The following is a 57,671-nucleotide window of genomic DNA, read 5'->3' on the forward strand; positions in this document are numbered from 1 at the left end:
GCGATAAGGTCGCCGATCATCAGATGGCTGCCGCCTCCCAGGAGCAGCGGCGTCACATAAGCGCCGAAGGACGGCACGAAGACGAGGATGGCGCCGGTGATGATGCCCGGTTTCGCCAAGGGGACAATGATGCGCGCCAGAACCTGGAAACGTGTGGCGTAGAGGTCGAATCCTGCCTCGGCGAGCCGGAAATCGAATTTCTCCAGCGAGGCATAGATCGGCAATATCATGAACGGCACGAAACTGTAGACCAGGCCGAGCAGGATGGCGAAATTGGTGTAGAGCATCGTGATCGGGTGACCGATGATGCCGAGATCGAGCAGGATCGAATTGATCAGGCCCTCGTCGCGAATGATGAACATGACCGCGATCGTGCGAACGAGAAGGTTGGACCAGAAGGGAATGGTGACCAGCAGAACCCAACGGTTGCGGGTCGCCTTCGGTCTTGTCGCCATGAAGTAGGCGGTCGGGAACCCGACGAGCAGGCACAGTACCGTGGTGATCGCGCCGAAGATCGCGGTGCGGAGATAGATTTCGAGATAATCTCCGGAGAAGGAAAGCGTATCGTCGAAAATATCGCGCTGAAACAGCAGCGAGATATAGGATTCAAGCGAGAATTTCGGCACGACGCCGCCATAATCCGCCGGAACCATGAAGGAATAGGCGATCACCACCGCCAGCGGCAGCAGGCCGAGGATCGCCATGATCAGGATGGCAGGCGAAGCCAGCGCCAGATTGCGACGGGCATGCTGTCTGTCTGCGGCCGGTACAGCTGACATCTCGGTCAATCCTTCAGAACCTGGGCGACGCCTGCGGGAATGGCGACGCCAATTTCAGCGCCCTCGCCTAACCCATCGCTTGCGCCGGGTCGGTTCTGACGACGGATCGTCAGCGCCGTCTGGTCGCTGAGACGGGCGTGGATATGGGTGTCAGTGCCGAAATAGACGATGTGCTCTATCGTGGCGGCCAGCGTTCCAGGTGTGCCGGCTGCCGCGATCTCGAGGTGCTCCGGACGCACGACGATGGTGACTGCCCCGGAGGCTGCAAGCGATTTCGATGTCAGCGCATCGACGGTCAGCCCGCAGTCGAGACCAACGGTCCCGGTTCCCCCATTGCTTGCGATCAGATTGCCTTCGAGAAAATTCGTCTCGCCGATGAAGCCGGCAACAAAGCGATCGGCGGGATGTTCGTAAATCTCGTGCGCCGACCCCACCTGCAGGACCTTGCCCTTGTCCATGACGGCGATACGGTCCGACATGGTCAGGGCTTCTTCCTGATCATGCGTGACGAAAATGAAGGTGATGCTCGTCTCCTCCTGCATGCGCTTCAATTCGATCTGCATGGATTTGCGCAGCTTGAGGTCGAGCGCCGACAGGGGCTCGTCGAGCAGCAGAACTTTCGGCTTCGGCGCGAGCGCTCGCGCCAGTGCAACGCGCTGCTGCTGGCCTCCCGAAAGCTGCGTGACAAGACGCTTGCCCGCACCGTCGAGGCGCACGAGAGCGAGCATTTCGTCGACAATCCCGGCAATCTCCGCCTTGCTTTTGCCCAGCATTTTCAGGCCGAAGCCGATATTTTCGGCGACCGTCATATGCGGGAAAAGAGCGTAGTTCTGGAAAACAGTGTTGATGGGCCTGAGATTTGCCGGCAGAGCGGCTATGTCCTTGCCGTCGAGGAGAAGCCTGCCCGTGCTCGGCGCCTCAAAGCCAGCCATCATGCGCAGAAGCGTCGTCTTGCCACAGCCCGATGGTCCAAGCAGGGTGAAGAACTCGTTCGGGCGGATTTCCAGGGAAACATCGTCGACGGCACGGAACGCACCGAAATCCTTCACAAGATTCTGCATCTTGACCGCGCCACCCGCAGCGACATCCGAGTTTGGCAAGCTCATTCGTTGTTCCATTGACCTCTGTCTCCGACCGAGCCGCAGGGCTCAAAGCCAGCTCTGATCCTTCGATCCAATCGACGCGCCTAAGCGCACGCCAACCCTCGCGGGATGGGTATTCCCGTCTCAAATCTTGCCGGATAGCTGAAACACCTGACGGCGACGAAGCATCGCTTCGAACGCCTGGCATCAGGCGCAATCCCAGTCTTTAAGCTCCTCGATGCTGGCGGCACAGTTGCCGCACAAACAATGTCGTTCCCGTTTTTCTTTTGTTGTTCGCTTATGTTTAATACTGTATGTCATAAAAAGTTTGTGTCAATAAAATCTTTTACGCCATAAAATATTTTGGCAGGAAGGAAACGGGATGGCGGGCGATCAGGCCGTCGGGCTTCGCTCAAGGCAGAAGCAGGAGCGCCGGAACAGTATTCTGGCATGCGCCAAGCGGCTGTTCGAGGAGCAAGGTATCGAGACAACCACGATGGCGGGAATCGCCGCCGAGCTCAGCGTCTCGACGCCGACGATCTTCAATTATTTCGGCAGCCGCGACGACCTTCTGCTGGCGATCATCCTGGAAGGTCATGAACGCGGCGTCGAGGCCAATCGTTCCCGGCCCAAGCGCAGTCATCCGCGGCTCTATGACGATATGGCCGAGCTGTTGGCCGAGTTTTCAGCATTTTCGCTGCAAATCTTCAGCAGGTCAGTCTGGCGCTATGCGGATTCGGCTGCGATCCGCAATCCGGAATCCGAGTTCGTCAAACGCTACAGCCAAATCGACCGCGTTCTCAAAGACACGATCAAGGCCGTTCTCGCCGATCGTCCCTGCAAGACGCGCCGTGGAGGTGATTATGATGCTGAGATGCTGGCGAACGTCATCTATAACCATTGGATTGCGCATTATACCGCCCTCATCAAGGACGATACCTTGAGCCTTGAGGAACACTACAGCCGCCTTTTGCCGCAAATCCGCGAGTTGCTGGACCTGATTTTCGACGAATGAGACGGCCTTCGATCGTCACACGCCCAGTCGGTCGCGCATGCCGTACCACCATGCGCCGAGAACCGTCAACGGAACGCGGAAGCTGCGGCCGCCCGGGAACGGCAAGTTCGGCAGCGACGACCAGACGTCGAAGCGCCCTGCCTGTCCGGCCACAGCCTCGCCGAGGATTTTTCCGAGCAGATGCGTCGTGGTGACGCCATGGCCGCTGTCGCCGTGGGAAAAATAGACGCTGTCCGACAGCTTGCCGACATGCGGAATGCGGGTCAGAGTCAGGGCAAAGTTCCCGCTCCAGGCATAGTCGACGCGCACGCCCGCGAGTTGCGGAAAAGTCCGCAGCAGATTGGGCAGAATGACGCCGGTCAGGTTTTTGGGATCGCTGCCGCCATATCCGATACCCCCGCCATAAAGCAGGCGATTGTCGGCGGTGCGGCGATAGTAATCGAGCACGTAATTGGCATCTTCGACGCAATAATCGGCGGGCAGCAAAGCCTCGATCATCTGGGGGTCGAGAGGCTCGGTGGCCATGACCTGGCTGGACACCGGCATCATCCGGCCGCCGATCTCCGGCAGGAGCTTGCCGAGATAGGCATTGCCGCAGACGAGCACGAATTTCGCCCTGACCTGTCCTTGATCGGTCGAGACGACAGGATTTGCCCCAAGCGTGACATTCGTCACCCGGGAGCGTTCGAAAAAGCGAACACCGAGCCTTTCTGCCGCCTGCGCCTCGCCAATCACTAGATTGAGCGGATGGATATGGCCGCCGAGCCGGTCGATCATGCCGCCGATATAGCGGTGGCTCTGCACATATTTCCCGACTTCGGATGCGGACACCATTTCGAGCCCGTCATGGCCATGCGCCGTCCACTCGGCCCGCACCTTTTCCATTTCCCGCATCTGCTTGGCGGTAAAGGCGGCAAAGAAGCCGCCGTGGCGGAGATCGCAGCGGATGTCATATTGGGCGACACGTTGCCGAATGAGATTGCCGCCTTCCAGCGACATCAGGCCGAGCGCATCGGCCTTCGCCTTGCCGTAGCGCTTGGCAATGGTTTCGAGATCGCGACTGTAGCCGTTGACGATCTGGCCACCATTGCGGCCGGAAGCGCCGAAGCCGATCCGCTCGCCTTCCAGCACCGCCACCTTGAAACCGCGTTCGGCGAGCTCCAGCGCCGCCGAAACGCCGGTGAATCCGGCGCCGATGATGCAGATATCGGTGTGGATCTCGCCCTGAAGCGCGGGGCGTGGGGCCTGTTCCAGTGCAGTCGACGCATACCAGGACCTGATATGGCCGGGATTGTCGAATTTTGCGAGAACGTTCATGTCACACCGTCCTGATATAGGCGTCGTATTCGACGTCCGTGACCCTGTGGGAGAATTCCGAAAGTTCCTGCTCCTTGCAGGCTTTGTAGAGTGCGCGGTAGGGCGCGCCGAACGTGCCGAGGGCAAAGCCCGACTTGGAAAACCGCGACAGCGCCACATCCCAGTTTGTCGGCAGCGCATCATGTCCAACGCCGTGATCGTCGCCGTCGATGGCGCTGCCGGGATCGATCCGTTCCTTCATGCCGGCGAGCGCCGCATTGAGGATCATCGCCAGCACCAGATACGGATTGGTGTCTGCCCCGGCCACTCTGTGCTCTATCCGGGTCGCGGCCTTGCCGGCTTTGATGACGCGGACGGCGGCCGACCGATTGTCGATGCCCCAGGAAGCGTAGGTCGGCGCATGCTCGCTTGGCCTGAGCCGGCGATAGGAATTGGCATGCGGCGCGAAAACGGCCATGCTGTCGGGCATATAGGAGATCAGCCCGCCGACCGAATGCATCAGCTTTTCCGACAATCCGTCTTCGGCGGCAAAGATATTGTCGCCGCGCTCATCGAGGATCGAAAAATGCACATGCATGCCGCTGCCGGCCTGCAAACCATAAGGTTTCGCCATGAAGGTCGCATCGAGATCGTGCTTGCGGGCTACTGATTTGACGATGCGTTTGAGCAGCACGGCATAATCCGCCGCCTTCAACGCATCGGCGACATGGTGGAGATTGATTTCGTATTGTCCGGGGCCGTTTTCGCGAAGCGCGGTATCGGCAGGTACGCCCTGTGCGCGGCAGGCGCGGGCAATATCGGCAAACACGTCTTCATTGTCCTCCAGTTCGGAGATCGACAGCACCTGCGTCTGGCCCGTATGCCACCTGCCCTCGCGCGACTTCGGCGGTCGCACGGGATCGAGCGCCGAGCGCAGCGGATCGATCAGATAGAATTCGAGCTCGGTGGCAGCGACCGGCGTGAGCCGCAGATCCGCATATTTGGCCAGCACAGCGGCCAGGGTGGACCGGGGATTGCCATGGAAATCGCTGCCGTCGACATTGCGCATGTCGAGCATGACCTGTGCGGTCGGGCGGTTGAGCCAGTTTACGCGCGACAGCGTTCCTACAACCGGCATGCAGATGCCGTCCGGATCGCCCGTACCCTCCGCAAGCCCGGCGGCATTGACGTCGCGCCCCCAGATGTCGAGCGCAAACACCGATCGCGGCATGGCCATGCCCTTGGCGAGCACTTCCAGCGCCCGCTCGCGCGGAATCCATTTGCCCCGCGGCACGCCGTTGACGTCGACCACGAAGGCCTCAAGCACCTCGATATCGGGATTGGCTTCGAAGAAGGCTTCCGCCGGAGACGCTGACCGGACGAGCGGCACGCCCGCATCGGTCAAATTCGCCTGAACGACATCCAAACTCTTGCTCAACATGATCATCACACCCGCCTGCGCGGCACCTCGGGAAGAGGGCTCGATGCGCTGAATCTGGGCCGGTAACTGTTGCAGTCGCACCAAGGCACTGCAGTTCCGGCCCTTAATGATGATCATTCATAGGCTATATTTGATCAACAGTCTAGTTAATTTGATCAAATTAATTCGGACACAATTGCACGGGTCAAAACCAGCTACACCGATTTTGCCACGAAACGCTTGCGACCCAGGTAGCCTGCCCCGTCCTGGATGTCGGACTCGATCGCTTCGCGCAGGGCTGTCGCATTGCGGTCTCTGATCGCCTGCATGGCTTCGCCGTGCCGGTCAAAACGATAGGTTTCGTCGAGATTTTCGGTTGCTTCGCGCATGAAGGGGCCGAGCCGAAGCCACACGGACTCGATCAGCGGCAGCAATACGGATGCTGAGCCCGCCTCATAGAAACAGCGATGGAAAGCGAAGTTCCGTTCTATCCCGGCTTCGATATCGCCGCGATCATAAGCGTCGTCGATTTCGGTATCGATCTTCTGCATCCGGGAAAGCCGGACGAAGTCGACGAAGGGCATGGCGCGTTCTGCCGCCAGGGTCTCGAGAGCGACGCGCGCCGCGATGATTTCGTCGAATTTTTCAGGCGTGATGTCAGGGACCCTGACCCGGCGATTGTCGAGATGTTCGAGCGCGCCATCGGCGACCAGCAGATGCAGCGCCTCCCGCACCGGCATTGCGCTCACGCCCAAGGCTTCGGAAAGCCCGTTGATCGTCACCGGTTTTCCCGGCGGTACGCGTCCGGTCATGATCGCATGGCGGATGCTGCGATAGGTCCACTGCTTGACGCTCTCCTGAGCCACGCGCGGGAGAATTTCAACATTGAGGGCCTCTGCGGAAATCTGTCGCGGTCGTGCCATCCTGCCTGCCCCTCGAGCTTCGTAGAGCTTTGGACTTATTGAAAAAGCGGGAACGAAGTCAATCTTGCGCAACGAATAAGATTGGCGTGAGCGAACCCGGTCAACCACACCGGCGGTACCGCTTGCAGGTCACGATGAGAGCGCATTCGCGCCTGGCGTCGCGCCATTAAAAATTCCATTGACCGATGGATATTTGGATGATTGGATACATTTATCCAATCATAGGGTTTTACGCATGATCCCGTCCCTTACCGAAGAAGCGGCAAGCTCGACCGCCGAGCAGGAAGCCTATCGCTATCTCCATCAGGCATTACGGCTTGGGCGGTATCGCGCCGGCGACCGGCTGATCGCAGAGGACATCGCCGCCGAGATCGGCATGAGCCGCATGCCGGTGCGCGAGGCATTTCGCCGCCTGGCTGCCGACGGCCTTGTCGTGCTCAGGCCCAATCGCGGCTGCGTCGTCGCGGGCCTCACCCTGGAGGAGATCTACGAGACCTTCGAAATCCGCTCCGTCCTCGAAGGCCTTGCGGTCCGGCTCGCCATGCAAAGGCTGACACCGGGCTCAGCGGCCGGCCCAAGCTGATCCGCCAGATCGCCACACTGCATGTGGTGATCGAGCCCTATATGCGGATCTGGTTCGACTATGTCGACAAGCCCGTCAGCGCACTCGACGAGCATGAGCGCCTGATCACGGCACTTCGCACCGGTGACGCTGCGCACGCCGAATCCGTGATGCAGGCCCATATTCTCGAAACCGCGCCGATGTTGGCCGATTTCGCGAGTCCCGGCCGCCGTTGACGGCCGGTAGCAGACCGGAAGCCGGAGACAATCGGCACCGGATGGGGAAACAATCAAACACTGAAATCTGAGAGGAAATCTGATGAGTATCCGTCGTATTGCCGCCCTCGCCGCGGTTGTCTGCACCATCGCATTCGGCGCCGTTGCCGCCGACGCGCCAAAATCCATTACCATCGCTACCGAAGGCGCCTATGCCCCGTGGAATTTCACCACGGCTGACGGCAAGCTCGATGGTTTGGAGATCGACCTTGCGCATGATCTCTGCGCCCGGATGAAGATTGAGTGCAAGATCATCGCCCAGAACTGGGACGGTCTGATCCCGTCGCTGACGGTCGGCAAGTTCGACGTCATCATGGCGAGCATGTTCATTACCGACAAGCGCCTCAAGACGATCGATTTTACCCAGGCTTACGCTGTCGATCCGTCTGGCTTTGCCGCGGCCAAGGATAGCGAGCTTGGCAAGCTCGGTATCACCGGCGAGAAATTCAAGCTCGACGACGGCACCGCCGCGCAAGCGGCGATCGACAAGCTCAGACCGCTGCTCAAGGGCAAGATTGTCGGCGTGCAGGCGGCAACGACGAACCTCGACTTCCTCAAGAAGTATTTTGGCGATGTCGTGGAAATCCGGGAATACAAGACGACGGAAGAGCACGATCTCGATCTCGCAGCAGGCCGTATCGACGCGCTTTTTGCCCAGCAGACAGCCTTGGCTGCCACACTCGCAAAGCCGGAATTCGCCGACTATACGCTCGCCGGACCAGGCTTTGTCGGCGGCGTCTTCGGACGTGGCACGGGAGCGGGCCTGCGCAAGGAAGATACGGCGCTGAAGGCGATGCTGAACAAGGCGATCGACGAGGCCATTGCCGACGGTACGATCAAGAAGATATCGATGAAGTGGGTCCACACCGATGTGACACCGGTCAAATGACACGGCTTCGCCTGATGACCATCTCTGATTGGCTTCTTTTCATGGGCATGCATAGATGACTGACGGACTTGGACTTCTTGGCTTCGGCGAAGGAGGTTGGGGAACGGCGCTGCTGATCGCTGCCGGCGTCACCGCGCTGCTCTCCCTGGTCGGGTTTACGGCGGGGATCCTGCTCGGCGGCGCGGCGGCCGCCGGGCGCCTCTCCTCCGTTGCCGCCCTGCGATGGCTGGCCAGCGTCTATGGCACCGTCTTCCGCGGCGTGCCCGATCTCTTGACCATCTATCTTCTCTATTATGGCGGCAGCATCGTGCTGACCCGCCTGGACCATGCTTTGGGCGGAGCGGGGTTCGTCGGACTGCCGACCTTCGGCGCCGGCGTCGTGGCGATCGGCGTGATCTCCGGGGCATATCAATCGGAGGTTTACCGCGGCGCTTATCTTGCGATCGATCCAGGGCAGACAGATGCCGGCCGGGCGCTTGGGCTGTCGCGCTTGCAGAGATTGCGTCTCGTCATGCTGCCGCAACTGCTCCGCCACGCCTTGCCCGGTCTCGGCAATGTATGGCAACTGGTCCTGAAGGACTCGGCGCTGATTTCGGTGATCGGCCTCGTCGAACTGATGCGCCAGGCGCAGATCGCCTCGGGCTCGACGCGAGAGCCTTTCCTCTTCTATACCGCGGCAGCGTTCCTCTATTTCGCCATTGCGCTCGTCACCGGCCAGGTTTTCCGGCTGGCCGAATTCAGGGCCTGGCGCGGAGCCCGCGGCGCATGATCGATTTTGCCTTCTATGCGGAAATCCTGCCGAAACTGCTATCGGGCCTGCCACTGACGCTGGAACTGGCCGCCACCTCGATCGCAATCGGTTTCATGCTTGCCCTGACACTCGCACTGGTGCAGCAAGGCAGTTCCGCGCTCGTCCGCCTGCCAATACGCGGCTTTGTCGCCCTTTTCCGCGGCACCCCGCTGCTGGTGCAGATATTTCTGATTTACTACGGCCTGGGCCAGTTTCGTCACGGCTTGCAAGCTGTCGGGCTGTGGGGATTGTTCCGGGAGCCCCACTGGTGCGCCATTCTGGCGCTGTCGCTCAACACCGCCGCCTATGGCAGCGAAATCCTGCGCGGCGCCATCCAGTCCGTGCCTGCCGGCCTCGTCGAGGCTGCACGCTCGTTGGGCATGTCACGCGCTCTCGCCTATCGGCTCGTCGTTTTGCCGCTCGCCTTGCGTCAATGCATCCCGAGCTACAGCAACGAAATCGTTCTGATGGTGAAGGGAACGTCGCTGGCCTCGATCATCACGCTGATGGAAGTCACCAGCGTCGCTCAAGGGCTGATTTCCCAAACCTACCGTCCGGTCGAGGTCTTCATCTGTGCCGGCGGCATCTATCTCGCCCTCAACTTCTCGCTCATCCGGGCTCTGTCCATACTTGAACACAGGTTGTCGCCGCATATGCGGCGCAGCGCGCCAGCGACCATGGTCGCGACGAGCCACGCCTGACAGAAAGGATCATCCGTGCGCAATTTCGAGAAACCCTCACGCTCGGTCGTCGTCGCATGCGAAGCGATGGCAGCGACCTCGCATCCATCGGCAACGCTGACAGCCATCCGGATACTCGCGGCCGGCGGCAATGCGATGGACGCGGCGATCGCAGCTTGCGCGGTGCAATGTGTCGTCGAGCCGGGCTCGACTGGCATCGGCGGCGACTGCTTTGCGCTGCTATCGCCAGGCGAATCGAGCGACGTCATTGCTTTCAATGGATCAGGCCGCACGCCGGCCGCACTGACGCGCGACTGGTTCATCGAACGCGGCATGACGGAGGTCGAGCGCCACTCTCCCGGCGCGGTCACGATCCCGGGCGCGATCGACGCCTGGACGCGATTGCACGCCGATCACGGCAGGCTGCCGTTCGACCAGGTGCTTGCCCCGGCAATTTGCTTTGCCGAAGAGGGATATGCCATCTCTCCGCGCGTGCACCGTGATTGGTTGCTGGAAGAAAGCCTGCTTTCCCGCGACGCGACGGCAGCACGGATTTTCCTGCCGAAAGGCCGTGCACCCCGGATCGGCGAGGTGCATCGCCAGCCCGAACTGGCCGCGACATTGCGCCTGATCGCCAGGAAGGGACGCGATGCCTTCTATACCGGGCCGGTCGCCGAGGACATGGTAGACTATCTGCGTGGGCTTGGCGGACTGCATACGATGGAGGATTTCGCTGCCGCCGGCGGTGACTATGTCACGCCGATCAAGTCCGAATTCCGCGGCCACGACATTTACGAATGCCCACCGAACGGGCAGGGCGTGATCGCACTGATGATCCTCAACATCCTCTCCCGTTTCGAGGCAAAGGGTGATCCGCAATCGACTGACCGGCTGCACATCGAGATCGAGGCGACACGGCTTGCTTATGCGGCGCGCGATGCCTTGCTTGCGGATCCTGACAAGGCTGACATTCCCGTCTCYGCGCTGCTGTCTGACGCCACCGCAGATCTCCTTGCCGGCAAGATTGATCTCAAGCGGGCGCGTTGGGACCTACCGTCGTTCGAAATGCCCCGCCATCGGGATACGGTCTATATTTCCGTGGTCGACAGGGATCGGAATGCCGTAAGCTTCATCAATTCGATCTTCGACAGTTTTGGCACGGGTCTGGTGTCACCCCGCTCCGGCATCGTGCTCCACAATCGCGGCCAGAGCTTCTCGCTTGCTTCCGATCACCCCAATGTCGTGGCGCCTCGCAAACGGCCATTGCACACGATCATTCCGGGGATGGTGGTCCGGGATGGCCGGGTCGAGATGCCGTTTGGCGTCATGGGCGGATACTATCAGGCGATGGGCCACGCCCATCTCATATCAAAAGTGTTCGATTTTGGCATGGATATCCAGGACGCCATCGACCTGCCGAGAGTGGTGCCGGTGTCAGGCAGTACGAAGGTGGAGGCCGAGCACACCCTATCCCCCGAGACGGCAGTTGAACTCTGCAACCGCGGCTTCGAAATCATTCCGGCAGAGGACCCGATCGGCGGGGCACAGGCAATCCGTATCGACTGGGCGAACGGCACGCTGACGGGAGGTTCCGAGCCGCGCAAGGATGGTTGTGCGCTGGGACTTTGAAGGAAGGCAGGGGGGCCGCGGCGAACATTCCAGGCTCAAGACCGGGCGTCCTGACGACCTTCCTCCACGCGATCCGAATACTCAATCGCAGGGGCAGACCTTTGGCGAAACTGGCCGCAACTGCCGCCCAGGTCGTTTTCCACCGGCACCAAGCAGGTCATTCGCCCCACCTTTCACGAGCAGGTCATCTTTTCCTGCGCCCCTCATTGTCGAAGCGATGCAGGTGCTCGCCCTGCGGAGCCAGACGGACCGCGTCGCCATTTGGGATCTCGATGTTGCCTGCGGTACGAACTGTAATCTCGCCTATTTCAGCATCCACATAGGCAATGGATTCATTTCCCAGCCGCTCAATCAGCCTGACTTTGCCTTCCCAGGGCCCTTGCCGATCGAAGATGACATGCTCCGGCCGGATGCCGACAGTGGCGGCATCGAATTCTTCTGCGGCGGTGCCCCGGATCAGGTTCATCTTCGGCGAACCGATGAAGGTGGCGACAAACTCGGTCTCGGGCCGCTCATAGAGTTCGAGCGGACCGCCCACCTGTTCTATGCGTCCCGCATTCATGACGACGATCTGGTCGGCAAGCGTCATCGCCTCCACCTGGTCATGGGTCACATAGATCATCGTGGCTCCGAGCCTCTGGTGAAGTTCCGCCAATTCCACCCGCATCTGGGTTCGCAGTGCCGCGTCCAGGTTCGAAAGCGGCTCGTCGAACAGGAAGACTTTGGGGTTGCGGACGATCGAGCGTCCGATGGCGACGCGCTGGCGTTGACCTCCGGAAAGGGCGGCCGGCTTACGGTCGAGAAGGGTTTCGAGTTTCAGGACCGAGGCCGCGTAGGCGACGCGCTTGTCCCGCTCCTCCTTCGGCATTTTGGCAAGGCGCATGCCGAAATCGATGTTCTGGCGCACGCTCATATGCGGGAAGAGCGCATAGGACTGGAAGACCATCGAGATGCCGCGCTTGGACGGCTCTTCGTGCGTGACATCCGCGCCGCCGATGGCGATTGTGCCGCGGGATGGGGTTTCCAATCCCGCGATCATGCGCAGCAAGGTCGATTTCCCACATCCCGACGGCCCGACGAGGACCGTGAAGGAGCCGTGCGGGACGAGGAGATCGAGGTTGGGGATGATCTCCACGGCGCCGAACGTCTTGTTGAGCGAACTGATTGCCACATCTGTCATTTTGTTTCCTCCAGTTGGATTTCATGCTCCAAGCGTCAGCCTTTGACGGCTCCGCCCGTCAGGCCGGCGACGATGTATTTCTGGGCTGCGAAGAAGAAGGCGATCGATGGGATGATCGTCAGCGCTATGAAAGCCAGCGTGCGGTTCCATTCGACCATGTAGTCACCGCGGAACTGCATCATCCCGAGCGGCCAGGTGAACAGCTCCCTGGAGTTCAACACCACCAGCGGCAGCAGAAAATTGTTCCAGCTCGACACGAAGGCGAAGACTCCGACGGTCGCGAGAATGGGCGTCGACAGTGGCAGGGTGAACTGCCAGAAGAAGCGGATATAGCCGCATCCTTCGACATAGGCCGCCTCGAACAGTTCCTTGGGCAATTGCTCGAAAAAGGTCTTGAACAGCATGATCGACAGAGAAAGACCGAAGGCCGTCTGCGGCAGGATCACGGCCCACAGGCTGTCGAGCAGATTGAGGTCCCTGACCTTGATGAACAGCGGCAGGATCGCGGTTGCAAACGGAAACACCAGCCCAAGCAGGAGATAGGACTGGAGATAGCGCGCGCCGAAGAACTTGATCTGCGCGAAGACATAGGCCGCGGCCGCGCCGACGATCAAGGTCAACGCGACGGTCGACATCGATATGATCAGCGAATTGCCCATGTATCGCCAGAAAGCCGGATCGAGCGCGATGGCGGAATAGAATTCCGGGTGCCATTCCTGCGGCAGCCCGAACGGATTGATGCGCAGTTCACCGTTGGTCTTGAAGCCACCGAGAACGGTTGCCACCATCGGCGTCAGCACGAAGACGGAGGTGATGGTCAGCGCCAGCCACCGGCCGGCACGCGGCAGAAGTTCCGACATTTTCATCGACGAGCCTCCCGATTGAGCTGGGTCTGGTAGACGGCCGCGACGGTGACGGCCGCGATGAAGAGCAGGACGCCGACGGCGCTGCCGTAGCCCATGCGGAAGCGCAGCAGGCCGAAGGTGTAGAGATAGGATACGATCGTGTGGGTCGAGTTCGACGGTCCCCCGTTCGTCAGGGGAATGACGACGTCGAAGAGCTGCAGCGAGCCGACGACCGCAAAGAAGCCGCTGACGACCAGGGCGGACCTGATTTGCGGGATGAGCACGTGGCGGGCAATCGCTGCGCGCCCCGCGCCCTCGATCTTGGCCGCTTCGATGAGTTCCTCGGGCACGCCTTGCAGGGCGGCGATATAAACCATCATATGAAAGCCGAAATACTTCCAGACGACGACGATCGTGATCGCGAGGAAGGCCCAGTTCCTGTCGGCCAGCACGAAAACCGGTTCGAGCCCGAGCGATCGGAACAATCCTGCCGCAAGCCCGACATTGCCGTCGAAGACGAAACTCCAGATCAGGCCGGAGGCGATCTCGGCGAGAATGAAGGGCACGAAGAAGACCATCCGAAAAATAGTGTTCGTCGGTGTCTTTCGATAGATCAGCAGCGCCAGGCCGAGAGCGAACGGTATCTGCACCACGAACGATACCAGCAGGATGATCAGCGTGTTGAGCAGTGAACGGTAGAAGACCGAGTGGTTGAGAACCTGGACATAGTTCTGCAGACCGACAAAGTCGGTCGGCGAGCCGTAGCCATTCCACTTGAAGAAGCTGTAGTAACCTGCATCGATCAAAGGCAGGATCACGAAGACCGTGAACAGCAGTAGAGCGGGCGGCAGCATCAAGGCGATCGCAGGCAGCCTGCTATCGCGAATCCAACTCGGCGCGCCAGCCGTCGCGGGTCGAGTGGCCAAACCATCAACTTGCATTGCATCCTCCTCCCAATCCGGATACGGGCGGCGGCGTCAATGCCGCCGCCCCAGATCATCACCGATTGACCCAAGCGTCCTGGATGGCCGCCGCGGCATCTTCGGGCGTGGTATTGCCCTGCGCGAGATCGGCGGACATGTCGTTGAAGGTTGCGCCGACATTCGCGCCGAGCGCCTGGTCGAGGAAGACCTGGTGGAATGTCGACCGGCCGAGAGCAGCAGAGATCTGGGCGAAGAACGGGTTCTTCAAACCCTTCTCGGCCCCGATCGCGACCGGAATGAAGAAGCCCTTCTCGGCGGACTGCGACTGGATTTCCTTGGTGGTGAAGAATTTCAGGAAGTCGATCGCTTCCGGCTTGGCGGACGCCGTGACTGCCCAGCCGTTGATGCCGCCGAAGGTATCGGTCGGAGCGCCCACGCCGTCCTTGACGGCGGGAAAGCGGATCAGGGCCAGGTCGGCGTCAGGAATCCCCTTCCCGCTTACGGAATTCTTGCGCGCGGAATCATAGTCCCAATCGCCCATGAGATGGAAGACGGCCTTGCCGTCGCCAAACATGCCGGAGGCTTGGCTGTAGGTGGCGTCCATGAACCCAGCCTGGAAGGGCTGGAGGTCGATGAGGCGTTTGAATTCACGGCCCGCCTTTATGAACGCTTCGGAACCGAATCCGTCGCCCGCCCCTGCCATCGCACCGGCGAAGCCCTTCTGTCCCGCTTCCCGGACGGCGAGGTAGCCGTAATAGAAATGCAGCGGCCACTTGTCCTTGCCCCCCACGGCAATCGGCGTGATGCCGGCGGCCTTCGCCTTCTTGACCGCCTCGAGAAAATCGTCCCAGGTCTTGATCGCGGCCGGATCGATACCGGCCTTGGCGGCAAGCGTCTTGTTGACCCAGAAGCCGACGTCACTGGCGCTCACGGGAACCCCGACCACCTTGCCATCGACCGTGAAGGCATTGACGCCGGCCGCCGACAGCGACTTCGCCCAGGCCCCGTTCACTTCGGCACTGATATCCCTAAGGAAGCCGGCCGCGGCCTGGTCCTTGAGAACACCGCCGCCCCAGCTGTAGAAAATGTCGGGCTTATCGCCGGATTGGAGAAGGGTCGGCAGCTTCTGTTTGAAGGCTTCCGTCTCCGCATATTCGAACTTGATGTCGATGCCGGGATGGGTGGCCTCATATGTCTTGGCAACCTCTTCGTTGAACGCCCTTTCATCGGGGCTCGTCTCAGAGCGGAATATTTTGACGGTCGTGCCGGCAAGCGCCACCGACGCAATCATAGAGGTTCCCGCCGCGAGTATCGCGGCCAGCATGGTAAGCTTTCTCATTCTCTCCTCCTTCAGGTGTGAGCCGTGATCGTTTCCATCAGGCCCGGTTGGTAAGCGTGGCAAAGGACTTGGGCGGCAGCACCGCCGACCAGACCGCGTTGGAAATGCCGACGCGGACTTCGCATTCTTCGTTCAGGGGATTTTGCAGCACGGCGACATCGGTGCCGTCATGGTTGCGGAACATGATCGCGTTTGCCGCCCAGCGCCCGGACGTCTCAAGCACCGCAGCACCTTCCCGCACAAAGCCTGCAAGATGGCGCATGAGCTGATATTCGGGGTTCTCGATCAACTCGCCCGTCTGGTCATCGACTGAGAACATCGAGTTCTGCTTCCAGCCCCAGGTGCTGATGCCGCCCTTTTTGAGCACCACATTCCAATAGACATAGGCCTGCACGCCGTTGCTCAGGAAGTGCTGCGCGAGATCGAAGACATAATGCGCATAGGCCCAGCTATTGGCGCCGTCGCCGCATTCATTTTCGGTCATGATCAGGGGCAGATCCGGCGCGGCTTGCCGAAACCGCTGAATGCCGTTCTTGCCCGCCCATTGAAAGCCGGCGCCGCCGATCCTTCGCCGCGCGACGGGATCGAGCAGGGTTGGCGCAACCCAATCGTTGAAACTCGGACGTTCAATGGTTCCGAGCCAGATTTCCGCATCCACGCGCCTGACGTCGAAGACGGGGCCAAGATCGTCGCGGATGAAGTCACGCAGCCGATCGCCGGTCCAGCAGCAGGAGGGGAATTTCTGATCGGAGTCAGGTTCGTTCTGGACATGTACGGCACTGATCTCAATGCCGAGCTCTCTGTAAGCTTCGACGAATTTGACGAGATAGAGCGCGTGCGCCTTGCGATATTCATCCTTCCAGATGAGCCTGCCGAAGTTATGGGCCTTGTGGTCCTTGAGCCAGGTCGGCGGACTCCAGGGCGACGCGAAGAGGGTGAAATCGCGGCCATGCGCCGCTCTGGCGGCGCGATGATAAGGCAGGAGATAACGGTGATCGCGTGCGATGGAGAAATGCTCCATCGGGAAATCATCTTCGGTTTCGTTATGGCTGTACCAGCTTTCGGCAAAGTCGCTCGCGCCGATCGGAAGACGGTTGTAATGCAGATCGAGACCCTGCGGCGAGAAGACCTTGTCGATCAGGATAGCGCGGGAGCCCTCTTCCGCCGCCTGAAGGGCGATCCATGATAGCTCGCTGAAGCAGGCGCCGAAGCCGCGGAAATTCGGCGTTATCGTGCCAGATGCTTCTACGTCCGCATTGCCGCCGACAGGGCGACATTCATCCTCCACCCAGGCGGCCTGGCTGGTTGAAACAATGATCCGCAATTGATCCTCCGGTACTCTCGGGCTTTTTGGCTCGGGTGATCCCGTGTTCCGTTCCCGCCCTTTGTCGGTCAGCTTGATAACACCGGATCACGCATATTGCAATACTTAATTAAGATAATTAAGTAAGTAGGAGATGTACAGCGTCTCGGGATTATGAGAGATCGTAGGAAGATCAATGAGATGTCCATCGCGATGCACGGAAAAGGCGACCCCGCGGAAATCAGGAAAACGAACCGAAGGCTCATTCTCGATATCCTGCGGCGGGAAGGCTCGCGCAGCCGGGTGGAGCTCGCGCAGACAACGGGATTATCCGGAGCAGCGGTGACCACGCTCATCACCGACTTGATGGAAGACGGCCTTATTTTCGAGGGCCCGCAACAGAAGAGTTCGGGAGGCCGCCGGCCCATCTCGCTGCAGATCGATTATGCCAGTCGATACTCGATCGGCGTCAAGATCATGTCTGGGARTATCGAGGCGGTGTTGACCGACCTGGCGACCTCCCCTCTCAAATCCATCCAGCTCGATATTCCCGAACCGTCGCCGGAAATCGTGGCGGCAAAATGCCATGATATCGTCGCGCGCCTGATGCCGGATGAAGACGAACGGCGCAGGAAACTCGTCGGCATGGGTCTGGGGCTGCCGGGGCTCATCGACCGGGATCGGGGCGTCTGCATGAGGTCGCACCGTTTCGGTTGGGACACGGTTCCGATCGCCGCCCTGGTCGAGGCCAGTGCCAACATTCCCGTGTGGATCGACAACGACGTCAACGCCTATGCCATTGCGCAGCAACTCTTCGGTCATGGGCGTGCGCATGGTTCGATCGCGGTGTTCATCATGGGAACCGGGGTCGGGGCAGCAGTTGTTATAAACGGACAGGTGCTGAGCGGGTCGCATTATGCGGCCGGCGAGATCGGATTCTGCCGTGACCCGGGCGATCCGGCATCCGCGGCGACGTGGGATGCGCGGTTTTCCGAACCCTCGCTCATGGAGCGATGGCGGCTGATCGGAGACGGAACCGACCTCCAGCACGCTGCCGAAAGCGGCAACCCCGAGGCGATCGCGTTTCTTGAACAGACCGGCCGTGAACTGGGCGAGCGGCTCGCCAACCTCGTCATGTTCGTCGATCCGAAGCTAGTCATCGTGAGCGGCGAGGCTATTCGTTTCGGGTCGCATTTGACGGATGCGGTCCGGCAGGGTTTCGAACGCCAGTATCCCCTGACCAGACCTGAACTCGTCATCGACTGGCATCCCGACTATTGGGCGCGGGGCGCTGCAGCGCTTGCGATCCAAAGCTTCTTTTCAGCGAAATAAGGTGGGGCGACGAAACATCAGATCGCAAGCACGCACTCAGCCCCGCTTGACCGCATGCCATACTTGACGCCTTACTGAATGGAATTCTCGGCCTATCGGCCACCTTGGGAGTCCATCTCGTGACGTTGAGACATCAGATCATCGCGCTTGCGATCATTCCGCTGGTGATTGCGATCCTGGCGATCACGGCCTTCATCACCTGGCAATCGGCAAAGCTCGCCCGAGATAATATCGCGACATTCGAGCAGAATATGCTGAAGGCCAAGGAAGCCGAGATTCTCAACCTGACCCATCTCGCACTGTCGGCAATCCAGTCAACCTATGGCGAAGCGGCTCTCGACGACCAGGCCGCCAAGGACAAGGTGGCGGCGATCCTGACCTCGCTCGATTACGGCAAGGACGGCTATTTCTTCGTCTATGATTATGACGGCAACAATATCGTTCATCCGCGCCAGAGTTTTCGGCACGGGCGCAACTGGCTGAACCTGACCGACCCCGATGGCGACAAGGTGATCGCCCAACTGATCGCCACGGCCAAGGCCGGCGGTGGCCTGCACCAATACAAATGGCAGAAGCCGTCCACCGGACAGATCGCCGACAAGCTGTCCTTTGTCGTCAGCCTCGACAAATGGCGATGGGTCGTAGGGACCGGTGTCTATCTCGACGATGTCTATGCGCAAAGTGCCGCCGCGAACATCGCCATGCGCGCCAGTATCAAGAAGACTTTTGTGATCGTCGCGCTGATCGCCGTGCCTGCGGTGCTGGTCGTGTTCACCACCTGCATGTTTCTCACCTTCCATGAACGCCGCATGGCCGATGGCCGGCTAAAAGAATTGACCCAACGGGTGATCGACACACAGGAAGAGGAGYGTTCGCGGCTGGCGCGGGAACTGCATGACGGCATCTCCCAAAACCTGCTTGGCGTGCGCTACACGATGGACCTTGCCAGCCGCAAGGTGAAGACCAATGTCGAGGAGGCCGCCGTCACGATCGACCGCGGTGTCGAAGCGTTGAACGGCGCGATCAAAGAGATCAGGCGGCTCTCCCATGATCTGCGTCCACGTGCCCTCGACGATCTCGGACTGACTGCAGCGCTTGAAGCGCTCTGCCATCATTTTGGCGAGCGCACGGCAATCGAGACGGAAATCGGCGCGGCGGGCTTCGTCGATATGCTGAAGCCGGAGGCGAGCACAGCCCTTTACCGCGTCGCGCAGGAGGCATTCAACAATGTCGAACGGCATTCCGGCGCCACCAGGCTTGACGTCAGGCTCTGGACTGATGGGGGACGCGCGCGCATGACAGTGTCGGACAATGGCACCGGCTTCGGCAAGGAGGGGGCCGCGGATAGATCTGGCCTCGGCCTGCGCAACATGCAGGAACGGATGGCGCATTTCCGTGGCCTGCTTCTGATCGACAGCAGCGCGGCGGGCACGACGCTGACGGCGATGATGCCGAAATCGGCCAATCGCCTTCCACTCACACGCGCGGAAGCCGCATGACCGACCGCTTCAAGATCAAGATCCTGCTGATCGACAATCATCCGCTCGTGCTCGATGGCCTGAAGGCCGTGCTCGAAACCTTCGACCATATCGAAGTCTCCGGCACTGCGGCGTCGGCACAGCTCGGCCTCGATATTGGAAAACAGGTCCGGCCGCAGGTCGTGCTCATGGATATCAACATGCCGAAGCTCAGCGGCATCGATGCGATCGAGCTTTTCCGCAAAGAGCTGCCCGAGGCACGGATCGTGATGCTGTCGATGCATGACAGCCGCGAATATATCTCCTCCTCCGTCATGCGCGGCGCTGCGGGCTATATCCTCAAGGACGTCTCGACCGATGAGATCGTCAAGGCGATCGAGATCGTAGCCGGTGGGGGGAGATATTTCTCGTCCGGTGTTCACGATGCGCTGATGGAGCGGGGTTCTCCCGACGAGGGCGACGGCCTGACGCCGCGCGAACGCGATACGCTCGGCCTGATCGTCGCCGGCCGCAGCAACAAGGAGATCGCCGAGAGCCTCGGGATCACCCCCGCCACGGCGGAGACACATCGCAAGAACCTCAAGAAGAAGCTCGGGATCGCCACGACGGCCGGCATCATCCGCTACGCGCTGGATCATGGAATCGGCGCGAAAGCAGGGTAAAACCCGTCTACCCAGTTCTGGGTAGGCCCGGCTATTTCATGCCTTGAGCCCCCTTGCCGGACGAAAAGCTCCGCCATAGGACTTCGCTACGGCTGGCCGAGCGCGAGCCGTTGGGAGGACTTCAAATGCGTCACGCCTTCTTCCGTTCATTCGGAAAACCGGTCGCTGCAGGACGAGCCAGGCTCACTCCGTCCAGCGACTGACAAATCACCTTCCAAGCCGACAACTGCAACTTGGTGCCGACATCCGGCGCCCGAGAGGTATCCGACGTGGAAAAACCACAGAACAAGGCAGCGCTCTGGCTGCTCGTCATTCCTTATATCGGCCTGCTCTGGCCGGCCTTCTACAATATGCGCGAGCCGGCTCTGTTCGGTTTCCCGTTCTTCTACTGGTATCAGCTGCTCTGGGTGCCGATCACCGCCGCGCTGACCTGGATCGCCTATCGGAGCACGCGCCATGACGACTGAGATCAATCCCACCGCACTCGCTGTCTTCATCTTCTTCTTCGCGCTCGTCACCATCATGGGCTTCGTCGCCAGCCGCTGGCGCAAGCCTGAAACGCTTGCCCACATCGATGAATGGGGTCTGGGCGGACGCAGCTTCGGCACCTGGATCACCTGGTTCCTGGTCGGCGGCGATTTCTATACCGCCTATACGGTCATCGCGGTACCGGCTCTCGTCTATACGGTCGGCGCCTATGGCTTCTTCGCCCTGCCCTATACGATCGTCGTCTATCCCTTCGTCTTCATGGTCATGCCGGTTCTGTGGAAACGCGCCAAGGATTTTGGCTATGTGACGGCGGGCGACGTCGTGCACGGGCAATATGGCTCGCGCGGTCTCGAACTTGCCGTCGCAGCCACGGGCGTGATCGCCACCATGCCCTATATCGCATTGCAGCTGGTCGGCATGACGGCGGTGCTGAAGGCGCTCGGCCTGCATGGTGAACTGCCGCTCGCCGTGGCCTTCATCGTGCTGGCGCTCTACACCTATTCGGCCGGCCTGCGCGCGCCTGCCCTGATAGCCTTCGTCAAGGACATCATGATCTATATCGTGGTACTCGCCGCCGTGGCACTGATACCCTCAAAGCTCGGCGGTTATGCCAATGTCTTTGCCTCTGCCGATGCCGCGTTCCAGGCCGCAGGCAAGGGCAATCTCTTGCTCGGTGGCGGCCAATATGTCGCCTATGCGACGCTTGCTCTTGGTTCGGCGCTCGCAGCCTTCATGTATCCGCATACGCTGACCGGGATCTTCGCCTCCAACAGCGGCAAGACGATCCGCAAGAACGCCGTGCTTCTGCCGGCCTACACGCTGCTGCTTGGCCTTCTCGCCCTGCTCGGCTACATGGGCCATGCCGCAAACTTGAAGCTCGACAGCGCAACCGACGTGGTTCCGACCCTGTTCAAGACGCTGTTCTCCGGCTGGTTCTCCGGCTTTGCTTTCGCCGCGATTGCCATCGGCGCGCTGGTGCCGGCGGCGGTGATGAGCATTGGCGCGGCCAATCTCTTCACCCGCAATTTCTGGAAAGCCTATGTCGATCCCCGAGTCAGCAACGCCGGCGAAGCCAAGGTGGCGAAAATCACCTCACTGGTGGTGAAGGTCGGTGCGCTGCTGGTGATCATCTTCCTGCCCACCCAGTTTGCACTCGATCTGCAATTGCTCGGCGGCATCTGGATCCTGCAGACGCTTCCGGCTCTGGTTTTCGGGCTCTACACCAACTGGTTCAAGGCGCCGGCACTGCTGGCCGGCTGGTTCGTCGGCTTCTTTGGCGGCACATTCCTCGTCTGGGACGCCGGTTGGAAGCCGCTGCACATGATCAGCCTCGGCGGAGAACCTTTCACGGTCTATACCGGTCTGCTTGCACTCGCCGCGAACATCGTGGTCGCGGTGGCGATCAACGCCATGGTTCCGGCGAAAGCTCCGGCAAACGCCTAAACCTGTCGGGTGCGGAGGGCTTCAACCCTTCGCACTCGAAGCCGTCGGCGAAGATGTGGCGCGGCCACGGAAAGCGGCGGATAGCAACCCGTTCTTATCGCTCAACGCCTTTTAAATCGGCGTCCAAACCAAGGCTCGCCAGCAGGCGACGGACATAGGCTTCCAATCCGCCGACCATATCGAAGCGGTCGGGATCGCGCAGCCAGAGCATCTGCAGGCCGTCCATCACCGCGATCAGCTCAGCTGCCATCGCCTTGCCATCGATCCTGCCATCCACCGTGCCATCGGCGGCGGCCCACTCGAAAGTCGTTGCGATGTCGTTCTGCAGTTGTGTGGCACGATCGCGGAACCAGGCTTTGGCGGGGTGATCCTTCGTCAGACTCTCGGCGTTCAGGATAGCGAACGCGCGGACGACTTCGATCATCTCGGCATTGCGGCGGAAGACTTCGATCATGCCCGTAAGCAGGCTGCGAAGATCAGCGCGGTAATGGCCGATGATATCGGCACTGTCGAGATCGCGCTTGTCCAGTATGGCAAGCAGAAGATCGACCTTGGTGGGGAAATGATGCAGCAAGCCAGGCAGCGACAGGCCGACGTCCCGGGCCACGTCGCCTATGGCGGCATTCTGGTAGCCGTCTTCGGCAAAGCGCCGCATCGCAGCTGTCAGGATTTCGGCGCGACGCATTTCTCCCTTCGGGGATCGGCGCCTTTTTTCCTCCTGCACGGACTTCAATTCGCAAAGCTCCCCATCGTTTTCTTCTGCTTCTTCTATCCGGATGGCGACGGTTTGACATCCCTGCAGCAGATTTCTTCAGCGCCCCCCTTCATACATCATGGTCCGGCTATTGACATCTTAAAAATACCGAGTAATCGGTAAGTTTAGTGACGACAGTGGCGGCTGGAGGCCTGCGACTCGGCATGTCCAAATTCGATTGAACGGGAGGTTTGCATGATCGATTCCATTCTCGACCAGATGACGCTCGAAGAGCAGGTCTCCCTGCTGTCCGGCGCCGATTTCTGGACGACCGTTCCCGTCGAGCGGCTCGGCGTGCCAAAGATCAAGGTGACGGATGGGCCGAATGGCGCGCGCGGTGCCGGCTCTCTGGTTGCCGGCGTAAAGGCGACCTGCTTTCCCGTTGCGATCGCCCTTGGCGCCACCTGGAATCCTGATCTCGTCAAGCAAATGGGTGTGGCCCTCGCCGGCCAGGCGAAGAGCAAGGGGGCTGCCGTGCTGCTTGCACCGACGGTGAACATTCATCGATCCGGCCTCAACGGGCGGAATTTCGAATGCTATTCCGAGGATCCCATGCTCACGGCCGAACTGGCCGTCGCCTATATCCAGGGTGTGCAGAGCCAGGGGATCGCGGCGACGATCAAGCATTTCGCCGGCAACGAATCCGAAATCGAGCGGCAGACCATGTCCTCCGACATCGATGAGCGGACCCTGCGTGAAATCTACCTGCCGCCGTTCGAGCAGGCGGTCAAGCGCGCCGGCGTGATGGCCGTCATGTCATCCTATAACCGCCTGAACGGTACCTATACGAGTGAGCATCCCTGGCTGCTCACCCAGGTGCTGCGCGAGGAATGGGGTTTCGACGGCATCGTCATGTCGGACTGGTTCGGCTCGCATTCGACCGCCGAGACGGTCAATGCCGGCCTCGATCTCGAAATGCCGGGACCGGCGCGCGACCGTGGCGAGAAGCTGGTCGCGGCTGTGCAGGAAGGCGAGGTCGACGCGGAAACGGTGCGGGCGGCGGCGCGGCGGATATTGCGGCTGCTCGAGCGCGTCGGCGCGTTCGAGACCAAGCCCGATCTTGCCGAACAGGCGGTCGACCTGCCCGAGGACAGGGCGCTGATCCGGCGCCTCGGGGCCGAAGGCGCCGTGCTGCTCAAGAATGACGGTATCCTGCCGCTCGCCAAGACGTCGCTCGACCGGCTTGCCGTGCTCGGACCGAATGCGGCCACGGCACGCGTCATGGGTGGCGGCAGCGCGCAGATTGCGGCGCACTACTCGGTCAGCCCGCTCGACGGCATTCGCGCGGCGCTGTCCAATGCCAACAGCATCAGCCACGCGGTCGGCTGCCGTCATAACCGCTTGATCGACGTCTTCAAGGGCAAGATCACCACCGAGTATTTTAGAGGGCGCGGCTGCCAGGGCGCTCCTGTTCATGTCGAGACTGTCGACAAGGGGGAATTCTTCTGGTTCGTGCTGCCGTCAGGCGAACTCGACCCGGCCGATTTCTCGGCCCGGATGACGATGCAATTCGTGCCCGAAGAGAGTGGCGACCATGTCTTCGGCATGACCAATGCCGGCCTGGCGCGCCTCTTCGTCGATGGCAGGCTTACGGTCAACGGCTATGATGGCTGGACGCATGGCGAGAACTATTTCGGCACCGCCAATGACGAACAGCGCGGTTCAGTCCTGCTCGATGCTGGCCGGGCCTATACGGTCACCGTCGAATATGAACCGTCGCCGGTGACCGAGGAGGGAATCAATCTCACGGCCATTCGTTTCGGCGTCGAAAAGCCGCTCGGCGAGGCCGATCTCCAGGCAGCGGTCGAGATTGCCCGCAACGCCGATGTGGCGCTGCTCTTCGTCGGTCGCGACGGCGAGTGGGATACTGAAGGGTTGGACCTGCCCGACATGCGGCTTCCGGGCCGGCAGGAGGAACTGATCGAGCGTGTCGCTGCCGCCAATCCCAACACGATCGTCGTGCTGCAGACCGGCGGCCCCGTAGAAATGCCCTGGCTCGGCAAGGTTCGCGCCGTGATGCAGATGTGGTATCCCGGGCAGGAACTGGGCAATGCCGTCGCCGACGTCCTGTTTGGCGATGTCGAGCCCGGCGGGCGCCTGCCGCAGACATTCCCGAAGACGCTATCCGACAATTCCAGCATGACCGGCGATCCTGCCGTCTATCCCGGCAAGGACGGACACGTACGCTATGCCGAAGGCGTCTTCGTCGGCTACCGGCATCACGATATACGGGGCGTCGAGCCACTCTTCCCATTCGGCTTCGGCCTTGGATATACCCGCTTCAGCTGGAGCGAGCCACGTTTGTCAGCCGCTGAAATGGGTCCCGACGGCGTGACGATCAGCATTGACTTGACCAATATCGGCGAACGGGCCGGTTCGGAACTGGTCCAGCTCTATGTGCGCTCGCCCAAGACCAAGGTGGAGCGGCCGGACAAGGAACTGCGCGCCTTCACCAAACTTTTGCTGCAACCCAATGAAACGGGCACGGCTGTGATGACCATCCTGCCGCGTGACCTCGCCTATTTCGACGTCGAGGCCGGCGCCTTCCGGGCCGAGCCGGGCGACTATCAGCTGATCGTGGCCTCAAATGCAGCGGATGTCAGGTTCGTCATCGACCTGCCCTCACCCTTCAACTACGTCCTGCCGCCTTCGTGCTAGCGGCAGGCTGAAGGACCCCGGTCGAGTTCAAGTGCGATGGCGTCGCTCACGTGTCGCCATGGCCTGAACGATCCATCGCATTCGGAGGATTGTTATAGCCTACGAAATCGCAGCCAACAGGACGCCGGGGATGCGCCCGGCGCCGGGTCTCCGCCCGATTTTCACCGTCTCATTTTGCTGTTGATAATACTTTACGTATGTAAAACATGAACTATCCGGCATATTGAAGAAATCACCAAAGTATTTTACAAATGACAAATGCAGAAGAGCGCGAAAGAGATGTCGCATCAGGCGATCGTCGAGGCCGCCTGGTCGATGGCCAGAAACGAGGGCATTGCCGGTCTGACGATGACGAAGATCGCCAAGGCCGCCAGTCTCACCCGGCAGGCCGTCTACTGGCATTTCCAAAGTCGTACCAATCTGCTGTTCGAGGTGGCACAGTTCAACGACCGGCAGCTTGAGGGCGCCGATGTCCTGTTCAACGGTCTTCCTGACGTCTCTGGCGTGGAAAGCCTGGTAGCGATGCTGAAGGTCTGGCTCAATTCCCTGCCGACAGCCGGCCCGCTGCTCCTGGCGCTCTATTCCGCCTCGCTGACCGACGACGATGCCCGCGACGCGCTGCAGGCGCGGATGAAGGATTTGCGCGACACGATCGAGAAGGTTTTTCTCAAGCGCATCGAGGCGGAGGGCCATGTCAAGGACGGCACAGACATTGTCGAGGCCGCCTGCTTCATCTACATGCTCGCCTCCCCGCCCTCCTGGCAGCAGATCACCCAATGCCTGGGCTGGAACCACGACTTTTTCGTCGGCTATGTGATCGACAAGGTGCTGGAGCTTTATGTGAAGCCGGAGTTTCGGGTGACAGTGAACCGATAGCCGATGCATGGCGCGGTATTCCCAGCCAATGTCGAGCAGGCCCGCATGCCCAACACTTAACCGGCAAGATCGTCGGACATCGAGATCCGCATCGTCTCTTGCAGCAAAACTGTTCTTTGTTTTGCGCATGTCTCCCGAAGCCGGAGACCCTTTCGGGAGACAGCAGTCGATGAGGCGTGTCCTCTTGGCCTCAGATGTCGAGCGTCGACTCGCGTTCCCAGGCCGTGAAATGGGCCGCGTAAGCGTTCCACTCATTGTGCTTCAGCTTGAGGTAGGCCGCGGAGAAACCAAGGCCCATCGCCGCCCGGAGGTCCTCATCCTTCTCGTATTCACGCAGAGCGTCGAGAAGGTTGAGCGGAAGTTTCGGTGCGCCGGTGACTGTGTGACCGTCTTTGTACATATCGATATCGTAGTGGCGGCCCGGATCGGCCTTGCTGCGCAGCCCCGACAAGCCGGCGGCAATAATGATCGCCTGCAGCAGATAGGGGTTCACCGCCCCGTCGGGCAGGCGCAATTCGAAACGGCCAGGTCCGGGCACGCGTACCATGTGCGTGCGGTTGTTGCCGGTCCAGGTGACGGAATTCGGCGCCCATGTTGCACCGGAGATCGTTCGCGGTRCATTGATGCGCTTATAGGAATTGACGGTCGGATTGGTGATCGCGGCAAGCGCCGAGGCATGTTTCATGATGCCGCCGAGGAAGTTGCGACCTTTCTGCGACAGGCCGAAATCGGCTGCCTTGTCGGCGAAGGCATTGTTGGCGCCATCCGTGCTCCACACCGAAATGTGGCAATGGCAGCCATTGCCGGTCAGGCCTTTGAACGGCTTCGGCATGAACGTGGCGCGCAATCCATGCTTTTCGGCGATCGACTTGACCATGAACTTGAAGAAGGAATGCTTGTCGGCGGTCGCCAGCGCGTCATCGAACTCCCAGTTCATTTCAAACTGGCCGTTGGCGTCCTCATGATCGTTCTGATAGGGGTTCCAGCCGAGTTCGAGCATATAGTCGCAGATTTCGGCAATCACATCGTATCGCCGCATCACGGCCTGCTGATCATAGCAGGGCTTTTCCGCGGCATCGAATTCATCCGATATCGCGGTGCCGTCCGAGTTGATCAGGAAAAACTCCGCTTCGACGCCGGTCTTGACGCGATATCCCTCGTCTGCCGCTTCCTTGATCAAATTCTTCAAGAGAACGCGCGGCGCCTGGTCGACGGGCTTGTCTTCCATCGTGCAATCCGCAGCCACCCAGGCGACTTCCTTTTTCCAGGGAAGCTGGATGACCGAGGATGCATCGGGAATGGCAAAGAGGTCCGGATGCGCCGGCGTCAGGTCCAGCCATGTGGCAAAGCCGGCAAAGCCCGCACCGTCCTTCTGCATGCCGGCGATCGCAGCTGTCGGCACCAGCTTGGCGCGCTGGCCTCCGAAGAGATCGGTATAGCTGATCATGAAATATTTGACGCCGCGTTCCTTGGCCCAGGCCTCGAGATTGTCAGTCATTCGTAGTTCCCCATTCTTTGCCAGTGGGGCTTTTGCCCCTTCATTCAAAAGGGCCGCACCAGTGCTCGGTGCGGACCGAATTCGCATGGGTCGACGATCGCCGGCATACGCCTCATCAAGTGCGTGTCAGGCAAACGCCGCCCGGTTGGTTCTCACGTCAGAAGCTCCCCCTGCCCGGATACCAATTCGTGCCGGCCAGCGGCACCTGGGCCATGGCGGCAGCCTCCATCGTCAGCGCGCAGAGATCTTCCGGTTCCAGATTGTGGAGATGGTTCTTGCCGCAGGCGCGCGCGATCGTTTGCGCTTCCAGCGTCATGACCTTGAGATAGTTGGCCAGCCGACGGCCGGCAGCAATCGGATCGAGCCGCTGCATCAGTTCAGGATCCTGGGTGGTGATGCCGGCCGGATCCTTGCCCTCGTGCCAATCGTCATAGGCGCCGGCCGTGGTGCCGAGCTTCTGGTATTCCTCTTCCCAGCGCGGATCGTTATCGCCGATGGCGACCAGGGCCGCCGTGCCGATCGCCACTGCATCGGCGCCGAGTGCCAGCGCTTTGGCGACATCGGCGCCCGAGCGGATGCCGCCCGAAATGATCAGTTGCACCTTGCGGTGCATGCCGAGTTCCTGCAGCGCCTGGACGGCCGGGCGGATACAGGCCAGCGTCGGCATGCCGACATTTTCGATAAAGACATCCTGCGTGGCCGCCGTGCCGCCCTGCATGCCGTCGAGCACCACGACATCAGCGCCGGCCTTCACCGCAAGCGCCGTGTCGTAATAGGGCCGCGCACCGCCGACCTTCACATAGATCGGCTTTTCCCAGTCGGTGATCTCGCGCAGTTCCATGATCTTGATTTCGAGATCGTCCGGGCCGGTCCAGTCGGGATGGCGGCAGGCCGAGCGCTGGTCGATGCCCTTGGGCAAGTTGCGCATATTGGCAACGCGATCGGAGATCTTCTGGCCGAGCAGCATGCCGCCGCCACCGGGCTTGGCGCCCTGGCCGACGACGACCTCGATAGCGTCGGCACGGCGCAGGTCCTTGGGATTCATGCCATAGCGTGACGGCAGGTACTGATAGACCAGTGTCTGCGAATGGCCGCGCTCTTCATCGGTCATGCCGCCATCGCCTGTTGTGGTCGAGGTGCCGGCAATGGTGGCGCCGCGGCCGAGCGCTTCCTTGGCATTGCCCGAAAGCGCACCGAACGACATGCCGGCAATCGTGATCGGCGTCTTGAGCGTGATCGGCTTCTTGGCGAAGCGGGCGCCGAGCGTCACCGTCGTATCGCATTTCTCGCGATAGCCCTCGAGCGGATAGCGCGAGATCGATGCCCCGAGAAACAGGAGGTCGTCGAAATGCGGCACCTTGCGCTTGGTGCCGGCGCCACGGATGTCGTAGATGCCGGTCGCGGCCGCACGGCGAATCTCTGCCAGCGTATAGTCGTCGAAGGTCGCGGACTTGCGCGGCGGAGTATAGGGATTGTGATAGGACATGGAGTTTCCCCGCCTCAATATGCGTCGGCGTTATCGATGTTGAAGTTGTAGAGCTTGCGGGACGAGCCGTAGCGCTTGAACTCCTCCGGCCTGGTGTGCGTGACGCCGGCCTTTTCGAGAAGATCTGCAAGCTTTTCGAGATGCTCCGGGCGCATCTCCTTCTCGATGCAGTCCGCGCCCAGGCTTTTGACTGAACCGCGCACGAAGAGCTTGGCCTCATAGAGCGAGTCGCCCAGCGCATCGCCGGCGTCGCCCAGAACCACGAGATGGCCGGACTGGCCCATGAAGGCCGACATATGGCCGATATTGCCATGGACGACGATGTCGATGCCCTTCATCGAAATGCCGCAGCGCGAAGCTGCATTGCCCCTGATGACCAAGAGGCCGCCGCGACCGGTGGCGCCGGCATATTGGCTGGCGTCGCCTTCGATGATCACCGTGCCGGACATCATGTTCTCCGCAACACCGGGGCCAGCCGACCCCTTGACCGTGATCGTGCCGCCATCGTTCATGCCGGCGCAATAATAGCCGACGGAACCCTTGACGGTGACGCTGAGCGGGCTGTCGATGCCGACGGCGACCGCATGGCTGCCGCGCGGGTTGATGACTTCGAAACTGGTGTCATTGGTGCCCGCCGGCAATCCGTGGAGCGCGCTGTTGAGTTCGCGCAAAGGCGTTTTGGAAAGGTCGAATGTCGGCATTGAATCCTCGTTGATGTCACGACGCCGGACGGAAAGCCGGCGTCACTTTCCCGGTGCCCGTCAGGCAGCCTTGGCGTGATCCCAGAAATAGACGGTGGCGGGTTCCGGCTCCCAGACGCGGGCATTGTCGATGCCGGGCAGATTGACGAGCGCGCGGTATTCGGAGCCGAAGGCGACATACTGATCCGTCTCGGCCATGACGGCTGGCTTGCAGGCGATCGGATCGCGGACGACGCCGAAACCCGACTTGGTGCCGACGACGAAGGTGAAGAAGCCGTCGAGATCGTCGAGCGCGCCGGTCAGCGCCTCGCCGAGATTCTTGCCCTTGGCCATTTCGGCGGTCAGGTAGGCGGCGGCAACTTCCGTATCGTTCTGCGTCTCGAAGGTCATGCCTTCACGCACCAGTTCGCGACGCAAATTGTTGTGGTTGGAAAGCGAGCCGTTGTGTACCAGGCATTGATCACTGCCGGTCGAGAACGGATGGGCGCCAAGCGTCGTGACCGCCGATTCCGTCGCCATGCGGGTATGGCCGATGCCATGCGTGCCGGCCATGGCCCGCACGGCGAAGCGCGTGACGACATCCTTGGGCAGGCCGACTTCCTTGTAGATCTCGACGCTTTCGCCCGATCCCATGATCCGGATGTTCGGACGGACGGCCGCCAGGATGGCACGAATCCCATCCAGCTTTTCGAAGGGAATATCCAGCACCGCGTGGGTGCTTTTTTCCGTGACCGAGGCTTCGACGCCATTTTCCTTCAGCGCTTCAGCAAGGCCGGAAAAATCGGCGGTCGGATCGGCTGACTGGACGGTCACTTTCGCTCTGCCGCTGGCCGCGCCTCCATAGATCGCGATACCGGCGGAATCCGGCCCGCGGTCAGTCATGGTGACAAGCATGTCCGAAAGCAGCTGACCAAGCTGCGGTTCAAGGCTTCGATCTTTCAGGAACAATCCGACAATACCGCACATGAGCTAACCCTCCGTCTTCGTGTCTTAAAAATGGCTATCAGGTCTCCAGTGGTTTTTCAACCTCAAGAATATTTTTTTCTTGTAAGGCAAGTTATTTCGACTTTCCGCGTTGCGGATAGCTAATGATCGACAGATATCGCGCGGGCAGCTTCACAAGAACCTCTGGCCCGTGCGGGGCATCCGCATCGAAGAACAGACTGTCGCCGGGCTGCATGGAATAAAGCTGATCGCCATGACGATAGACCACCTCGCCTTCGAGCATGTAGAGGAACTCCATTCCCTCATGCTGAAACGTCGGAAAGACATCGGAATCTGCCGTCAATGTTATGAGATAGGGCTCGACGGTGACGCCTGTCGAATTGTTGTCGATGTGGCCGAGCAGATTGTATTGATGGCCAGCGCGCGTACCGCGGCGCTCAAGCTCAACACCCTGGCCGGACTTGACGAATACGGCATTGTGCGGCTCCTCATAGCGGCGGAAGAAGGCCGATAACGGCACCCCCAATGCTTTCGATAGCGACTGCAGCGTTGTCAGCGACGGCGAGATCATGCCGTTCTCGATCTTCGAAAGCATTCCGAGCGAAATTCCGGTGGCGGCAGCGAGGTCTGTGACCGTGATCCCGAGCTTCTTACGATAGGCCCGGACCTCATGACCGATCGCCATTTCAAGATTGTTTTCCTTCGGCTCGCGAACCGCGTGCGGGTCCTGCGACAAAGCCGGGCTTTTACCATGTGGGTGCGTATCGTCCGGTATTTTGACCGCCTTGGTTTTCATTCGATATCCTTTTTGCAGGGCAAGGTCTGCCGATGAGACCCTATCCTCCCAGTGAAATTTTCTCAACTGTAACGAAAATCCTGCCGGGAGAGACCGGGCGCCTGACGGAGCCTTGACACATCAGCCGATTGTCCTCGATCCATCTAAGGAATGGTCACCTGCAGCCGGTAACGATATCCGGTTGGCCCAGGCGAGCCGGCTGGTCGAACTGAGCCCCTTGTCGATTTCGCAACGGCCCGAGAACAGATCACCACAAAGAGGCGCGAGGGAAGATCTGTCACCGCGGCGGCCGATCGTCCCCCTGCTTTACCGATGAATCGGCTGCATTGTCCCATTGGGGAAATGCCGTCCGTCTGCTCAGGCAACTCCCACCTTTGTCCCTAGATGGGAATTGCCGGTCGGGTTCCAGCCACCGCTATGCGGGCAGTTGGAAGGCCCAATTGCCGATCAGTACGACGGCAACGCCAGCCACCAGCGCCAGATAGGGTAAGAAGCCGGCCTTCTTGACACCCATATCCTGGCCAACCAGTCCGAGGTCATCCATGGCCCCGTCCGGGAACTTGCCGCCGTCGCGGACATAGTGCCTGTAGGCGAATACAGGCAGAATGAGAGCCGCGAAGGCAAAACCGATCCAGAGAGCGTTCGCATAGCCCCAGACCTTGGCTCCGGCGCCGAGGAAAAGCGCATTGACGAAGGCAAGGATGGTATTCAGGCCGATGAGCCAGGAGGGCGCCTTCCACGGACGCTCGACGTGACCCGAATCCACGCGATGAATCCAGCCGGAATTGAGGTTGAGGAAGTTGAAGATGATGTAACCGACATTCGACACGGCCAGCACGAAGAAGTAGCCGCTGGCGTCCGATGCGATGGCAAGAAGGAAGAGATTGAAGGCGAAGTCCGTCCACATCGCCCTGGTAGGCGCACCGTTCTCGTTCACATGGTCGAGATATTTCGGCAGCCAACCGTCCTTCGAGCCCTGGTAGAGCGTGCGCGACGACCCTGCCATGGCGGTCATGATCGCCAGGAACAGCGCCAGGATCATCAGGATGACGAGCAGTTGGGTGACGACCCGGCCGGCACCGATGAGACCGCCAAGCGCCTCGCCGACGCCCGTGCCATCGACGATGCCGGGCGCCAGCATGCCGGCATGACCAAGCACGCCCTGGAAAGCGAAGGGCACGAGGAAGAAGAACAGGCAGCAGGCGAGCCCGGAATAGAAGATCGCCTTGAAAGTATCCGTCTTCGGATTTTTCAGTTCCCGCGTATAGCAGACGGCCGTTTCGAAGCCGTAGGTCGACCACGCCGCGATATAGAGGCCGCCGAGGAAGAGCGTCCAACCGCCATTGGTCCAGGAACCGTCGGTGGCGGCATAGGCTCCGGTCGGCGGCACCAGGCCGGTCACGTTTGCCGCAATGATCTGGCCGCTGATGATGGGGTAGACGCCGATGATGAGCAGCGGCACCATGACGATGATGGCGAGCCACTTCTGCACGCTCGCCGTCTCGGAAATGCCGCGATGCTGAATGGCGAAGATGATCAGCATCAGAATGCCGCCGATGAAGAAGGTCGCATTGATGTTGGCGGTCGCGAGGTAGGGAATACCGAAGCTGACAAGCGACCAGTTGCGTATCGCGGGCGTAAGCGCCGCAACGCCATCGGCACTCAGCAGTGCCTTGACGGCGTCGGCAGGCGACGTGCCGGCATGAGCCGCAATATATTCGGTAACACGGGGACTATTGTCAGCGATGGACGTGGCATGGGCGGTGATCCAGCTCAGCACCGCTTGCGAATCCGCTGCCGGAATGGGGAAGAAGGCATTGAGGATGTAGCCAGCCGCGATAGCGCAACCGAGCGACAATACCGGCGACCAGGCGAACCAATTGCACCAGACCGAAAGCGGCGCGACGAATTTCGAGTAGCGCAGCCATGCCGTCGCGCCATAGACCGAGGCGCCGCCTGATTTGTTGCCGAACATCCCGGCGATTTCCGCATAGGTAAAGGACTGCAGAAACCCCATGATCATCGAGATGATCCAGACGACGAAGGCGAGCTTGCCCGTCGTCCCTGCTATGCCGCCGATCGAGAAAAGAACAAGCGGCGGCACGCCCGCGGCCACCCAGAACGCGCCCTTCCAATCAAGTGCGCGTATAAGCTTACCTTCTGTACCAGCGGGAACGCCGGCATCCACAATATCCGTCATTGGTGAAGTTCCCCATTTTGTTCCGGACGTTTTCTCGTCTTATTCCCTGAACGTGCTCCCCGAATATTCCGGGCTTGCCGGCACTTTTCACCTGCCGCGTCTACGCGCGATTCCAACCGGTACGCCCTTTATGCATAGTCAAGATATTTTCTTTTTAGTCAACATCCCTTTACTTTTCCGCACCGTTTTGTCAGCATGATTTTGGTGTTCTGTCGTGTGTCGTTCCCGAGAGGCTCATTGTGAGAGATCCCAACCCGCCACTGTCAGGAATTCGGCCCGTACCAGCGAGCATCATGCGCTATCCGGGTGTCTTGGCATTGCCGCGCGACACCGAACGCTATCGCTGCAAAGGTGGTGGGTCGCTCCTTCTGCGCGTCGAGCCCGGCGATCATGTTTCAGTCACCGACAGCGAGGGCGGCCAGGTCTGCGAGCTGACCTTCGTGGATGAGAAGGGCCGCTTTCAATCTGCCGGACTGGGCACTGCCTTCACCGGCGAGGCAGCAGGCCTGAAAGCCATTCTTTCATCTCCCGATGAAACTGCGGCGCGCCTGCGTGCTGCACTGGAAAGGCGCGGCGCCGATCCGGCGTCCGCGGCAGCGTTGCGCATCTTCGGCGCGTCGTCACCGGCAGGCAGCACGGCGGAATTCACCATCGCCGTCAAGGGCCTTCTGATCGCCTGCGCGCCGGCAACCGCGATGTCGCCCGAAACGCAGGACACCGCGACGCCCATCGAGGTGAGGATAAGGCGAACCACCATTCGGCTTGACTATGCGTCTGCACTGCCTGAACCGCTAGCGGATCCGATAGAAGACATCCGTATCAGGGCAGCGACGGCTTCGGCCTATTTCGTGCGCGCCGGCGAATTCATCCAGGTCATCGACGTCTCTGGCCGGCAATGCACCGATTTCCAGGCCTTTGCCGCCCGCAAGGTCGACAAGGGGCTTGATCTCGCGCTCGATTCCACCGTCACCCGCACCCTGATTGGCCGCAGCTATCCGATACCTGGCCTGCCGTCGAAAGCCTTCGACCGCGATTTCGAGCCTCTGGTCGAGATCGTCCAGGATACGGTCGGCCGCCACGACGCCTTCGCAACAGCGTGCAATTCCCGTTACTATGACGACATGGGTTATCCGGGCCATGTCAACTGCACGGATAATTTCAATGCCGCCCTGGATCCTTACGGCATTGCGCCGCGCAAGGGTTGGGAGGCGCTCAATTATTTCTACAATACGCGGATCGACCACAACAATCAGCTCTATCTCGACGAGCCCTGGTCGCGGCCGGGCGACTATGTGCTCATGCGGGCGCTGACCGATCTCGTCTGCGTGTCGTCCTCCTGCCCCGACGACATCGACGCTGCCAACGGTTGGAATCCGACCGATATCCATGTGCGCACCTTCTCCGGTGCCGAAAAGTTCACACGAGCGGTGGCTTACCGAATGACCCCAGATGCCGATGCCGAACTGACCCGCGAAACCGCCTTCCATCCACGTTTGTCGGCGATGACCCGCGACTATGTCGAATATCGCGGCTACTGGCTGCCGAACAGCTTTGCCGGCCACGGTCCGACCGCGGAATACTGGGCCTGCCGCGAGGCGGCGGCGCTGATCGATCTCTCTCCGCTGCGCAAATTCGAAGTCACGGGGCCGGATGCAGAGGCGTTGCTGCAACATTGCCTGACGCGCGACGTGCGAAAACTGTCGGTGGGACAGGTCGTCTACTCGGCGATGTGCTACGAGCATGGCGGCATGATCGACGACGGAACGCTGTTCAGGCTCGGCGACAACAATTTCCGCTGGATCGGTGGCGACGATTTCAGCGGCATCTGGCTGCGCCAGCAGGCGGAGAAGATGGGCTACCATGCCTGGGTCCGTTCATCGACCGACCAATTGCACAATATCGCCGTGCAGGGGCCGAAGAGCCGCGACATCCTCAATGAGATCATCTGGACCCCGGCCAAGCAGACTGCGCTGGCCGACCTCGAATGGTTCCGTTTTGCCGTCGGCCGTATCGGCGATTTCAACGGCGCGCCGGTGGTGGTTTCCCGTACCGGCTATACGGGTGAACTGGGCTACGAGATCTTCTGTCATCCCAAGGATGCGGTTGCCGTGTTCGACGCCGTCTGGAAAGCCGGCGAACCGCACGGGCTGAAGCCGATGGGACTGGCGGCACTCGACATGCTGCGTATCGAGGCAGGGCTGATCTTCGCCAATTACGAGTTCAGCGACCAGACCGATCCGTTCGAAGCCGGCATTGGCTTTACCGTGCCTCTCAAATCTAAGTCCGATGATTTCATCGGCCGCGAAGCGCTGATCAAGCGCAAGGAAAATCCGCGCCAGGTGCTGGTCGGGCTCGATATCGCGGCCAACGATCCTGTCGGCCATGGCGACTGCATCCATATCGGCCGCGCCCAGGTCGGCGTGGTCACCAGCGGCACGCGTTCGCCGATCCTGAAGAAGACGATCGCACTGGCGCGTGTCGATGTCCTCTATGCGACGCCCGGAACCGAAGTCGAGATCGGCAAACTCGACGGCCAGCAGAAGCGCCTGCCGGCAACGGTGGTATCGCTCTCGCACTACGACCCGCAGAAGACCCGGCCTCGGAGCTGACCTGATCAGCCCACCTTGCGCTGGGCAGCCGTTATGGCCCGCGCCACGGCCTCCGAATCGTTCGCCAGCGCCCGCATCTCACTCGCAAGCACCGCAAATCCCTGGCCGGCGGCGCCGGCGCGGGCGGCTTCGATGCCGGCATTGACGGCCAGAAGCTTCAGATAGCGTAGTGAGTGCAGGATTTCCGAGGTCTTGGAGGCGGTAATGCGCATTTCTGCCGTCTGTGCATCGAGGCGCTGATAGAAGGATTCGATATTGATGATGCTGCCTTCGAGATAGAGCAGGTTGCCATCGTCACCCCAGACGCCGCCGCCGGTTTCCGTCACCCAGATATAATGGCCCTTCTGGTGGCGGATACGATATTCCATCGTCCAGTCCGATTTGTTCTCGAGAGCCTTGCCGACCAGTTCGTCCATGCGCGGGACATCTTCCTCGCACATGATCGAGGTGAAGGTACGGACACGATTGCCGAGAATCTCGTCGGCCGGATAACCGAAGACGCGGGCGACGCCGTCGGTCATCTCCAGCATGGTGTAATTTTCATCAGCACGGCACCGATAGAGGAAACCGTTCATGCGGCCAAGAACACTGTCTTGAAAATCCATGGCTTCGGCTCGCATCGATCACGACCTCATCCGGATGAGTGTTGCTGAATATGAATAATAAAACCTTACTCTCCGCACGCATTTGTGCGGGAAAGGGTGCATTCCAGGCGTTTGGCACGCAGGATGGCGGAGGCTTGGCTCCTCTTTCCTCAACGGGAAAGAGGAGCAGGCGGCCTACGCGGGCTCCGTCGAACGCTTATCGTTATGGTACTCAATTCCGCAGATAGGCTTCCATGGAATCGTCGAGTTCATCAAGCCATGGCGTATGGTGCTTGGGCGACATGGTGCCGGTCATCAGCGAGCGGTAGGCATTGTCGCGGAAGCCCATTATGTTCTCGCCCTTGTGATGCTCCCATTCCATGAAGGTCTTGTTGGTCGCCTGGATGTCGAACGAAGGATAGTCGGTGGCATCGATCAGTTCCTGGACATAGTCGCCCTGGAACCAGATCATCTGCTCGGCATCCTCCAATGTCTCCTCGCGGGCGCGCCATTTGTCGAAATCCGCTTTCAGTTCGGCTTCCGGCGGCAGCTTGACACGGCCGAGAATGATGTCGCGGACATACCAGGCTTGGGCATCGAACATGTTGAATGTGTAGAACTGGTCCTGCATGCCGATGAAGAACAGCTTTGGATTCTTCATCGAAACCACACCCTTGTGGAGCCCGTCCGACCACATCCGGTTGCCGGTCGTCAGGCGCAAATAATCCGGCAAAAACGGGAAATGGTGCAGATAGCCGGTGCAGAGAATGAGCACGTCGACATCCTTGGTCGAGCCGTCCTTGAAGTGGGCGGTCTTGCCGGCAAGCTTGGTGAGCAGCGGCCGCTCCTCGAAGCGCTCGGGCCATTTGAAACCCATGGGCTTGGAGCGATAGCTTGTTGTCACGGACTTGCAGCCGTATTTCCAGCATTGCGAGCCGATATCCTCGGCGGAATAGCTGCGACCGACGATCAGCACGTCCCGGTCCTTGAATTCCAGCGCATCGCGGAAATCATGCGAATGCATGACCCGGCCGCCGAAACTCTCCACGCCGTCGAAATAGGGCACGCTTGGGGTCGAGAAATGGCCGGATGCGACGATGACATCGTCGAATTCCTCGTCATACATGCGGTCCTTGATGCGGTCATGCGCCGTGACGGTGAACTTACCGCTGGCGTCATCATAGGTGACCATGCGCACCGGCGTGTTGAAGCGCACCCATTTCTTGACATCCGCCTTCTCGACGCGGCCCTTGATATAGTCCCAGAGCACGGCGCGCGGCGGATAGGAGGCGATCGGTTTGCCGAAATGTTCCTCGAACGTATAGTCGGCAAATTCCAGGCATTCCTTGGGGCCGTTCGACCAGAGATAACGGTACATGCTGCCATGGACAGGCTCGCCGAATTCATCGAGGCCGGTGCGCCAAGTGTAGTTCCACAGGCCACCCCAATCCGCCTGTTTCTCGAAGCAGACGACTTCCGGGATTTCGGCGCCCTTCTGGGCCGCGGATTGAAACGCCCGCAACTGCGCCGTTCCGGAAGGGCCGGCGCCGATAACTGCAACTCTGGTCATAAAATGCTCCACATTGGTCTTGTCTGAGTTTGCTTCCGGCGCGCCTGTCAGTCGGGCCAGATGCCCGGGCTGGTCGGCGCCCCGTCGTCGTATTTCGACAGCCATTCGACGGTCATGTCGCGGAAACGCGTCAGGCCCTTGTAATCGACGAGCTCCGGCGGCAGCGTCTTCAGCACGCGCGGCAGGCGGCGGCCCCATTTCGGCACCGTGGCAATCTCGTTCATGTTGATAAGATAGCAACGGATAACGAACAGGATGGCGTTGGAACGTGGAAGGCGCCAGAGCGTCTGCAGTTCGACGCGCAGATGCACCTTTTCACCGACATTGTCAGGCGTCACCGTCGTGCGGTCCGTACCCCATTTGGGATAGTTTTCCGGGCTCGTGTCGAGCCGCGGATTGATGGTCATGGTCCAGTTGAAGCGCCGGACCGGCTTGCCCTGCTGCAGGTTCAGCAGGAACTTCAGCGCCCGGTCGAAGACGCCGATCTGGTGGGCGAGCGGCACAGGCCCATGCCATTCCATGAAGTTCATGCCGATGTCGAAATCGAGCGACCAGTCGGCTTGGGTGGTGACCATGCCTGCGTCCATCCAGAGATTGCCGTCGCGCTGGTCGACAATGCAGAAATCGCCCTGCGCCTGCCGGGTGATGTATTCCATCGGCTCATAGGGAAGGGTCGAGCGATCGCCAAAGGTAAAGGTGTCGTCGATGCCCAATGGCCGGTTGATCCAGCGCCACTGATCGCCATTCCTTATCAGCGTGAAGTGCTCGGGATAGCCCGCCGCCTGCTGCTCCATCAGGAGTTCCAGCGTATCCCACTGCGCCGTCATCATATGCGGCAGAGCCTGGCAGCGCAGCGGGTCTTCCTTCAGCACCAGCGCCCGGTCGTGCATTTCGGCGACATAGTGCTCGTCGACGTCGATCAGGCTCTCGTAGACGGTGTTCCTGGCGCCGAGAACATGCGGCTCCATGTTGACCGAATACATGTATTCGTCACGATCGAAGGGAAATGGAAACCGCCTGATATTGTCGGGACTGTTGCGATAGGTGAAGTCGTCGCGAAACGTCTCTTGTTTGAACACGATTGCCATTCGCAAGGTCCCCTATTTCATTTTTCCGGCTAAAGATCGAGCGCCAGCGACTGCCCTTTGAAGCGCGAGACGCAAACCATGATCTTGCGCCCGCTCGCCTTTTCCTCGTCTGACAGATAGATGTCGTTGTGCTGCAACGTGCCGCCGCAGTGAACGACGCCTGTCTCACACTGGCCGCAGGCACCGCCACGGCACATATAGGGCGCGTCAACACCAGCTTCTTCGACGGCCTCCAGAATGCTCTGGTGGTCGCCCACCGTGACCGTCTTGCCACTGCGCACCAGCTCGACCTGAAACGTCTCGCCGGGTGGAGGCGCCAGGAAGCGCTCGAAATGCACATTTTCCTTCGGCCAACCCGCCTCACGGGCTGTGCGAAGACAGTAGTCGATCATGCCAGCGGGGCCGCAGACGTAGAAATGCGTGCCGAGCGGCTGGTTGTCGAGAATCTGGACGAGGGGGATGCGGTCGCCCGCGTCATCGAAATAGAGCTTGATGCGCTCCGGGCCGTATTCGGCGAGCAGCACCTGCCAATAGGCGCCATGCTCGCGCGAGCGCATGGCATAGTGAAGTTCGAACTCCGTATGGCTGCGGCGGAACTGCGACATCATCGCCAGGAACGGCGTGATGCCGATACCGCCGGCGATCAGGATATGCTTGCGCCCGCGCGCGTCGGCCGGAAAGAGATTGACCGGCTGGCTGATCGTCATACGGTCGCCTTCACGCACCTTTTCATGCATGAAGACGGACCCGCCGCGCGAATTCTCGACCTTGAGGACGCTGATCTCAAAGCAGGAGGGCTTGTGCGGCGGCGACATCAGCGAATAGGGATTGCGGCGGAGATGGCTGCCGTCCTGCATGGTGACCACGACATGGGCGCCGGCGGAGAAGATCGGCAAGACCCCGCCATCCGTCCGCTCGAAACGGAAGCGCTTGATCTTGTCGGTGACGTCGGTGACCTCTACGACGCGAACCGGGATATCCGCATTGATGCTCACGTAAACAATTCCTCCGGTTCCGGTGCGGTGCCCGGTTCTTCGGCATCGATGTTGACGCCCTGGAATGCCGCCAGCCGGCGGGAATAGTGATCGCGGACCAGGAGCGACAAGCCACAATGGCTGCAGGTGAACGGGCTGACCGTAACATTGTCGGTCGTGCCCTTGCAATGAACGCACTGCACCCGGCGCGCCAGTGAACCACGGTGCTCGGTCGGGATGGAGCGGAAGTCCATGCCGAAATCGATCGCCATGGCCTGCGCCTGACCGATGAACCCTTCCGTGCCGGAAATATAAAGGCGCGTGCTCATCGAGGCATTGTTGAGCGAGCCGCGCAGGCGGAACAGCAATGTCTCGATGCTGGGTGCCTGCCAGCACTGGTCGGCACTGAGCGCAGTCAATGCGGAGAAATGCTCCCTGGCCCGCGAAGCACCTGGCGTATAGAGGATTTCGCTGCGCGCCAGCGCCTCTTTTGCTGGGTTCTGTTCGAGGAGGGCGAGTGCGCCCTCCCCCTCGAGCGCGAAAATGTGCCGCTTGGCATAGGGATCGATGATCAATCCCTCGTAGACCGGCCGGCTCTTGATTCCTTGAACGAGCATGATGCGCGCTCCTCAGCCGATCGCCGTCCGCTTCTTCTTTTCCGGATCGTCGAAGGTGATCGTGTGCGCGATCGCCTTGGCCGAAACATTCTTGCCGCGCACGTCGAGCGGCGTGCCCTGCTTGGCGACATCGACGTCGAGGCGGGCGATGGCCATCGAACGGTTGGTGAGCTTGGAATAGCTGGGACAGGTGATCACCCCGACCTTCCTGTCGCCCTGATAGACCTCGTCGCCGAGATCGGTCGGGCCGTCGGCCTCGATCAGCAGGCCGAAAATCTTGAAGCGTTCCTTGCCCTTGAGACGGTAATGCTCCTCGGCGCCTCGGAAGCCCGTCTTGCCGGGGCTAACGGTGAAATCGAGGCCGAGTTCCCACAGCGAGTCACCCGGAGGCTGGTCGGCAAAGGGATACATCTGCGAATTGTCGTAGGGATAGAAGAGCAGGTAGCTTTCAACGCGCAGCATGTCGAGCACCGAGAAGCAGCACGGGATGATGCCCATGTCCTTGCCTTCGTCGAGGATGCGATCCCAGACCATGCCGGCATCCTGGCCGCGCACGAAGATCTCGTAGCCGCGCTCGCCGGTATAGCCGGTGCGCGACAGCATGATCGGCGCACCGAACAGGGTCGTCTGCATGTGATGGAAATATTTGAGGTCGCGCACGCCGGGGACATGCTTTGCCAGGAAATCGACCGCCAGCGGCCCCTGCAGCGACAGGTCGTGCAGGTCATCGTCGAACAGCACGGCGCAATTGCGGCCGGCAGCCTGCTTGACGAGCTCCTCGTGGCCCGAGCCGGAGCCATGCACGAGCATCCAGGAATTCGGGCCGTTGCGATAGACAATGCAGTCATCGGTGAACATGCCGCGATCACTCAGCATGCAGGCATAGACCGACTTGCCGGGATAAAGTTTGGAAACGTCGCGCGTGGTGATGTAGTCCAGCACCGCAAGCGCATGCGGACCGACCAGATGCACCTTTTTCAAGCCCGAAACATCCATCAGGCCCGCCTTGGTGCGGACCGCGATATGCTCCTCGTAGATGTCCTTGTCATAGGACCATGCGGTTCCCATGCCGCTCCAGTCCTCGAGTTTCGATCCCAGAGCACGGTGCCGGTCCGCCAAGGCGGAGAAACGCCATGATAATGCCATCTCGTTCCCTCTTTCTTATATGGAATAATTATTTCCTGACTATATTCGCCTTTAGCGAGATGGCAAGCCCGGTCCGGCGGGAATTCCCATCAAAATTTGGGCGGCATTTGCCCGCGGCGCGATGGGTGATAATGACGGTGTCGACCATCGACATGGCGATCGTGATGGGACCGACACCGCCCATCATCTGGCTTCCAAGAAATCAATCACCAAGAATAAATTTCTCCCGTCAAGGCGATTTTTCCGCCGGGGAAGAGACCTCGCGATCGATTTCTCCGGTTCTTGCCGACCCCGGTCTTATGCCGAAGTGATCCTTGTAAGCCCGGGAGAAATGCGAGGCGCTGGAAAAGCCGGCTGCAAAGGCGATTTCGGAAATCGACAACGGGCTCTGCTCGAGCAGCTTCCTCGCATGGTCGAGCCGGATCATGCGGTAGGTGGAGACAAATCCCCGAGGCAACTGCGTATTGAACAGCCGATCAAGGTGCCGTTCGCTGACACCCGCCAGCCGCGCCATTGTTCGGCGGTCGAGCGGATTTTCGATCGTCGCCTCCATCTTTTCGAGTACTGCGAGCAGGGCCGGATGATGCGTCCCGAAACGTTCGGCGGAGGAGCCACGCTGCGGTGCGGACGGTTCGGCAACCGCGGTGTGCAGGTACCAGTCACTGACGCGCCGGGCAAAGACCGACCCCATCCGTTCTGCGATCAAGGCATGCATCATATCGAGCGGTGCGATGCCGCCGCCGCACGTGATCCGGTCGCCGTCGAGCACATAGCGCGCCTGCCGTGGCGTGAGACGCGGGAAAGCTTCCTTGAGGATCGGCGCATGTTCCCAGTGAATGGTAAAGTCGCGATTGTCGAGCAGGCCCGCCGCAGCCAGCACGAACGAGCCGCTCGATATGCCGCCGATGCGTACACCCAATCGCGAAAGCCGGCGCAACGAACCGTAACATGCCTCCGCCACAGCCCAATCGGCCGGCCCGCCGCCGGCGCAGACGAAGACGGTATGGAGATTCGAATCCTGGCTGCCCATGTCCTCGCAGGCGATTTCGACGCCACTCGAACTCCTGACTGCGCCACCACCGAGCGACAGGGGCAGCGTTCTGTACAGGTTTCGCCCGGCGAGAAGGTTCGCGGCGCGAAGAGGTTCCGTCGCCGACGCATAAGACATCAGCGCGAAATTGGGCAGCAGCAGGAAGCCGAACTCCTGGGTGCTCTTCGTGTCGGCGAGTTGCATGACCCAATTCTATATCAATCCGTCTCTTTTGTGCAATGAGATCCATATTGTCCCGGCATAGCCTGCATGACATCGATATCAGGAACCAGCTGGCATGCGCTATTCGGCCCTTTCAATCCTGCTGAACGGTATCCGCGGCAATAAGGCCTGGAAGCCGGCATGGCGTGATCCGCAACCCAAATCCCGATACGATGTGATCATCGTCGGTGGCGGCGGCCACGGTCTCGCGACTGCTTATTACCTTGCCAAGGAGTACGGCATCGCCAATGTCGCCGTATTGGAAAAAAACTATGTCGGCTCCGGCAATGTCGGACGCAACACGACGATCATCCGCTCCAATTATCTCCTGCCGGGCAATAACCCGTTCTACGAACTTTCGATGAAGCTCTGGGAAGGACTGGAGCAGGATTTCAATTTCAACGCCATGGTGTCGCAGCGCGGCGTGCTCAATCTCTACCATTCCGATGCCCAGCGCGACGCCTTTACCCGGCGCGGAAACGCCATGCGCCTGCACGGCGTCGATGCCGAACTGCTGGACCGCGCCGCCGTCAGAACGATGTTGCCTTTTCTCGACTACGACAATGCCCGGTTTCCGATCCAGGGCGGCCTGTTGCAGAGGCGCGGCGGCACGGTTCGTCACGACGCCGTGGCCTGGGGCTATGCCCGCGGCGCCGACAGCCGGGGCGTCGACATCATCCAGGGCTGCGAGGTCACGGGCATCCGCCAGGAAAATGGTAGGGTTGTTGGTGTCGAGACGAGCCGCGGCTTTATCGGCTGCGGCAAGCTGGCGCTCGCCGCGGCCGGCAATTCGTCACAGGTCGCAGCCATGGCCGGGATGCGGCTGCCGCTCGAAAGCCATGTGCTGCAGGCTTTCGTTACCGAGGGCCTGAAGCCGTTCATCGACTGCGTCGTCACCTTTGGCGCCGGGCATTTCTACGTCTCCCAGTCCGACAAGGGTGGCCTGGTCTTCGGCGGCGATATCGACGGCTATAATTCCTATGCCCAGCGCGGGAACCTCGCCACCGTCGAACATGTTGCGGAGGCCGGCAAGGCGATGATCCCCGGCATTTCGCGCGTCAGTGTGCTGCGCTCCTGGGGCGGCATCATGGACATGAGCATGGACGGCTCGCCGATCATCGACAAAGCACCCATCCAAAATCTCTACATCAATTCCGGCTGGTGTTACGGCGGCTTCAAGGCGACGCCCGCCTCCGGCTTCTGCTTCGCCTATCTCCTGGCGCGCGACACACCGCATGAAACGGCGAAAGCCTTCCGCCTCGATCGTTTCGAACGCGGCTACATTCTCGACGAAAAGGGCCAGGGTGCCCAGCCCAACCTTCACTGACACCGCCGGCCGAGGATATAAGGAAATGGCAAGTCTCGTTCCCTGCCCGCATTGCGGCGCCAGACCGAAAGAAGAATTCACCATCAAGGGCGCCGTGCTCTCCCGGCCAGAACCGGATGCCGGAGGCGAGGCCTGGATGAATTATGTCTACCTGCGCGACAACCCGCGCGGCGCCTATGAGGAATATTGGCATCACGCATCCGGCTGCCGCCGCTGGCTGGTGGTGAGCCGCGATACGGCCACCCACGACATCGCCGGCAGCCGCGATGTCGTGCCCAATGTCGGACGGGGGAGCGGTCGATGAGTTCCTATCGTCTTGCAAAGGGCGGATTGATCGACCGCGCGTCGGCGCTGTCGTTCACATTCGATGGCACACCGCTCAAGGGATTTGCCGGCGACAGCCTGGCCTCCGCATTGCTGGCAAATGGACGGCTGCTGGTCGGCCGCAGTTTCAAATATCATCGTCCGCGCGGTATCCTGACCGCAGGAGCCGCCGAACCCAATGCGCTGATGACCATCGGCAGCGGCGGGCGCACCGAGGCGAACACCCGCGCGACCATGCAGGAACTCTACGGGGGCCTCGAGGCGAAGAGCCAGAACCGCTGGCCGTCACTCGATTTCGATATCGGCGCGCTGAATAGCCTGCTTGGCCCGTTCCTCATCGCCGGCTTCTACTACAAGACTTTCATGTGGCCGGCGGCCCTCTGGGAAAGGCTCTACGAACCATTCATCCGCAAGGCGGCTGGCCTTGGCAAGGCCACGTACGAGGCCGATCCCGACACTTACGAAAAGTGCTGGGCACATTGCGACCTGCTGGTGATTGGCGCTGGCCCCGCGGGCCTTGCCGCAGCGCTGAGCGCCGGCCGGGCCGGTGCACGCGTGATCCTTGTGGACGAACATTCGACCGCGGGCGGCTCGCTTCTATCGGAAACGGCGACCATCGGCGGCGAGACTGCGCAGGCCTTCGCCAGGCGCATTGTCGACGAACTCGAATCCCTGCCCAATGTTCGCGTCATGACCCGCACGACGGTGTTCGGCTGGTATGATGGCAATGTCTTTGGTGCGCTCGAGCGGGTGCAGAAACATGTTCGCGAGCCGGAACCCAACCGTCCGGTCGAGCGACTTTGGCGTATCGCAGCCAAACGCGGCCTGCTTGCGGCGGGAGGCGAAGAACGCCCCCTGGTCTTCGGCGGCAATGACATTCCGGGCGTGATGATGGCGAGCGCCATGCGCAGCTATCTCAATCGATACGGCGTCGCCCCCGGGCGCAGCACCGCAGTGTTTACCACCAATGACAGCGGCTATGCGCTGGCGCATGATCTCGAAGCCGCAGGCGTCGGCGTCGCCGCCATCGTCGATAGCCGCGCAGACCCGAAATACGCTTATTCCGGCAAGGCGCGGGTGATCAGAGGCGCGGTCGTTTCGGACGCCCGCGGCGGCAAGGCGCTGAGTGCGATACGCATCACGAAAGGCAACGCCAAGGAAGATATTTCTGCAGATGCGCTGGCTATGGCGGGAGGCTTCAGCCCGATCATCCATCTTGCCTGCCATCGCGGCGGCAAGCCGCACTGGTCAGACGAGCAGGCGGCATTCCTGGCGCCGTCGGATCTCGCAGGATTGGATCTCGCCGGTTCGGTGACCGGAGCGGTCAGTCTCGCCGACTGCTTTGCCGCCGGTGCTGGCAAGGGGGCAGCCTTTGCCGCGGAACTGGGCTTCAAAGGCGAGCCCTTTGCGGCCGGCGCGATCGAAGGCGAAATTGCCGCACCCGCCACAAAGCCGCTCTGGACCATTCCCGGCGTCAAGGGCAAGGCCTTCGTCGACTATCAGAACGACGTGCACCATAGAGATCTCGACCTCGCGGTTCGCGAGGGCTACGGTCATGTCGAGCTTGCCAAGCGCTACACCACCAACGGCATGGCGACCGACCAGGGCAAGCTGTCGAATGTCAATGCCATCGGCCTGTTGGCCGAGGCGCGTGGCGTGTCGCCCGCTGATGTCGGCACGACGACCTTCCGGCCGTTCTACACCCCGATCTCCTTCGGTGCGCTGACGGGTTCTGCCAGCGGCCATCATTTCCAACCGGTGCGCAAATCTCCGCTGCACGACTGGGCGAAGAAGAACGGCGCCGTCTTCGTCGAGACCGGCCTCTGGTACCGCTCGTCCTGGTTCCCCAGGGAGGGAGAAACCAACTGGCGGGAGAGCGTCGACCGGGAAGTGCTCAATGTCCGGCGCAATGCCGGCATCTGTGACGTCTCGATGCTCGGCAAAATCGAGATCTGCGGCAAGGACGCCGCCGAATTCCTCAACCGCGTCTATTCCAATGCCTTCCTGAAATTGCCGGTCGGCAAGGCTCGCTACGGCCTGATGCTGCGCGAAGACGGCTTCATCTATGACGACGGCACCACCAGCCGATTGGAGGAAGATCGCTTTTTCATGACCACCACCACGGCCTATGCCGCCAGCGTCATGACGCATCTGGAATTCTGTGCGCAGGCACTCTGGCCGCTTCTCGATGTCCGTCTCGCATCGGTCACCGACCAATGGGCGCAGATGTCGGTGGTCGGGCCGAAGGCGCGGATCATCCTCCAGGCGATTGTCGACGACGATATCTCCGACGCGAATTTTCCGTTCCTGGCGGCACGCGATGTCTCGCTGTTCGGTGGCCAGATCCGCGGCCGGTTGTTCCGCATTTCCTTTTCCGGTGAACTGGCCTACGAACTGGCCGTACCCGCTGGCTATGGCGAAAGCGTCGGCGATGCCCTGATGCAGGCCGGCGAGGAGCACGGCATCCAGCCCTATGGCGTCGAAGCGCTGAGCGTGCTGCGCGTCGAAAAGGGCCATGTCACGCATAACGAAATCAACGGCACGGTCATTCCCGCCGATCTCGGCTTCGCAAAGATGGTCTCGGCCACCAAATCGGATTTCATCGGCAAGGCGATGTTGAACCGCGAGGGGCTGATCGCGGAAGACCGGCCGAGCCTGGTCGGCGTCGTGCCGCTCGACCCCAAAAATTCGTTCCGCACCGGCTCGCATATCCTGGCCAGGGATGCCGCGCCGACGCTGGAGAACGACCAGGGCTATGTGACGTCCAGCGCCTATTCACCGCATGTCGGCTCGACCATCGGCCTTGCCCTCGTCAAGCGAGGACCGTCCCGTCACGGCGAGGAAGTGATGGTCTGGAACGGCATTCGCAATGAGTTCACCCCGGCTCGCCTTTGCGATCCGGTCTTCTTCGATCCAGGAAATGAGAGGCTCCATGGCTGATTTCCGCATCGCCCACCGTCCTGCGGTCACTTCCGCATTCGCATCGCGAAAGGGCGCCATTTCGCTCCAGGCCCTGCCGGAGGGCCGGGTCATCCACATTCTGGGCAAGCCCGACGGCGAGGATCTGGGCGCCATGCTCGGGGAGCTCGCCGGCTCGGCTGATCATGGCGTGCGCACTGCTGGCCCGGGCCAGTGGTTCATCGTCGATGACCAGCCTATCGCCGTCGACGAGATGCAGGCGCTGTTCGCCAAGCTTGCGCCGCACGCATTCGGGGTCGACCAGAGCCATGGCCGGGTGCGCATCGGCATCAGCGGCCGGGCCGTCGCCGACGTGCTTGCCAAGGGCACGGCCGTCCATATCGAAACCCTGGCGGTCGGCCAGTCGGCGACGACGCTGATCGGCCATATCTCCGTACACATGACCCGCACCGGACCCGAGACCTTCGAACTCATGGTGCTGCGCGGCTTTGCGGAAAGCCTCTGGGATGACCTTGTCCGCATGAGTGCCGAATATGCCTGACCGGCTGCCGCAGAGGACGATCCCCGTGTCGATTTGCTTGCAAATCAACGACCTCAGATCATCTTTGGCTTGACACCCGAACAGCCACACCTCATATTCCTTTCGGGAAAATAATTTGCCTATTATGCAAGAATAACCACTCGGCTCTGGGAGGAGGACGCATGGTTACGCAAAGCGAAGGCGCTGTGCAGGAGGACCTAGCGCAACGCATCGACAGGATGCATTCGCGCGATCGTCTGGGATTGATCGTTTTCATCGTCGTGCTCTGGTGCACGATGCTTTTCGCACTTTTCACCATCTGGCCCTATGTTTCGGTTCCGGCCATCCGCGCGATCCTGGCAGTCTTCTGCGCGCTCGTCCTGATCTTCAACACGGCTGCGATCGTCGCCATGCTGAAGCACTATACCGAGGACAAACACTTCATTTACGGCCTCGACCTGAAGCACCTGGACGAAATGCGGGCGCGTCGGCGCTAGAGCATCTCCGGGTGAAAGCGAGCCGCCCGATATGCTCTATCTCTTTGTTTTTATGCAATTCTGCACGCGAACCCGCTTCGTACTTGTGCTGGAATTGCTCTAGGAGGACAACACCATGGCCTATAAACCGCCGCAGCAGGGTCTCGCTGCGCAGATTTTCGACGTCTTGACTCTTCTGGTTTTGACCGTTGGCGCACTTTACGTGCCGCTCTATCTTGGCCTCGCGGGCGCCTCCAAGACGCCGGCGCCGATCGCCAATCCGACCTGGGAGGCGCTTGGTCAGAATGCCACCGAGCAACAGCAATGGCTCGCCCTTGGCGTCACGGACCCGGCGGCGGCCAATGACATCGTCACGGCACGCTTCGATTATTCGTTCAGCTGGGCGGCGCTCGCTGTGATGGTGGTGCTGGTGATCGGCTATTTCATCCTGATCGTGAAGCTTTCCGACAGGGAATATCGGGACGTCATCGCGGAGCGCTTCGGCGACGATAAGAAGTAGGAGGGCATCATGGATATCTGGACCATCCTGGAATATACCGCCTGGGCACTGTCGGCGATCTTCGCTGCGGCGATGCTCTACGACATGGTGCGCGTCGATGCGACTTACGACAATGATCTGCTGACCTCATCGCGCGAAGGCGAGATCGAGGCTGCGGCCGAGCGTCACGTGATCTGAGGGCGGAACATGGCGAACACCACTTCCACCACCGCACAGCCGCAACGACTGCAATTGTTGCGCGTTCTCGGCCCGGCCCACATCTGGGCGCTTGGCGTCGGCATCGTGCTCGTCGGCGAATATATGGGCTGGAATTTCTCGATCGGCAAAGGCGGGATGATCGCCGGACTGGTTGCCTGCTGGGTGGCCGGCCTGCTCTACACCTGCGTCGCCATGATCGACTCCGAAGTCACCTCGACCGTGGCAGCCGCCGGAGGCCAATATGCCCAGGCCAAGCACATCGTCGGCCCGCTGATGGCTTTCAATGTCGGCCTCTTCCTGGTCATGGCCTATACCATGCTCGAATCCGGCAATGCCATCACCATCGGCTTCCTGCTCGACACGGTGGCGGGCCTGCAAGGCCATACCGGCCTGCATCAGCAGCCCTTTATCATCCTCTCCATCATGTTCCTCGCCTGGCTGAATTATCGCGGCGTGCTGGCGACGCTGAACTTCAACCTGGTCATCACGGCAATCGCCTTTCTGGCCATTATTGCGCTTTTCCTGGTCGTCCAGTTTGGCGGTTCGGCAGTCGCGCTCGACTTTTCGGCCGTCACCACGGATCCGATGCCCTATGGCTGGGTCGGCATTATCGCATCCGTCCATTTCGGGCTCTGGTACTATCTCGGCATCGAAGGCACCTGCCAGGCGGCCGAGGAAGTCCGCTCGCCGGCGCGTTCACTGCCCTACGGCACCATGGCCGGCATCATGACGCTGCTGATCGCCGCGACCATGACCTGGTATGTCTGCTCCGGTCTGATCCCCTGGGAATATCTCGGGCAATCCGGGACGCCGCTTTTCGACGCCGCGCGCGTGACCGGCAGCAAGGGCCTCATGGTGTTGCTGTTCATCGGCACGATGTTCTCGACGCTGGCTTCGGCAAACGGATGCATCAACGATGCCTCGCGCGCCTGGTTCTCGATGGGCCGCGACCGCTACCTGCCGATCTGGTTCGGCGCCGTGCACCCCGTCTATCGGACGCCCTATCGCTCGATCGTCTTCCTCGTGCCGATCGCGCTGATCTTCGCGCTCGGCGCGCCGCTCGACCAGGTGGTCACCTTCTCGATCCTTTCGGGCCTCCTGGGCTACACGTTCATGACCTTCAACATGGTGATGTTCCGCAACAAATGGCCACTCGGCAGCATCAAGCGCGGCTACGTGCATCCGCTGCACCCGCTGCCGACGATCGTGCTCCTGCTGCTGTGCTCGACGGCCTACGTCGCAGTGTTCCTGGGCTATGGCACGCAGCTGATTGCCATGGTCGGCTTCTACATCATCGCATCGCTGTGGTTCCATTTCAGGCGCTATCGATATGTCAAGCGCGGCGACCAGTTCACCATGCCCTGGCCAAGGCCGCAGGGTTATTGATGAGGTTGGGAGGCGGCCCATCGGCCGCCTTCCTGTTTTCTGGCGGGAGGGCAATGCGATAGTGAACTCTCTGGTATTGGCCTTCTCGCTGCTTGCCTGTTTCTGGCTTGCCGCGCGCGCCGTCCGTGAGCACAGGCTGACATTGGCCGTTCGCCGGTCGATGCTGGATGAAGCCGGGCAGATCCTGCGCGACGTGAAATATGCTGTCACTCCCGATCATTTCCCCAGCGTCTCCGGCACGATCAGCGATGGCACACCGGCGAGAATTGAGCTCTGCGTCGATACGCTGGTCGCACGCCGCTTGCCTCAACTCTGGTTGCGGGTCACGCTCTACGAATTGGAAAGCCGCAACGTGCCGTCGATCGGGGCACTTTCGCGCCCCACCGGCTCGGAATTCTATTCACCTGTGCATGAACTACCCCATTGGCTGGCGCCGTCGGATATCGGAGTTCCGCTTCTCATGCGCGGCACCGAGATTGCGGACGATCCAAAGTTCGGCGATTTGCGGCAATGCATCGCCTCCCCTCTCATCGATCCGGCAGTGAAGGAAGTCCTCGTCACGCCAGCGGCAACGCGGATCATGATTCAGGCTGCGGAAGGGGATCGGAAGGCGCACATGCTGCTGCGCCAGGCACGGTTTGCAGTGCAGACCGTGCCGCTTGCAAACATCCGGCAAGCCATTGCAACGGCACAGGAACTCCGGGCGCGCGTCGCGCAGTTTGCGGAAATCACCCAATCTGAAGCCGCGTGAGGATATGATGTCAAAACCGCTGAACCCTTACCTCGTTTTTTTCCTGGCAATCATATTGCCGGGCGCGGGCCATGTCAGCATCGGCGAGGCCAGACGCGGGTTAACGTTCGCGCTGTTCGTCGTGCTGTTTTCGATCCTGACCTATATGACGACGACCCCGAATCAGAGCTTTGTCGGCCGGCATGCCGGTGGACTGTTCATTTGGGCCTTGTCGATCCCAGACGCTTATCGTCGCGCACGCGTCAACCAGTTGCTGTCCAAAAACTGACTCGGGGAACGGTGGTTAGGATGAGTTCAATATTTGCCGTCCACCTGCGACCCCTTTTGCCCGTCTGATAGTCGGGAAAGTCGGCAGGATTCTGCTCAAATGAGGGTTTGCGCGACCGCGGGCCACATCAGCATGTCAACTGGCGCAGATGACAGGACTCGTTTTCAGGCTGCCGCTCTAACGCTGTGGGTCACATGGGCTCTGATGGCTTCACGGGCCTCGGCGGCCGACGAAAAGATTTTCCCATCGAGATCCATGACATCGAATTTCACTGCCATGAAGGCAAGGCAGCCGTCACGTGGAAGAAGAACTCCAACCGGGACCCCCTGGTATTCGATAACCTGCTTCATCACTGATTCTCCGATCAAGACGAATACTCACTGGCTTAAGACGAGCGGACGCAGTCTGCGTCACATTCGAACGCGGCAACCATGCACTTTCTGGATCGGAACCGTCGAAAGGAAACTTGCGAATATACCCAAGACACTCTCCTCTTCATCCCGGGTTGGTCTATCGGTCGACCGAGCTTGAAGGTACATCACATGTTTAGCTTGTCAAGAAATATAGAATGAATTTCCAAAAGTATGATATTTGACGCCGATATCAGGAATGGTATTTCAGCTTCGTTCGCTGCGACGCAACATGGTTCCCGCATTGCGAAAACTTGGTCACCCCCGGACAAACGCGTGCGTATCGCCATGAGCAAAGGGAGGACAAAGCGCAGCTCTGGCGGCATCATCTTGATCGAATTCCTTCGGACGATGCGAGTTTCGATCGGAATCACAATGGTTTACGCCGTCTCAATGCCTGACCATCGTCGCTGAGCCCAGTGATAAGCTTTCTCTCATCAAAACCGTTGATTCACCGCTGCGCGAAAACGGCTACGCTGGCTTCGCGAGCGATAAATCTCGTAGTAGGTTACCGACGGCGGAGACAATGAGCTTGGCCGCTGAAGATACCACAGAGAGCGCCGCAGGGGGCATTATGCGAATCATATTCCGATGTGACCCGATCCTGGCCGAACATTTGCCGCGGCCCATTCTGGCGCGCGGCGCGTTGCCGGACTGGTTGCGCGCCATGCCAGCTACCGCCCATTCGGCAATTCACGGCCGCGACATACGCACGTTGAAACAGTGCCCTCCCGTGGTGGACGCGATGGCATACGGCTTCATGATCCTTTTGCCTTGCGACGTGATTGTCGACAAAGGGGTGTTCTCATGGAATTGGGATATTCCGTCGCCGCTGACCGAGAAACATCCGCGCGCACCGCTGAGTTTTCATACGCCGGCGCAATTGACTGGCAGTCCGTTCGAGATCGCCGGTCAGGCAGCGATCAAATTCAACAGCTTTTGGACAATCCAGGTCGATGACGGCTGGTCGCTCTATGCGACACATCCTGTCAATCGCGCCGACCTCCCCTTCCGGCTTGTCACCGGCCTTGTCGATTCCGACCGGTTCACCGACGGCGGGATCAATTTCCCAGCGATCTGGACAGAGCCCGAATTCTCAGGCGTGCTGGCGCGTGGAACGCCCGTTGCACAATGCTTTGCGGTTCCACGCACTGTGCCCGAGCTTGTTTTTGAGGAGCTGGATGCTGAGCGGCAGGCTGCCTATGCGGAGACGGTTGCAGCCGTGCTTTCAACGCCGGGCGTCTATCGCAAGCGATTTCGAGCCAGGCGCGGCCGCGCCGCTCACCAATAACTGGCGCAAAATCGCCTCGTCGAGCCACAGCCGACCGTGGGGTGCTGAGGTGAGAGCCATGGCAATCATTCCGAACGTGGAGGCGTCCAGTGCATAGGCTCTTGAAAACGCCGCCATGGCTTCATCCATTCTGCCCGCCTCCTGCAAGACGACACCCAGGTTGACCGCAGCCTCCGGCGCATCCGGGTTCAGGTCGAGCACATGCCGGTAGGCCTCGGCTGCGCTGTCGAATTTCCTGAGATCGTGCCGCACGAGCGCCAGATCAAACCAGATTCCAGGATGGTCTTCGAGCGCGATGGCACGTTCGAGCAGTTGTTCGGCTTCAGCGAGGGCACCACTTTCTCTCGCCAAACCGCTGAGGCGTTTCAAAGCTTCCCGGGACGTCGGATGGGCATTGAGAACCACGCTCCAGGCATCGCGCGCAGCCGGCCCGTCGCCCATCTGATCGTAGATTCGGGCTTTCTCGACCAGAATCTCCAACCGGGATTCTATTCTTGCCGCCTTCTCAAGCTGCATCAATGCCGCATCCAGTTTATCCTCGGCGCGAGAGATCTTGCTCGCGAGGATCAGGGCTGGCGCGTTCCTCGGCTGGGCGGCGAGACTGGTCTCTATTTTCTCCCTGGCGTGGGGAAAATCCTCGTCCGCAAACAACACCGCCGCCAGAAGATGAGAGAGTTGCGGATCCCCTGGAAACCGATTGAGACCCGCTTCGCAAAGCTGTCTTGCCTTTTGACGATTGCTCTCATTGTATGCCGCCACGGCACTCGCAATGATCGCCAAACGCTCGCTTTCGTTCATGCGCACGCCATCCAGATGCTCCAGAGCGCAATCGCTCAAATCGTCGAGCGGATATTTATCGGTCGCCAAGATCGAGCCGTCAATTGCGGCAAATTAGGCGTGCTCGATCGGCAATAGAAAACATGAATAGTGCGATCACGGTGCCCGGTGACAAACTGCTTCGATATTGTAACCATCCGGGTCGAGCACAAAGGCCGCATAATAGTGGTCGTGATATCGCGGGCGCAGGCCGGGACCGCCATTATCGCGGCCGCCTGCCGCAATCGCTGCCTCGTAGAAGGCGTCAACATGGGCACGGCTTTCCGCACTGAATGCGACATGGGGGCGGGGGGTCTGAACGGCACCGCCGGCAATCCAGAATTCACCGCCTGGATCGGTGCTTTTTCCGTAGCCCTCGGTCACGCCGAAGCCGACTGCCACGCCAAAATCCTTGCAAATTGCAAAACCCAGAGGCGCCAGCGACGATGCGTAGAATGCGCGAGACTTTTGAATATCCGAGACGTTAATACCTGTGTGATCGATCATCGACTTCTCCTCCTGCTTTACAAGATCTTGTTGGTCCTACGCGTTGCGACCCGCATCAAACGCCGTAGATTTCCCGTATGATATCTTGTGGATAGGCTCCCAGGCAGCCTTCGACCGCAGTATTGGTCATGATCGCTGCCGAGATACCTTTCACRGGATCGATGAACCAGCTATGGCCATAGACGCCACCCCACTGTACCGATCCCTCCGACATCGGAATCCCAGCCAGTACCGGGTCTTGAATCACCGCACCCAAAAAGGAAAACCCCTGGCCCGGCCGGTCTGGGCGCGGGATGTCGCCTATCTGGTTGAGAAGTGCGGCCTTCGCTGTCGCAGGCTTCAAGATCGGCGCTCCGCCCCGGCGAACAGCCTCTAGAAAGATCATAAGATCCGGCGCCGTGCCTACCATGCCGGCGCCGCCGGATTGAAAAGCCTTGGGGTTGAACAGCCGGGTTGGCGCAAAAGTCATCAGATTGCCTTCACTATCCGGCACAAGATGACGATCGGACATCCTGACAGGGGCCGGATCGGCATCGGCATAGGGTGTGGCAAGCCGCTCCAGATCGCTGACCGAGAAACCGGTGTCGCTCATCCCCAGCGGTTCGGTGACATGACGACGCACCGCTTCATCCAGACTGCACACTTCGATCCGCGCAATGACTGCCCCGAGAACGTCAACGGCGATGGAATAGGACCAGAGCGTACTCGGCGCAGCCAGGAGCGGAAAGGTTGACAGCCGGCTGAAATTCTCTTCGAAATCGAGGTCCGTATCGGAGAGACCGGCGTTGTACATCCGCTCGGGCGGCGTGGTTGCGGAATCGACGCCATAACTGAGGCCGGCCGTATGGGTCAGCAGGTGGCGGATGGTGATGTCGCCTACCGCCCCATCCGGCCGCCTGGGCTGGAAATAGGGAAGATAATCTCGCACGAGATCGTCAAGCGCCATCCTGCCCTTGTCGACCAGAGCCAGAGCAGTGGCTGCCACGAGTGGTTTGGTCACCGAAGCAAGACGGAAAATCGTGTTCGTCTCAATCGGTTTTCCCATTTCGCGATCGGCATGACCAGCGGCTCGGCTGTAGACGATCTCTCCGTCTTCAGCGACGATCACGACAGTGCCGACGATCTTGCCATCCCTGATCGCTCTTTCGATAACCGCGTCGATCCCCGCCTTCATTCCAACCGTCCTCCAGTGTTTCTGAACAAGCGGGCATAGAGTTATATGTTCTCTCTATGTTCCGCAAGGTGCGGCATCGACCAACGGAGAGCTCATTACTTTAGCATCGGGGATTTTAGGACACGTTTCGTCGCTGAGTGGGCAACCCCCTGTAATTTCTAGTGTTAGTGTCCTGATCATCGCAAGATGGGTGCGTGTCACGGCTGTGGCACCGGGAGGCACATGTCGCGGATGGATACTGGACGGGTCTTGATTGCGGAGCGAAATCCGCTGGTGATTTCCGCCCTTCGCGGCCTGTTTTCCGACAAGCCCGGCTTTGAAATTATCGGGACAGCGCGGTCATCGACCGAACTTTGTGACAAGCTGGCCGTCATCGAAACGGACTGTGTTCTGCTCAGTTGGCAGCTCGACGACGCCGACGCGCCCGAGGTGCTTGCCAATATCGGGCGGCGTGGATTCGACCCGCGCATCGTCCTCTTCGCCGACACCGTCAACCCGTCTGTCTTGAGCGAGACGGTCCGGTTCGGCGTCAACGGTCTCTGTTACCAGTTCGAAGATCCGGAAATTCTGTTTGCCACACTGACCGCTGTCATGAAGGGGCGGATTTGCATTCCCTATACGGTGTTGTCGAAAATATCGGCCACCCCTTTCCAGCAGTTGACCTCGCGCGAGACCGAACTGCTAGGCATGCTCGCC

55 protein-coding genes (1 of these 55 running past the window's edge) are annotated in these 57,671 nt (G+C 60.4%); 27 read left to right on the plus strand and 28 right to left on the minus strand.

Annotated features, from left to right (window positions below):
• A partial coding sequence (locus AC1D06_RS22810; RefSeq protein ID WP_477988088.1) for an ABC transporter permease occupies positions 1-779 on the minus strand: 779 nt, incomplete at its 3' end.
• A 5-nt stretch (positions 780-784) separates the two neighbouring features.
• On the minus strand, positions 785-1,885 hold the full coding sequence (locus tag AC1D06_RS22815) for an ABC transporter ATP-binding protein (protein WP_477988089.1): 1,101 nt from the start codon (positions 1,883-1,885) through the stop codon (positions 785-787).
• 358 nt (positions 1,886-2,243) lie between these two features.
• Here AC1D06_RS22815 and AC1D06_RS22820 point away from each other — a divergent pair, with 358 nt between their 5' ends.
• Entirely contained in the window at positions 2,244-2,876 is a 633-nt protein-coding gene (locus AC1D06_RS22820; protein WP_477876360.1) for a TetR/AcrR family transcriptional regulator, read from the plus strand.
• A 15-nt stretch (positions 2,877-2,891) separates the two neighbouring features.
• On the opposite strand, the gene AC1D06_RS22825 is transcribed toward AC1D06_RS22820, so the two are convergent.
• The 3 genes from AC1D06_RS22825 to AC1D06_RS22835 all read right to left on the minus strand — a co-directional run bounded on the left by AC1D06_RS22825 (position 2,892) and on the right by AC1D06_RS22835 (position 6,515).
• On the minus strand, positions 2,892-4,193 hold the full coding sequence (locus tag AC1D06_RS22825) for an NAD(P)/FAD-dependent oxidoreductase (protein WP_477988090.1): 1,302 nt from the start codon (positions 4,191-4,193) through the stop codon (positions 2,892-2,894).
• A 1-nt stretch (position 4,194) separates the two neighbouring features.
• Entirely contained in the window at positions 4,195-5,619 is a 1,425-nt protein-coding gene (locus tag AC1D06_RS22830; RefSeq protein WP_477988091.1) for a glutamine synthetase family protein, read from the minus strand.
• A gap of 188 nt (positions 5,620-5,807) precedes the next feature.
• The gene (locus AC1D06_RS22835; protein WP_477988092.1) at positions 5,808-6,515 is read right to left on the minus strand and encodes a GntR family transcriptional regulator; all 708 of its coding nucleotides are present in this window, start codon (positions 6,513-6,515) and stop codon (positions 5,808-5,810) included.
• A 235-nt stretch (positions 6,516-6,750) separates the two neighbouring features.
• Here AC1D06_RS22835 and AC1D06_RS22840 point away from each other — a divergent pair, with 235 nt between their 5' ends.
• The 6 genes from AC1D06_RS22840 (at position 6,751) to ggt (ending at position 11,340) form a co-directional block, all read left to right on the plus strand.
• On the plus strand, positions 6,751-7,098 hold the full coding sequence (locus AC1D06_RS22840; protein ID WP_477988101.1) for a GntR family transcriptional regulator: 348 nt from the start codon (positions 6,751-6,753) through the stop codon (positions 7,096-7,098).
• Positions 7,099-7,124: 26 nt separating this feature from the next.
• Positions 7,125-7,313 (plus strand): FCD domain-containing protein, encoded by a 189-nt coding sequence (locus tag AC1D06_RS22845; RefSeq protein WP_477988158.1) that lies wholly within the window; start codon positions 7,125-7,127, stop codon positions 7,311-7,313.
• An 82-nt stretch (positions 7,314-7,395) separates the two neighbouring features.
• Positions 7,396-8,241, plus strand: coding sequence for a transporter substrate-binding domain-containing protein (locus AC1D06_RS22850; RefSeq protein WP_477876355.1), 846 nt, complete (start codon positions 7,396-7,398; stop codon positions 8,239-8,241).
• Between the two features lie 55 nt (positions 8,242-8,296).
• Positions 8,297-9,010 carry an ABC transporter permease gene (locus tag AC1D06_RS22855; RefSeq protein WP_477876354.1) on the plus strand — a complete coding sequence of 238 codons (714 nt, stop codon included), beginning with the start codon at positions 8,297-8,299 and terminating at the stop codon, positions 9,008-9,010.
• Positions 9,007-9,732, plus strand: a complete 726-nt coding sequence (locus tag AC1D06_RS22860) for an ABC transporter permease (protein ID WP_477988102.1) — start codon at positions 9,007-9,009, stop codon at positions 9,730-9,732. Before AC1D06_RS22855 ends, AC1D06_RS22860 begins: the two co-directional genes overlap by 4 nt.
• 15 nt (positions 9,733-9,747) lie before the next feature.
• On the plus strand, positions 9,748-11,340 hold the full coding sequence (gene ggt, locus AC1D06_RS22865; protein WP_477876352.1) for a gamma-glutamyltransferase: 1,593 nt from the start codon (positions 9,748-9,750) through the stop codon (positions 11,338-11,340).
• A gap of 184 nt (positions 11,341-11,524) precedes the next feature.
• On the opposite strand, the gene AC1D06_RS22870 is transcribed toward ggt, so the two are convergent.
• Genes AC1D06_RS22870 through AC1D06_RS22890 form a run of 5 tightly spaced genes read right to left on the minus strand, consistent with a single transcriptional unit; the run spans position 11,525 to position 16,951 of the window.
• Positions 11,525-12,520: an ABC transporter ATP-binding protein gene (locus AC1D06_RS22870; RefSeq protein ID WP_477876351.1), complete on the minus strand. Its 996-nt coding sequence runs from the start codon at positions 12,518-12,520 to the stop codon at positions 11,525-11,527.
• 35 nt (positions 12,521-12,555) lie between these two features.
• Positions 12,556-13,386 carry a carbohydrate ABC transporter permease gene (locus tag AC1D06_RS22875; RefSeq protein WP_477988104.1) on the minus strand — a complete coding sequence of 277 codons (831 nt, stop codon included), beginning with the start codon at positions 13,384-13,386 and terminating at the stop codon, positions 12,556-12,558.
• On the minus strand, positions 13,383-14,306 hold the full coding sequence (locus tag AC1D06_RS22880) for a carbohydrate ABC transporter permease (protein WP_477876349.1): 924 nt from the start codon (positions 14,304-14,306) through the stop codon (positions 13,383-13,385). Before AC1D06_RS22880 ends, AC1D06_RS22875 begins: the two co-directional genes overlap by 4 nt.
• A 58-nt stretch (positions 14,307-14,364) precedes the next feature.
• The gene (locus AC1D06_RS22885; RefSeq protein WP_477988106.1) at positions 14,365-15,627 is read right to left on the minus strand and encodes an ABC transporter substrate-binding protein; all 1,263 of its coding nucleotides are present in this window, start codon (positions 15,625-15,627) and stop codon (positions 14,365-14,367) included.
• Between the two features lie 37 nt (positions 15,628-15,664).
• A complete protein-coding gene (locus tag AC1D06_RS22890) occupies positions 15,665-16,951 on the minus strand; it encodes a glycoside hydrolase family 30 protein (protein WP_477876347.1) in 1,287 nt (428 codons plus the stop codon).
• A gap of 180 nt (positions 16,952-17,131) precedes the next feature.
• Between AC1D06_RS22890 and AC1D06_RS22895 the strand changes: the two genes are divergently transcribed.
• The 5 genes from AC1D06_RS22895 to mctP all read left to right on the plus strand — a co-directional run bounded on the left by AC1D06_RS22895 (position 17,132) and on the right by mctP (position 22,334).
• A complete protein-coding gene (locus AC1D06_RS22895) occupies positions 17,132-18,262 on the plus strand; it encodes an ROK family transcriptional regulator (RefSeq protein ID WP_477988108.1) in 1,131 nt (376 codons plus the stop codon).
• A gap of 119 nt (positions 18,263-18,381) precedes the next feature.
• On the plus strand, positions 18,382-19,761 hold the full coding sequence (gene mctS, locus AC1D06_RS22900; protein WP_477988110.1) for a two-component system sensor histidine kinase MctS: 1,380 nt from the start codon (positions 18,382-18,384) through the stop codon (positions 19,759-19,761).
• Positions 19,758-20,402, plus strand: coding sequence for a two-component system response regulator MctR (gene mctR / locus AC1D06_RS22905; protein WP_477988111.1), 645 nt, complete (start codon positions 19,758-19,760; stop codon positions 20,400-20,402). Before mctS ends, mctR begins: the two co-directional genes overlap by 4 nt.
• A gap of 269 nt (positions 20,403-20,671) precedes the next feature.
• Positions 20,672-20,869 (plus strand): DUF3311 domain-containing protein, encoded by a 198-nt coding sequence (locus AC1D06_RS22910; RefSeq protein ID WP_477876343.1) that lies wholly within the window; start codon positions 20,672-20,674, stop codon positions 20,867-20,869.
• Positions 20,859-22,334, plus strand: coding sequence for a monocarboxylate uptake permease MctP (gene mctP, locus AC1D06_RS22915; RefSeq protein WP_477876342.1), 1,476 nt, complete (start codon positions 20,859-20,861; stop codon positions 22,332-22,334). Before AC1D06_RS22910 ends, mctP begins: the two co-directional genes overlap by 11 nt.
• Positions 22,335-22,428: 94 nt before the next feature.
• Here the strand turns inward: mctP and AC1D06_RS22920 are convergent, their stop codons facing one another.
• Complete coding sequence (locus AC1D06_RS22920; protein ID WP_477876341.1) at positions 22,429-23,019, minus strand: TetR/AcrR family transcriptional regulator; 591 nt, start codon at positions 23,017-23,019, stop codon at positions 22,429-22,431.
• Positions 23,020-23,283: 264 nt separating this feature from the next.
• On the opposite strand from AC1D06_RS22920, the gene AC1D06_RS22925 reads away from it, so the two are divergent.
• Together AC1D06_RS22925 and AC1D06_RS22930 are read left to right on the plus strand one after the other, a co-directional pair.
• Positions 23,284-25,746 carry a glycoside hydrolase family 3 C-terminal domain-containing protein gene (locus AC1D06_RS22925; protein ID WP_477988112.1) on the plus strand — a complete coding sequence of 821 codons (2,463 nt, stop codon included), beginning with the start codon at positions 23,284-23,286 and terminating at the stop codon, positions 25,744-25,746.
• A gap of 258 nt (positions 25,747-26,004) precedes the next feature.
• Positions 26,005-26,622, plus strand: a complete 618-nt coding sequence (locus AC1D06_RS22930; RefSeq protein ID WP_477988113.1) for a TetR/AcrR family transcriptional regulator — start codon at positions 26,005-26,007, stop codon at positions 26,620-26,622.
• A 190-nt stretch (positions 26,623-26,812) separates the two neighbouring features.
• Here the strand turns inward: AC1D06_RS22930 and glnT are convergent, their stop codons facing one another.
• The 6 genes from glnT to AC1D06_RS22960 form a co-directional block, all read right to left on the minus strand.
• Positions 26,813-28,120: a type III glutamate--ammonia ligase gene (glnT, locus tag AC1D06_RS22935; RefSeq protein WP_477988114.1), complete on the minus strand. Its 1,308-nt coding sequence runs from the start codon at positions 28,118-28,120 to the stop codon at positions 26,813-26,815.
• Positions 28,121-28,277: 157 nt separating this feature from the next.
• The gene (locus tag AC1D06_RS22940; RefSeq protein WP_477876337.1) at positions 28,278-29,606 is read right to left on the minus strand and encodes an FMN-binding glutamate synthase family protein; all 1,329 of its coding nucleotides are present in this window, start codon (positions 29,604-29,606) and stop codon (positions 28,278-28,280) included.
• A 14-nt stretch (positions 29,607-29,620) separates the two neighbouring features.
• Positions 29,621-30,307 (minus strand): GltB/FmdC/FwdC-like GXGXG domain-containing protein, encoded by a 687-nt coding sequence (locus AC1D06_RS22945; protein WP_477988115.1) that lies wholly within the window; start codon positions 30,305-30,307, stop codon positions 29,621-29,623.
• A gap of 60 nt (positions 30,308-30,367) precedes the next feature.
• A complete protein-coding gene (locus AC1D06_RS22950; RefSeq protein WP_477988116.1) occupies positions 30,368-31,273 on the minus strand; it encodes a class II glutamine amidotransferase in 906 nt (301 codons plus the stop codon).
• Positions 31,274-31,364: 91 nt separating this feature from the next.
• Entirely contained in the window at positions 31,365-32,048 is a 684-nt protein-coding gene (locus AC1D06_RS22955) for a helix-turn-helix domain-containing protein (protein WP_477988117.1), read from the minus strand.
• Positions 32,049-32,463: 415 nt separating this feature from the next.
• Positions 32,464-34,248, minus strand: coding sequence for an APC family permease (locus tag AC1D06_RS22960; protein ID WP_477876333.1), 1,785 nt, complete (start codon positions 34,246-34,248; stop codon positions 32,464-32,466).
• 293 nt (positions 34,249-34,541) lie between these two features.
• Here AC1D06_RS22960 and AC1D06_RS22965 point away from each other — a divergent pair, with 293 nt between their 5' ends.
• On the plus strand, positions 34,542-36,857 hold the full coding sequence (locus tag AC1D06_RS22965) for a DUF1989 domain-containing protein (protein ID WP_477988118.1): 2,316 nt from the start codon (positions 34,542-34,544) through the stop codon (positions 36,855-36,857).
• A gap of 5 nt (positions 36,858-36,862) precedes the next feature.
• On the opposite strand, the gene AC1D06_RS22970 is transcribed toward AC1D06_RS22965, so the two are convergent.
• The 7 genes from AC1D06_RS22970 to AC1D06_RS23000 all read right to left on the minus strand — a co-directional run bounded on the left by AC1D06_RS22970 (position 36,863) and on the right by AC1D06_RS23000 (position 44,070).
• The gene (locus AC1D06_RS22970; protein WP_477988119.1) at positions 36,863-37,462 is read right to left on the minus strand and encodes a PAS domain-containing protein; all 600 of its coding nucleotides are present in this window, start codon (positions 37,460-37,462) and stop codon (positions 36,863-36,865) included.
• Between the two features lie 211 nt (positions 37,463-37,673).
• Positions 37,674-39,011 (minus strand): NAD(P)-binding domain-containing protein, encoded by a 1,338-nt coding sequence (locus AC1D06_RS22975; protein ID WP_477988120.1) that lies wholly within the window; start codon positions 39,009-39,011, stop codon positions 37,674-37,676.
• Positions 39,012-39,058: 47 nt separating this feature from the next.
• The gene (locus AC1D06_RS22980; protein ID WP_477988121.1) at positions 39,059-40,099 is read right to left on the minus strand and encodes a heme-dependent oxidative N-demethylase family protein; all 1,041 of its coding nucleotides are present in this window, start codon (positions 40,097-40,099) and stop codon (positions 39,059-39,061) included.
• Positions 40,100-40,128: 29 nt separating this feature from the next.
• Entirely contained in the window at positions 40,129-41,094 is a 966-nt protein-coding gene (locus tag AC1D06_RS22985) for a PDR/VanB family oxidoreductase (protein ID WP_477988122.1), read from the minus strand.
• Complete coding sequence (locus AC1D06_RS22990) at positions 41,091-41,690, minus strand: dimethylamine monooxygenase subunit DmmA family protein (protein ID WP_477988123.1); 600 nt, start codon at positions 41,688-41,690, stop codon at positions 41,091-41,093. The genes AC1D06_RS22985 and AC1D06_RS22990 overlap by 4 nt, the downstream gene beginning before the upstream one ends.
• Before the next feature lie 12 nt (positions 41,691-41,702).
• Positions 41,703-42,836 (minus strand): aminomethyl transferase family protein, encoded by a 1,134-nt coding sequence (locus AC1D06_RS22995; RefSeq protein ID WP_477876326.1) that lies wholly within the window; start codon positions 42,834-42,836, stop codon positions 41,703-41,705.
• Positions 42,837-43,065: 229 nt separating this feature from the next.
• Positions 43,066-44,070 (minus strand): GlxA family transcriptional regulator, encoded by a 1,005-nt coding sequence (locus tag AC1D06_RS23000; RefSeq protein ID WP_477988125.1) that lies wholly within the window; start codon positions 44,068-44,070, stop codon positions 43,066-43,068.
• 94 nt (positions 44,071-44,164) lie between these two features.
• On the opposite strand from AC1D06_RS23000, the gene AC1D06_RS23005 reads away from it, so the two are divergent.
• The 10 genes from AC1D06_RS23005 (at position 44,165) to AC1D06_RS23050 (ending at position 52,777) form a co-directional block, all read left to right on the plus strand.
• A complete protein-coding gene (locus AC1D06_RS23005) occupies positions 44,165-45,415 on the plus strand; it encodes a sarcosine oxidase subunit beta family protein (RefSeq protein ID WP_477988126.1) in 1,251 nt (416 codons plus the stop codon).
• A 25-nt stretch (positions 45,416-45,440) separates the two neighbouring features.
• Entirely contained in the window at positions 45,441-45,719 is a 279-nt protein-coding gene (locus AC1D06_RS23010; RefSeq protein WP_477988127.1) for a sarcosine oxidase subunit delta, read from the plus strand.
• Positions 45,716-48,679 carry a sarcosine oxidase subunit alpha gene (locus AC1D06_RS23015; RefSeq protein WP_477988128.1) on the plus strand — a complete coding sequence of 988 codons (2,964 nt, stop codon included), beginning with the start codon at positions 45,716-45,718 and terminating at the stop codon, positions 48,677-48,679. Before AC1D06_RS23010 ends, AC1D06_RS23015 begins: the two co-directional genes overlap by 4 nt.
• Complete coding sequence (locus AC1D06_RS23020; protein WP_477988129.1) at positions 48,672-49,199, plus strand: sarcosine oxidase subunit gamma family protein; 528 nt, start codon at positions 48,672-48,674, stop codon at positions 49,197-49,199. Before AC1D06_RS23015 ends, AC1D06_RS23020 begins: the two co-directional genes overlap by 8 nt.
• A gap of 161 nt (positions 49,200-49,360) precedes the next feature.
• Positions 49,361-49,675: a hypothetical protein gene (locus AC1D06_RS23025; RefSeq protein WP_477988130.1), complete on the plus strand. Its 315-nt coding sequence runs from the start codon at positions 49,361-49,363 to the stop codon at positions 49,673-49,675.
• A 115-nt stretch (positions 49,676-49,790) separates the two neighbouring features.
• On the plus strand, positions 49,791-50,174 hold the full coding sequence (locus AC1D06_RS23030) for a hypothetical protein (protein WP_477988131.1): 384 nt from the start codon (positions 49,791-49,793) through the stop codon (positions 50,172-50,174).
• A gap of 9 nt (positions 50,175-50,183) precedes the next feature.
• Complete coding sequence (locus AC1D06_RS23035) at positions 50,184-50,351, plus strand: hypothetical protein (protein WP_477876400.1); 168 nt, start codon at positions 50,184-50,186, stop codon at positions 50,349-50,351.
• Positions 50,352-50,360: 9 nt separating this feature from the next.
• Positions 50,361-51,758: an APC family permease gene (locus tag AC1D06_RS23040; protein WP_477988133.1), complete on the plus strand. Its 1,398-nt coding sequence runs from the start codon at positions 50,361-50,363 to the stop codon at positions 51,756-51,758.
• 61 nt (positions 51,759-51,819) lie between these two features.
• Positions 51,820-52,509, plus strand: coding sequence for a hypothetical protein (locus AC1D06_RS23045; RefSeq protein WP_477988135.1), 690 nt, complete (start codon positions 51,820-51,822; stop codon positions 52,507-52,509).
• 7 nt (positions 52,510-52,516) lie between these two features.
• Positions 52,517-52,777: a hypothetical protein gene (locus AC1D06_RS23050; RefSeq protein ID WP_477988136.1), complete on the plus strand. Its 261-nt coding sequence runs from the start codon at positions 52,517-52,519 to the stop codon at positions 52,775-52,777.
• A 164-nt stretch (positions 52,778-52,941) separates the two neighbouring features.
• On the opposite strand, the gene AC1D06_RS23055 is transcribed toward AC1D06_RS23050, so the two are convergent.
• The gene (locus tag AC1D06_RS23055) at positions 52,942-53,127 is read right to left on the minus strand and encodes a hypothetical protein (protein ID WP_477876315.1); all 186 of its coding nucleotides are present in this window, start codon (positions 53,125-53,127) and stop codon (positions 52,942-52,944) included.
• A gap of 592 nt (positions 53,128-53,719) precedes the next feature.
• Here AC1D06_RS23055 and AC1D06_RS23060 point away from each other — a divergent pair.
• Positions 53,720-54,478, plus strand: a complete 759-nt coding sequence (locus AC1D06_RS23060) for a hypothetical protein (protein WP_477988137.1) — start codon at positions 53,720-53,722, stop codon at positions 54,476-54,478.
• Here AC1D06_RS23060 and AC1D06_RS23065 read toward each other — a convergent pair.
• The 3 genes from AC1D06_RS23065 to AC1D06_RS23075 form a co-directional block, all read right to left on the minus strand.
• Positions 54,416-55,345, minus strand: coding sequence for a tetratricopeptide repeat protein (locus AC1D06_RS23065; RefSeq protein ID WP_477988138.1), 930 nt, complete (start codon positions 55,343-55,345; stop codon positions 54,416-54,418). The genes AC1D06_RS23060 and AC1D06_RS23065 overlap by 63 nt on opposite strands.
• A 66-nt stretch (positions 55,346-55,411) precedes the next feature.
• Positions 55,412-55,801, minus strand: coding sequence for a VOC family protein (locus tag AC1D06_RS23070; protein ID WP_477988140.1), 390 nt, complete (start codon positions 55,799-55,801; stop codon positions 55,412-55,414).
• A 55-nt stretch (positions 55,802-55,856) separates the two neighbouring features.
• Positions 55,857-56,975 (minus strand): serine hydrolase domain-containing protein, encoded by a 1,119-nt coding sequence (locus AC1D06_RS23075; RefSeq protein ID WP_477988142.1) that lies wholly within the window; start codon positions 56,973-56,975, stop codon positions 55,857-55,859.
• Positions 56,976-57,197: 222 nt separating this feature from the next.
• Here AC1D06_RS23075 and AC1D06_RS23080 point away from each other — a divergent pair, with 222 nt between their 5' ends.
• A protein-coding gene (locus AC1D06_RS23080) for a LuxR C-terminal-related transcriptional regulator (RefSeq protein ID WP_477988143.1) crosses the window boundary here: on the plus strand, positions 57,198-57,671 show its 5' portion. 156 nt of this gene lie beyond the right edge of the window; 474 of the gene's 630 nt are visible here — the first part of the coding sequence; its start codon is at positions 57,198-57,200; its stop codon lies beyond the right edge, outside the window.

It is taken from the genome of Rhizobium sp. P2_G2 (assembly GCF_056403555.1).

Bases quoted from the DNA above. Each gene is read 5' to 3' on its own strand.
- AC1D06_RS22815 (WP_477988089.1), bottom strand. From the start codon at position 1,885: ATGAGCTTGCCAAACTCGGATGTCGCTGCGGGTGGCGCGGTCAAGATG.
- AC1D06_RS22820 (WP_477876360.1), top strand. From the start codon at position 2,244: ATGGCGGGCGATCAGGCCGTCGGGCTTCGCTCAAGGCAGAAGCAGGAG.
- AC1D06_RS22825 (WP_477988090.1), bottom strand. From the start codon at position 4,193: ATGAACGTTCTCGCAAAATTCGACAATCCCGGCCATATCAGGTCCTGG.
- AC1D06_RS22830 (WP_477988091.1), bottom strand. From the start codon at position 5,619: ATGATCATGTTGAGCAAGAGTTTGGATGTCGTTCAGGCGAATTTGACC.
- AC1D06_RS22835 (WP_477988092.1), bottom strand. From the start codon at position 6,515: ATGGCACGACCGCGACAGATTTCCGCAGAGGCCCTCAATGTTGAAATT.
- AC1D06_RS22840 (WP_477988101.1), top strand. From the start codon at position 6,751: ATGATCCCGTCCCTTACCGAAGAAGCGGCAAGCTCGACCGCCGAGCAG.
- AC1D06_RS22850 (WP_477876355.1), top strand. From the start codon at position 7,396: ATGAGTATCCGTCGTATTGCCGCCCTCGCCGCGGTTGTCTGCACCATC.
- AC1D06_RS22855 (WP_477876354.1), top strand. From the start codon at position 8,297: ATGACTGACGGACTTGGACTTCTTGGCTTCGGCGAAGGAGGTTGGGGA.
- AC1D06_RS22860 (WP_477988102.1), top strand. From the start codon at position 9,007: ATGATCGATTTTGCCTTCTATGCGGAAATCCTGCCGAAACTGCTATCG.
- AC1D06_RS22870 (WP_477876351.1), bottom strand. From the start codon at position 12,520: ATGACAGATGTGGCAATCAGTTCGCTCAACAAGACGTTCGGCGCCGTG.
- AC1D06_RS22875 (WP_477988104.1), bottom strand. From the start codon at position 13,386: ATGAAAATGTCGGAACTTCTGCCGCGTGCCGGCCGGTGGCTGGCGCTG.
- AC1D06_RS22880 (WP_477876349.1), bottom strand. From the start codon at position 14,306: ATGCAAGTTGATGGTTTGGCCACTCGACCCGCGACGGCTGGCGCGCCG.
- AC1D06_RS22885 (WP_477988106.1), bottom strand. From the start codon at position 15,627: ATGAGAAAGCTTACCATGCTGGCCGCGATACTCGCGGCGGGAACCTCT.
- mctR (WP_477988111.1), top strand. From the start codon at position 19,758: ATGACCGACCGCTTCAAGATCAAGATCCTGCTGATCGACAATCATCCG.
- mctP (WP_477876342.1), top strand. From the start codon at position 20,859: ATGACGACTGAGATCAATCCCACCGCACTCGCTGTCTTCATCTTCTTC.
- AC1D06_RS22920 (WP_477876341.1), bottom strand. From the start codon at position 23,019: ATGCGTCGCGCCGAAATCCTGACAGCTGCGATGCGGCGCTTTGCCGAA.
- AC1D06_RS22925 (WP_477988112.1), top strand. From the start codon at position 23,284: ATGATCGATTCCATTCTCGACCAGATGACGCTCGAAGAGCAGGTCTCC.
- AC1D06_RS22930 (WP_477988113.1), top strand. From the start codon at position 26,005: ATGCAGAAGAGCGCGAAAGAGATGTCGCATCAGGCGATCGTCGAGGCC.
- AC1D06_RS22940 (WP_477876337.1), bottom strand. From the start codon at position 29,606: ATGTCCTATCACAATCCCTATACTCCGCCGCGCAAGTCCGCGACCTTC.
- AC1D06_RS22945 (WP_477988115.1), bottom strand. From the start codon at position 30,307: ATGCCGACATTCGACCTTTCCAAAACGCCTTTGCGCGAACTCAACAGC.
- AC1D06_RS22950 (WP_477988116.1), bottom strand. From the start codon at position 31,273: ATGTGCGGTATTGTCGGATTGTTCCTGAAAGATCGAAGCCTTGAACCG.
- AC1D06_RS22955 (WP_477988117.1), bottom strand. From the start codon at position 32,048: ATGAAAACCAAGGCGGTCAAAATACCGGACGATACGCACCCACATGGT.
- AC1D06_RS22960 (WP_477876333.1), bottom strand. From the start codon at position 34,248: ATGACGGATATTGTGGATGCCGGCGTTCCCGCTGGTACAGAAGGTAAG.
- AC1D06_RS22965 (WP_477988118.1), top strand. From the start codon at position 34,542: ATGCGCTATCCGGGTGTCTTGGCATTGCCGCGCGACACCGAACGCTAT.
- AC1D06_RS22970 (WP_477988119.1), bottom strand. From the start codon at position 37,462: ATGGATTTTCAAGACAGTGTTCTTGGCCGCATGAACGGTTTCCTCTAT.
- AC1D06_RS22975 (WP_477988120.1), bottom strand. From the start codon at position 39,011: ATGACCAGAGTTGCAGTTATCGGCGCCGGCCCTTCCGGAACGGCGCAG.
- AC1D06_RS22980 (WP_477988121.1), bottom strand. From the start codon at position 40,099: ATGGCAATCGTGTTCAAACAAGAGACGTTTCGCGACGACTTCACCTAT.
- AC1D06_RS22990 (WP_477988123.1), bottom strand. From the start codon at position 41,690: ATGCTCGTTCAAGGAATCAAGAGCCGGCCGGTCTACGAGGGATTGATC.
- AC1D06_RS22995 (WP_477876326.1), bottom strand. From the start codon at position 42,836: ATGGCATTATCATGGCGTTTCTCCGCCTTGGCGGACCGGCACCGTGCT.
- AC1D06_RS23000 (WP_477988125.1), bottom strand. From the start codon at position 44,070: ATGCAACTCGCCGACACGAAGAGCACCCAGGAGTTCGGCTTCCTGCTG.
- AC1D06_RS23005 (WP_477988126.1), top strand. From the start codon at position 44,165: ATGCGCTATTCGGCCCTTTCAATCCTGCTGAACGGTATCCGCGGCAAT.
- AC1D06_RS23010 (WP_477988127.1), top strand. From the start codon at position 45,441: ATGGCAAGTCTCGTTCCCTGCCCGCATTGCGGCGCCAGACCGAAAGAA.
- AC1D06_RS23015 (WP_477988128.1), top strand. From the start codon at position 45,716: ATGAGTTCCTATCGTCTTGCAAAGGGCGGATTGATCGACCGCGCGTCG.
- AC1D06_RS23020 (WP_477988129.1), top strand. From the start codon at position 48,672: ATGGCTGATTTCCGCATCGCCCACCGTCCTGCGGTCACTTCCGCATTC.
- AC1D06_RS23025 (WP_477988130.1), top strand. From the start codon at position 49,361: ATGGTTACGCAAAGCGAAGGCGCTGTGCAGGAGGACCTAGCGCAACGC.
- AC1D06_RS23030 (WP_477988131.1), top strand. From the start codon at position 49,791: ATGGCCTATAAACCGCCGCAGCAGGGTCTCGCTGCGCAGATTTTCGAC.
- AC1D06_RS23035 (WP_477876400.1), top strand. From the start codon at position 50,184: ATGGATATCTGGACCATCCTGGAATATACCGCCTGGGCACTGTCGGCG.
- AC1D06_RS23040 (WP_477988133.1), top strand. From the start codon at position 50,361: ATGGCGAACACCACTTCCACCACCGCACAGCCGCAACGACTGCAATTG.
- AC1D06_RS23050 (WP_477988136.1), top strand. From the start codon at position 52,517: ATGTCAAAACCGCTGAACCCTTACCTCGTTTTTTTCCTGGCAATCATA.
- AC1D06_RS23055 (WP_477876315.1), bottom strand. From the start codon at position 53,127: ATGAAGCAGGTTATCGAATACCAGGGGGTCCCGGTTGGAGTTCTTCTT.
- AC1D06_RS23070 (WP_477988140.1), bottom strand. From the start codon at position 55,801: ATGATCGATCACACAGGTATTAACGTCTCGGATATTCAAAAGTCTCGC.